This is a genomic window from Ureibacillus sp. 179-F W5.1 NHS (assembly GCF_045369345.1).
GTDB lineage: Bacteria > Bacillota > Bacilli > Bacillales_A > Planococcaceae > Ureibacillus > Ureibacillus halotolerans.
This window is the reverse complement of record NZ_JBIQFG010000007.1, coordinates 1-56,430: the sequence shown is the minus strand read 5'-3', so window position 1 is coordinate 56,430 and position 56,430 is coordinate 1. Positions and strand designations below refer to the sequence as shown.

General features: G+C 35.2%; 72 protein-coding genes and 1 riboswitch (1 of these 73 only partly in view). Of the genes, 21 read left to right on the top strand and 51 right to left on the bottom strand.

All coding sequences use genetic code 11. The annotated features are described in order from the left end of the window. Positions 1-50 carry the beginning of a cation:proton antiporter gene (locus tag ACH0B5_RS05540; RefSeq protein WP_122970788.1) on the bottom strand. 1,789 nt of this gene lie to the left of the window's left edge, so only the first 50 of its 1,839 coding nucleotides appear in the window; its start codon is at positions 48-50; its stop codon lies off the left edge, out of view. A gap of 88 nt (positions 51-138) precedes the next feature. Beyond that, complete coding sequence (locus tag ACH0B5_RS05535) at positions 139-957, bottom strand: NAD-dependent epimerase/dehydratase family protein (RefSeq protein WP_406927518.1); 819 nt, start codon at positions 955-957, stop codon at positions 139-141. Positions 958-1,097: 140 nt separating this feature from the next. Here ACH0B5_RS05535 and ACH0B5_RS05530 point away from each other — a divergent pair, with 140 nt between their 5' ends. From ACH0B5_RS05530 to ACH0B5_RS05510, 5 genes are all read left to right on the top strand, one after another. Beyond that, positions 1,098-2,147 (top strand): PseG/SpsG family protein, encoded by a 1,050-nt coding sequence (locus ACH0B5_RS05530; protein ID WP_341361744.1) that lies wholly within the window; start codon positions 1,098-1,100, stop codon positions 2,145-2,147. Between the two features lie 80 nt (positions 2,148-2,227). Beyond that, positions 2,228-2,473 carry an SE1832 family protein gene (locus ACH0B5_RS05525; RefSeq protein WP_122970676.1) on the top strand — a complete coding sequence of 82 codons (246 nt, stop codon included), beginning with the start codon at positions 2,228-2,230 and terminating at the stop codon, positions 2,471-2,473. 66 nt (positions 2,474-2,539) lie between these two features. Next, complete coding sequence (locus tag ACH0B5_RS05520; protein WP_341361743.1) at positions 2,540-4,102, top strand: ABC-F family ATP-binding cassette domain-containing protein; 1,563 nt, start codon at positions 2,540-2,542, stop codon at positions 4,100-4,102. Positions 4,103-4,441: 339 nt separating this feature from the next. Next, positions 4,442-4,846: a transcriptional regulator Spx gene (gene spx, locus ACH0B5_RS05515; RefSeq protein ID WP_122970678.1), complete on the top strand. Its 405-nt coding sequence runs from the start codon at positions 4,442-4,444 to the stop codon at positions 4,844-4,846. Between the two features lie 79 nt (positions 4,847-4,925). Further along, entirely contained in the window at positions 4,926-5,384 is a 459-nt protein-coding gene (locus tag ACH0B5_RS05510) for a MarR family winged helix-turn-helix transcriptional regulator (protein WP_122970679.1), read from the top strand. Between the two features lie 121 nt (positions 5,385-5,505). Here the strand turns inward: ACH0B5_RS05510 and ACH0B5_RS05505 are convergent, their stop codons facing one another. Continuing rightward, complete coding sequence (locus ACH0B5_RS05505; protein WP_122970680.1) at positions 5,506-6,051, bottom strand: RNA polymerase sigma factor; 546 nt, start codon at positions 6,049-6,051, stop codon at positions 5,506-5,508. A gap of 276 nt (positions 6,052-6,327) precedes the next feature. On the opposite strand from ACH0B5_RS05505, the gene ACH0B5_RS05500 reads away from it, so the two are divergent. After that, positions 6,328-7,710 carry a dipeptidase gene (locus tag ACH0B5_RS05500; RefSeq protein ID WP_122970681.1) on the top strand — a complete coding sequence of 461 codons (1,383 nt, stop codon included), beginning with the start codon at positions 6,328-6,330 and terminating at the stop codon, positions 7,708-7,710. Between the two features lie 214 nt (positions 7,711-7,924). Continuing rightward, positions 7,925-8,176 (top strand): DUF3953 domain-containing protein, encoded by a 252-nt coding sequence (locus ACH0B5_RS05495; protein WP_122970682.1) that lies wholly within the window; start codon positions 7,925-7,927, stop codon positions 8,174-8,176. Between the two features lie 662 nt (positions 8,177-8,838). Here the strand turns inward: ACH0B5_RS05495 and cyoE are convergent. Then, positions 8,839-9,723 carry a heme o synthase gene (gene cyoE / locus ACH0B5_RS05490; RefSeq protein WP_122970683.1) on the bottom strand — a complete coding sequence of 295 codons (885 nt, stop codon included), beginning with the start codon at positions 9,721-9,723 and terminating at the stop codon, positions 8,839-8,841. Positions 9,724-9,935: 212 nt separating this feature from the next. Here cyoE and ACH0B5_RS05485 point away from each other — a divergent pair, with 212 nt between their 5' ends. Then, a complete protein-coding gene (locus tag ACH0B5_RS05485; protein ID WP_122970684.1) occupies positions 9,936-10,322 on the top strand; it encodes a hypothetical protein in 387 nt (128 codons plus the stop codon). 16 nt (positions 10,323-10,338) lie between these two features. Here the strand turns inward: ACH0B5_RS05485 and ACH0B5_RS05480 are convergent, their stop codons facing one another. From ACH0B5_RS05480 to ACH0B5_RS05450, 7 genes are all read right to left on the bottom strand, one after another. After that, entirely contained in the window at positions 10,339-11,424 is a 1,086-nt protein-coding gene (locus ACH0B5_RS05480; RefSeq protein WP_241559258.1) for an AbrB family transcriptional regulator, read from the bottom strand. A gap of 146 nt (positions 11,425-11,570) precedes the next feature. Next, positions 11,571-11,951 carry a VOC family protein gene (locus ACH0B5_RS05475; protein WP_122970685.1) on the bottom strand — a complete coding sequence of 127 codons (381 nt, stop codon included), beginning with the start codon at positions 11,949-11,951 and terminating at the stop codon, positions 11,571-11,573. A gap of 114 nt (positions 11,952-12,065) precedes the next feature. Next, complete coding sequence (locus ACH0B5_RS05470; protein ID WP_122970686.1) at positions 12,066-12,917, bottom strand: aminoglycoside 6-adenylyltransferase; 852 nt, start codon at positions 12,915-12,917, stop codon at positions 12,066-12,068. Between the two features lie 13 nt (positions 12,918-12,930). Next, complete coding sequence (locus tag ACH0B5_RS05465) at positions 12,931-13,401, bottom strand: GNAT family N-acetyltransferase (RefSeq protein WP_406927517.1); 471 nt, start codon at positions 13,399-13,401, stop codon at positions 12,931-12,933. A 119-nt stretch (positions 13,402-13,520) separates the two neighbouring features. Beyond that, positions 13,521-13,979: a GNAT family N-acetyltransferase gene (locus ACH0B5_RS05460; RefSeq protein WP_406927516.1), complete on the bottom strand. Its 459-nt coding sequence runs from the start codon at positions 13,977-13,979 to the stop codon at positions 13,521-13,523. A 20-nt stretch (positions 13,980-13,999) separates the two neighbouring features. Then, positions 14,000-14,380, bottom strand: coding sequence for a VOC family protein (locus tag ACH0B5_RS05455; protein WP_191706162.1), 381 nt, complete (start codon positions 14,378-14,380; stop codon positions 14,000-14,002). Positions 14,381-14,407: 27 nt separating this feature from the next. Further along, entirely contained in the window at positions 14,408-14,752 is a 345-nt protein-coding gene (locus ACH0B5_RS05450; RefSeq protein ID WP_122970689.1) for a VOC family protein, read from the bottom strand. A 180-nt stretch (positions 14,753-14,932) separates the two neighbouring features. On the opposite strand from ACH0B5_RS05450, the gene ACH0B5_RS05445 reads away from it, so the two are divergent. Together ACH0B5_RS05445 and ACH0B5_RS05440 are read left to right on the top strand one after the other, a co-directional pair. Further along, complete coding sequence (locus tag ACH0B5_RS05445) at positions 14,933-15,148, top strand: hypothetical protein (protein WP_241559259.1); 216 nt, start codon at positions 14,933-14,935, stop codon at positions 15,146-15,148. Between the two features lie 19 nt (positions 15,149-15,167). Then, a complete protein-coding gene (locus tag ACH0B5_RS05440; RefSeq protein ID WP_158599658.1) occupies positions 15,168-15,305 on the top strand; it encodes a hypothetical protein in 138 nt (45 codons plus the stop codon). 99 nt (positions 15,306-15,404) lie between these two features. On the opposite strand, the gene ACH0B5_RS05435 is transcribed toward ACH0B5_RS05440, so the two are convergent. From ACH0B5_RS05435 to ACH0B5_RS05410, 6 genes are all read right to left on the bottom strand, one after another. Next, positions 15,405-16,133, bottom strand: a complete 729-nt coding sequence (locus ACH0B5_RS05435; protein WP_122970690.1) for an AAA family ATPase — start codon at positions 16,131-16,133, stop codon at positions 15,405-15,407. A gap of 13 nt (positions 16,134-16,146) precedes the next feature. Continuing rightward, positions 16,147-16,488 (bottom strand): DUF3147 family protein, encoded by a 342-nt coding sequence (locus ACH0B5_RS05430; protein WP_174232637.1) that lies wholly within the window; start codon positions 16,486-16,488, stop codon positions 16,147-16,149. Continuing rightward, positions 16,485-16,877: a MarR family winged helix-turn-helix transcriptional regulator gene (locus ACH0B5_RS05425; RefSeq protein ID WP_122970692.1), complete on the bottom strand. Its 393-nt coding sequence runs from the start codon at positions 16,875-16,877 to the stop codon at positions 16,485-16,487. Before ACH0B5_RS05425 ends, ACH0B5_RS05430 begins: the two co-directional genes overlap by 4 nt. 77 nt (positions 16,878-16,954) lie before the next feature. Then, on the bottom strand, positions 16,955-17,422 hold the full coding sequence (locus ACH0B5_RS05420) for a GNAT family N-acetyltransferase (protein ID WP_406927515.1): 468 nt from the start codon (positions 17,420-17,422) through the stop codon (positions 16,955-16,957). Between the two features lie 173 nt (positions 17,423-17,595). Beyond that, positions 17,596-18,369: a GNAT family N-acetyltransferase gene (locus tag ACH0B5_RS05415; protein ID WP_406927514.1), complete on the bottom strand. Its 774-nt coding sequence runs from the start codon at positions 18,367-18,369 to the stop codon at positions 17,596-17,598. Positions 18,370-18,483: 114 nt separating this feature from the next. After that, positions 18,484-19,356: a YitT family protein gene (locus ACH0B5_RS05410; protein WP_406927513.1), complete on the bottom strand. Its 873-nt coding sequence runs from the start codon at positions 19,354-19,356 to the stop codon at positions 18,484-18,486. Positions 19,357-19,638: 282 nt separating this feature from the next. On the opposite strand from ACH0B5_RS05410, the gene ACH0B5_RS05405 reads away from it, so the two are divergent. Further along, positions 19,639-20,652 (top strand): DUF2332 domain-containing protein, encoded by a 1,014-nt coding sequence (locus tag ACH0B5_RS05405; protein WP_406927512.1) that lies wholly within the window; start codon positions 19,639-19,641, stop codon positions 20,650-20,652. A 32-nt stretch (positions 20,653-20,684) separates the two neighbouring features. Here ACH0B5_RS05405 and ACH0B5_RS05400 read toward each other — a convergent pair whose 3' ends face one another. The 10 genes from ACH0B5_RS05400 to ACH0B5_RS05355 all read right to left on the bottom strand — a co-directional run bounded on the left by ACH0B5_RS05400 (position 20,685) and on the right by ACH0B5_RS05355 (position 27,864). After that, positions 20,685-21,017 (bottom strand): antibiotic biosynthesis monooxygenase family protein, encoded by a 333-nt coding sequence (locus tag ACH0B5_RS05400; protein ID WP_406927511.1) that lies wholly within the window; start codon positions 21,015-21,017, stop codon positions 20,685-20,687. 132 nt (positions 21,018-21,149) lie between these two features. Further along, positions 21,150-21,638 carry a DinB family protein gene (locus ACH0B5_RS05395; protein WP_406927510.1) on the bottom strand — a complete coding sequence of 163 codons (489 nt, stop codon included), beginning with the start codon at positions 21,636-21,638 and terminating at the stop codon, positions 21,150-21,152. A 75-nt stretch (positions 21,639-21,713) separates the two neighbouring features. After that, positions 21,714-22,394 carry an ABC-2 transporter permease gene (locus ACH0B5_RS05390; protein ID WP_406927509.1) on the bottom strand — a complete coding sequence of 227 codons (681 nt, stop codon included), beginning with the start codon at positions 22,392-22,394 and terminating at the stop codon, positions 21,714-21,716. Next, positions 22,387-23,310, bottom strand: coding sequence for an ABC transporter ATP-binding protein (locus tag ACH0B5_RS05385; RefSeq protein WP_406927508.1), 924 nt, complete (start codon positions 23,308-23,310; stop codon positions 22,387-22,389). The genes ACH0B5_RS05390 and ACH0B5_RS05385 overlap by 8 nt, the downstream gene beginning before the upstream one ends. A gap of 143 nt (positions 23,311-23,453) precedes the next feature. Further along, the gene (locus ACH0B5_RS05380) at positions 23,454-24,389 is read right to left on the bottom strand and encodes a sensor histidine kinase (RefSeq protein ID WP_406927507.1); all 936 of its coding nucleotides are present in this window, start codon (positions 24,387-24,389) and stop codon (positions 23,454-23,456) included. A 2-nt stretch (positions 24,390-24,391) separates the two neighbouring features. Then, positions 24,392-25,087 carry a response regulator transcription factor gene (locus tag ACH0B5_RS05375; RefSeq protein ID WP_406927506.1) on the bottom strand — a complete coding sequence of 232 codons (696 nt, stop codon included), beginning with the start codon at positions 25,085-25,087 and terminating at the stop codon, positions 24,392-24,394. A gap of 22 nt (positions 25,088-25,109) precedes the next feature. Next, positions 25,110-25,766 (bottom strand): HAD family hydrolase, encoded by a 657-nt coding sequence (locus ACH0B5_RS05370; RefSeq protein ID WP_406927505.1) that lies wholly within the window; start codon positions 25,764-25,766, stop codon positions 25,110-25,112. A 10-nt stretch (positions 25,767-25,776) separates the two neighbouring features. Continuing rightward, complete coding sequence (locus ACH0B5_RS05365; RefSeq protein WP_406927504.1) at positions 25,777-26,358, bottom strand: nucleotidyltransferase family protein; 582 nt, start codon at positions 26,356-26,358, stop codon at positions 25,777-25,779. Between the two features lie 93 nt (positions 26,359-26,451). After that, positions 26,452-27,009: a cysteine hydrolase family protein gene (locus tag ACH0B5_RS05360; protein ID WP_406927503.1), complete on the bottom strand. Its 558-nt coding sequence runs from the start codon at positions 27,007-27,009 to the stop codon at positions 26,452-26,454. Between the two features lie 108 nt (positions 27,010-27,117). Next, positions 27,118-27,864 carry a class I SAM-dependent methyltransferase gene (locus ACH0B5_RS05355; RefSeq protein WP_406927502.1) on the bottom strand — a complete coding sequence of 249 codons (747 nt, stop codon included), beginning with the start codon at positions 27,862-27,864 and terminating at the stop codon, positions 27,118-27,120. 185 nt (positions 27,865-28,049) lie between these two features. Here ACH0B5_RS05355 and ACH0B5_RS05350 point away from each other — a divergent pair, with 185 nt between their 5' ends. The 3 genes from ACH0B5_RS05350 to ACH0B5_RS05340 are packed head-to-tail and all read left to right on the top strand — an operon-like array spanning position 28,050 to position 29,796. After that, complete coding sequence (locus ACH0B5_RS05350) at positions 28,050-28,256, top strand: spore coat protein (RefSeq protein WP_122970706.1); 207 nt, start codon at positions 28,050-28,052, stop codon at positions 28,254-28,256. Positions 28,257-28,271: 15 nt separating this feature from the next. Next, positions 28,272-28,640: a spore coat protein gene (locus ACH0B5_RS05345; RefSeq protein ID WP_122970707.1), complete on the top strand. Its 369-nt coding sequence runs from the start codon at positions 28,272-28,274 to the stop codon at positions 28,638-28,640. 19 nt (positions 28,641-28,659) lie between these two features. Then, positions 28,660-29,796 carry a zinc-dependent alcohol dehydrogenase gene (locus ACH0B5_RS05340; protein WP_122970708.1) on the top strand — a complete coding sequence of 379 codons (1,137 nt, stop codon included), beginning with the start codon at positions 28,660-28,662 and terminating at the stop codon, positions 29,794-29,796. A gap of 98 nt (positions 29,797-29,894) precedes the next feature. Here the strand turns inward: ACH0B5_RS05340 and ACH0B5_RS05335 are convergent, their stop codons facing one another. Further along, a complete protein-coding gene (locus tag ACH0B5_RS05335; RefSeq protein WP_406927501.1) occupies positions 29,895-31,070 on the bottom strand; it encodes an endonuclease in 1,176 nt (391 codons plus the stop codon). 173 nt (positions 31,071-31,243) lie between these two features. After that, positions 31,244-32,074, bottom strand: coding sequence for a glycerophosphodiester phosphodiesterase (locus tag ACH0B5_RS05330; protein WP_122970710.1), 831 nt, complete (start codon positions 32,072-32,074; stop codon positions 31,244-31,246). 392 nt (positions 32,075-32,466) lie between these two features. Here ACH0B5_RS05330 and ACH0B5_RS05325 point away from each other — a divergent pair, with 392 nt between their 5' ends. The 4 genes from ACH0B5_RS05325 to ACH0B5_RS05310 all read left to right on the top strand — a co-directional run bounded on the left by ACH0B5_RS05325 (position 32,467) and on the right by ACH0B5_RS05310 (position 38,317). Continuing rightward, positions 32,467-33,645, top strand: coding sequence for a beta-ketoacyl synthase N-terminal-like domain-containing protein (locus ACH0B5_RS05325; RefSeq protein WP_406927500.1), 1,179 nt, complete (start codon positions 32,467-32,469; stop codon positions 33,643-33,645). A gap of 717 nt (positions 33,646-34,362) precedes the next feature. Continuing rightward, positions 34,363-36,051 (top strand): EAL domain-containing protein, encoded by a 1,689-nt coding sequence (locus tag ACH0B5_RS05320; RefSeq protein WP_406927499.1) that lies wholly within the window; start codon positions 34,363-34,365, stop codon positions 36,049-36,051. Between the two features lie 159 nt (positions 36,052-36,210). Continuing rightward, positions 36,211-38,001, top strand: coding sequence for a S9 family peptidase (locus tag ACH0B5_RS05315; RefSeq protein WP_191706181.1), 1,791 nt, complete (start codon positions 36,211-36,213; stop codon positions 37,999-38,001). Between the two features lie 136 nt (positions 38,002-38,137). Further along, positions 38,138-38,317 (top strand): small acid-soluble spore protein H, encoded by a 180-nt coding sequence (locus tag ACH0B5_RS05310; RefSeq protein ID WP_122970713.1) that lies wholly within the window; start codon positions 38,138-38,140, stop codon positions 38,315-38,317. Between the two features lie 53 nt (positions 38,318-38,370). Here ACH0B5_RS05310 and ACH0B5_RS05305 read toward each other — a convergent pair whose 3' ends face one another. From ACH0B5_RS05305 to ACH0B5_RS05280, 6 genes are read right to left on the bottom strand one after another with little or no spacing between them, the layout of a single operon-like run. Then, positions 38,371-39,363 (bottom strand): S66 family peptidase, encoded by a 993-nt coding sequence (locus tag ACH0B5_RS05305; RefSeq protein ID WP_122970714.1) that lies wholly within the window; start codon positions 39,361-39,363, stop codon positions 38,371-38,373. Positions 39,364-39,383: 20 nt separating this feature from the next. Beyond that, positions 39,384-39,950, bottom strand: coding sequence for a DNA-3-methyladenine glycosylase I (locus ACH0B5_RS05300; protein ID WP_122970715.1), 567 nt, complete (start codon positions 39,948-39,950; stop codon positions 39,384-39,386). Positions 39,951-39,963: 13 nt separating this feature from the next. Then, positions 39,964-40,179 carry a hypothetical protein gene (locus ACH0B5_RS05295; RefSeq protein WP_122970716.1) on the bottom strand — a complete coding sequence of 72 codons (216 nt, stop codon included), beginning with the start codon at positions 40,177-40,179 and terminating at the stop codon, positions 39,964-39,966. A 29-nt stretch (positions 40,180-40,208) separates the two neighbouring features. Then, positions 40,209-40,625, bottom strand: coding sequence for a GNAT family N-acetyltransferase (locus ACH0B5_RS05290; RefSeq protein WP_122970717.1), 417 nt, complete (start codon positions 40,623-40,625; stop codon positions 40,209-40,211). Between the two features lie 40 nt (positions 40,626-40,665). Then, positions 40,666-40,824, bottom strand: a complete 159-nt coding sequence (locus ACH0B5_RS05285) for a hypothetical protein (protein WP_174232634.1) — start codon at positions 40,822-40,824, stop codon at positions 40,666-40,668. 33 nt (positions 40,825-40,857) lie between these two features. Continuing rightward, positions 40,858-41,214 (bottom strand): cupin domain-containing protein, encoded by a 357-nt coding sequence (locus ACH0B5_RS05280; protein ID WP_122970718.1) that lies wholly within the window; start codon positions 41,212-41,214, stop codon positions 40,858-40,860. Positions 41,215-41,390: 176 nt separating this feature from the next. Between ACH0B5_RS05280 and ACH0B5_RS05275 the strand changes: the two genes are divergently transcribed. Beyond that, complete coding sequence (locus ACH0B5_RS05275; protein ID WP_406927498.1) at positions 41,391-41,576, top strand: VOC family protein; 186 nt, start codon at positions 41,391-41,393, stop codon at positions 41,574-41,576. Between the two features lie 121 nt (positions 41,577-41,697). After that, positions 41,698-42,051 carry a hypothetical protein gene (locus tag ACH0B5_RS05270; RefSeq protein ID WP_406927497.1) on the top strand — a complete coding sequence of 118 codons (354 nt, stop codon included), beginning with the start codon at positions 41,698-41,700 and terminating at the stop codon, positions 42,049-42,051. Positions 42,052-42,113: 62 nt separating this feature from the next. On the opposite strand, the gene ACH0B5_RS05265 is transcribed toward ACH0B5_RS05270, so the two are convergent. The 9 genes from ACH0B5_RS05265 to ACH0B5_RS05225 form a co-directional block, all read right to left on the bottom strand. Further along, positions 42,114-42,608 (bottom strand): CarD family transcriptional regulator, encoded by a 495-nt coding sequence (locus ACH0B5_RS05265; RefSeq protein WP_158599661.1) that lies wholly within the window; start codon positions 42,606-42,608, stop codon positions 42,114-42,116. 221 nt (positions 42,609-42,829) lie between these two features. Then, complete coding sequence (locus tag ACH0B5_RS05260) at positions 42,830-43,819, bottom strand: acyltransferase family protein (RefSeq protein ID WP_122970721.1); 990 nt, start codon at positions 43,817-43,819, stop codon at positions 42,830-42,832. 323 nt (positions 43,820-44,142) lie between these two features. Then, entirely contained in the window at positions 44,143-44,625 is a 483-nt protein-coding gene (locus tag ACH0B5_RS05255) for a tetratricopeptide repeat protein (RefSeq protein ID WP_122970722.1), read from the bottom strand. A gap of 42 nt (positions 44,626-44,667) precedes the next feature. Beyond that, a complete protein-coding gene (locus ACH0B5_RS05250) occupies positions 44,668-45,189 on the bottom strand; it encodes a GNAT family N-acetyltransferase (RefSeq protein WP_191707874.1) in 522 nt (173 codons plus the stop codon). A 122-nt stretch (positions 45,190-45,311) separates the two neighbouring features. Further along, a complete protein-coding gene (locus ACH0B5_RS05245; RefSeq protein ID WP_174232635.1) occupies positions 45,312-45,488 on the bottom strand; it encodes a hypothetical protein in 177 nt (58 codons plus the stop codon). A gap of 53 nt (positions 45,489-45,541) precedes the next feature. Further along, positions 45,542-46,135: a DUF5700 domain-containing putative Zn-dependent protease gene (locus ACH0B5_RS05240; RefSeq protein ID WP_122970724.1), complete on the bottom strand. Its 594-nt coding sequence runs from the start codon at positions 46,133-46,135 to the stop codon at positions 45,542-45,544. Positions 46,136-46,362: 227 nt separating this feature from the next. Then, a complete protein-coding gene (locus ACH0B5_RS05235; protein ID WP_122970725.1) occupies positions 46,363-47,787 on the bottom strand; it encodes an amidohydrolase in 1,425 nt (474 codons plus the stop codon). A gap of 77 nt (positions 47,788-47,864) precedes the next feature. After that, a complete protein-coding gene (locus tag ACH0B5_RS05230; RefSeq protein ID WP_122970726.1) occupies positions 47,865-48,587 on the bottom strand; it encodes a small-conductance mechanosensitive channel in 723 nt (240 codons plus the stop codon). Between the two features lie 15 nt (positions 48,588-48,602). Then, on the bottom strand, positions 48,603-49,316 hold the full coding sequence (locus ACH0B5_RS05225) for a DUF5058 family protein (protein ID WP_122970727.1): 714 nt from the start codon (positions 49,314-49,316) through the stop codon (positions 48,603-48,605). A gap of 196 nt (positions 49,317-49,512) precedes the next feature. Between ACH0B5_RS05225 and ACH0B5_RS05220 the strand changes: the two genes are divergently transcribed. Next, entirely contained in the window at positions 49,513-50,322 is an 810-nt protein-coding gene (locus tag ACH0B5_RS05220; RefSeq protein ID WP_122970728.1) for a helix-turn-helix transcriptional regulator, read from the top strand. A 104-nt stretch (positions 50,323-50,426) separates the two neighbouring features. On the opposite strand, the gene ACH0B5_RS05215 is transcribed toward ACH0B5_RS05220, so the two are convergent. From ACH0B5_RS05215 to ACH0B5_RS05185, 7 genes are all read right to left on the bottom strand, one after another. Then, a complete protein-coding gene (locus ACH0B5_RS05215; RefSeq protein ID WP_122970729.1) occupies positions 50,427-51,551 on the bottom strand; it encodes an NADH-dependent flavin oxidoreductase in 1,125 nt (374 codons plus the stop codon). 73 nt (positions 51,552-51,624) lie between these two features. Further along, on the bottom strand, positions 51,625-51,888 hold the full coding sequence (locus ACH0B5_RS05210; RefSeq protein WP_122970730.1) for a metal-sensitive transcriptional regulator: 264 nt from the start codon (positions 51,886-51,888) through the stop codon (positions 51,625-51,627). Between the two features lie 185 nt (positions 51,889-52,073). After that, positions 52,074-52,472 (bottom strand): hotdog fold thioesterase, encoded by a 399-nt coding sequence (locus ACH0B5_RS05205; RefSeq protein WP_122970793.1) that lies wholly within the window; start codon positions 52,470-52,472, stop codon positions 52,074-52,076. Between the two features lie 68 nt (positions 52,473-52,540). Next, entirely contained in the window at positions 52,541-53,533 is a 993-nt protein-coding gene (locus tag ACH0B5_RS05200) for an NADPH:quinone oxidoreductase family protein (protein ID WP_406927496.1), read from the bottom strand. A gap of 184 nt (positions 53,534-53,717) precedes the next feature. Then, positions 53,718-53,933, bottom strand: coding sequence for a hypothetical protein (locus ACH0B5_RS05195; protein ID WP_122970732.1), 216 nt, complete (start codon positions 53,931-53,933; stop codon positions 53,718-53,720). A 272-nt stretch (positions 53,934-54,205) separates the two neighbouring features. Further along, positions 54,206-55,360: an RHS repeat-associated core domain-containing protein gene (locus ACH0B5_RS05190; protein ID WP_191707877.1), complete on the bottom strand. Its 1,155-nt coding sequence runs from the start codon at positions 55,358-55,360 to the stop codon at positions 54,206-54,208. Continuing rightward, on the bottom strand, positions 55,257-55,958 hold the full coding sequence (locus ACH0B5_RS05185) for a DUF6531 domain-containing protein (protein WP_341361729.1): 702 nt from the start codon (positions 55,956-55,958) through the stop codon (positions 55,257-55,259). Before ACH0B5_RS05185 ends, ACH0B5_RS05190 begins: the two co-directional genes overlap by 104 nt. A gap of 146 nt (positions 55,959-56,104) precedes the next feature. Further along, positions 56,105-56,197: riboswitch (cyclic di-GMP riboswitch) on the bottom strand. Positions 56,198-56,430 lie beyond the last annotated feature (233 nt).

Sequence of the window (56,430 nt, the reverse complement as noted above, 5' to 3'; positions counted from 1 at the left end):
ATTCCTAGTCCTACAATTGCAACGATTTGAATTAGTAGATTGTCGAGCATTGTAACATCCCTTTCATCCAAATATAGAAATCAAAAAAGTCCTCCATTAGTATTTACGGAGGACGTTCTTTCATTCCATTTGAAAACGCTATTTATCAAGTTCATTTTTCGTTTTGATTTCCATTAATCTTTCTTGATTAAATACAACTTCTTCATCTATCGGTGTCGGTTCTGGCTCTTTAAATTTATCCCAATTAAATAACTGTTCCCTTGGAATAGCTTTTTCTACTTTAGCTTCAGGCATTTTCATTGTAGAAAGTTGCTGTGATTCATATATTGTTACCGGAGATTTTTTGCCAAAAAGAGCAATGACTTTCATTGCTAATGCAAGCTGAGTTGCTTCGATTGGACGATATTTTTTCAACGGTCCAATAAAAAACGGATTTAATCCTTTTAATAGCCATTCACCCGTTTTCTCACCTAAACGAAATTCCATTCTGTCTCCAACTAATAGAGAAGGTCGGACAATCGATAATTGGGGTAATTCTAAAGCCATTAATTCTCGCTCTAGCTTTCCCTTCACCTTATTATAATAAAAGGCAGATTTTTCACTGGCGCCGATAGCAGAAATGATAATAAAGTGCATAATGCCACATTTTTTTGCTAGAGATGCTATGTGTAATGGATACTCCACATCTATTTTTTCGAATTGCTCTTTAGTCTTCGCCTTTTTCATCGTTGTTCCTAAACAACAAAAAACTTCATGGGCAAAATCTATATCCTTTTCTTCTAATTGATCAAAGGAACGCACTTTAACGGTTAGTTTTGGATGCTCGAAATCCAGCTTTCTTCTAGATAGAACTGTCACCGATACATATTCTTCACTGTCACAAAGTAGTTTTACGAGGGCCGTTCCGACAAGCCCTGTCCCACCTACTACGATGGCTGAACGCATTTCCACTTTCACGCCACAACCTTTCATGTTTTTCGTCTAATCAGCATAAAATTGTTAATCTAAGTTTCTACTAATTTATAGTGTTAATTTTCACACATACTTTCTAATTTTTCACCATAATTTAATTAATAGTTGGGAAAGGATGGGATTTTATGAAAAATGAACTAAGTGTCACTTCGATAAAAAAGAAAATTGCTTTTGTAGTTGAGCATAGTTCAATCAAAGGGTATTATCCCCTTGAGCGTGCCGCTACGTTAGCAAAACTATTAAATGATGAAGAAAGCGTTTATGTATTTTTAAAACAAGATGGACATGAAGCAATTGAAATTTTTACAGATTTACAACTTTCTCCTATTTTATTCGACCATTACTCAGAATTAAAAACTCAGATTCGTAGTCTTGAACCTGATTTAATCGTTCAAGATGGCAAAGATACATTAGTTGAACAAATGGAACAGCTTAGACCTTTCTGCAAAACGATTGTTCATTTTGATGATTTTGGCGATGGTGCTGAATTAGCTGATTGCAATATTATTGCCCTTTTTGAGGAAGTAAGGGAAAATACAGCACAAAACATTTTATCGGGTAGCTTTGCTTTTGCTGTAAAAGATTCCCTTAAAGCAATTGCTAAGGAACGGGTTTCAAACGAATTATCAAATCCACCTCATATTGTCGTTGCTTATGAAGATGGTGATGAAAACAATTTAACCTATCGAACTTTACGCCATTTAACCCAGCTACAAATCCCACTAAAAATTACCGTTGCAATTGATCGAGAATATCGCCATTCTGTAGAAGATTTACAAATGATGGTGTTAAGTCGCCGTAACACGAAAATTTTTAAAGATGACCAAGCTTTAGAAAAACTCCTCCATGAAGCAGATATTGTGATTTGTAATGCGAATTATACTCCTTATAAAGTAGCAACAGTAGGTATTCCTTGCATTACAGCTGCTCAAAATGAACGGGAATTAAACAATGCCTTTCCAAGGGAACATAACGGATTTATTCATCTCGGTTTAGGACGTAAGATGAAACAATCTAACATCCAAAATGCCGTTATGGAATTATTATTGCATGAAGCACGACGAGAACGGGCAGTAAGAAAACAATTTGAATTGGAAATTTCGGATAACAATGAAGTCATTAAGTCCTTATTATTAGATTTTGCTTATGAACGTCATAATATGGTTTCTTTATAGACTAGCCATGACGTGATGGAATCTGCCGAATATTACGAGATACCCCTTCTTCGAATATTAATGAAAATAGCTCCCTTCTTATGGTACAATGTTTGTACGATTATTTTGTACGAAATTATTATGAAGGAGCTACTTTCATGTTAACTAAATCAGAACTTCAACAAAAAATTGCAGAATTAAAAATGGATTATATAAATCTTCAAGGTGATATCGAAAAGCTTGAAAGTACAGGCCATGAAGAGTCTGTTCGAAAAGCAGAAGAACGCCTTTCAAACATGGAAAAACAACTAGCAGAACTGAATAAACAGCTCGCGGCGTTGTCTTAACCCGCGAGTTTTTTTATATCCTAAAAACTTATAAAACGTTGAAATATATTATCGGAGGAACAGATTATGGCAATATTAACAGTGGAAAATTTAGGACATTCCTTTGGTGATCGCACCCTATTTAAAGATGTTTCATTCCGCCTTGTCGAAGGTGATCACATCGGATTAGTCGGAGCGAATGGTGTTGGAAAATCTACATTAATGGGGATTATTACAGGTCAAACGATTCATGACACAGGCCGCGTAGAATGGCTACCAGGTACACATTATGGCTATTTAGATCAGCATACGGTTTTAACAGCAGGCCGTACTATGCGGGATGTTTTACGAGATGCCTTCCTCCCTCTTTATAAAAAAGAAGAGGAATTAAATGAAATCGCCAATAAAATGGCAGATGCTACCCCTGAGGAATTGGAAGCATTATTAGAACAAATGGCTGAAGTACAAGATGCTCTTGATGCCGGAGATTTTTATACATTGGACATTAAAATCGAAGAAGTAGCGCGCGGTCTTGGTTTGGATGCAATTGGATTAGATCGAGACGTGGCAGCCCTTTCCGGTGGTCAACGTACGAAAGTATTACTTGCTAAACTATTACTTGAAAAACCGAAAGTATTGTTGCTAGATGAGCCGACGAACTATTTGGATGAAGAACATATTACATGGCTTTCAAATTATTTGAAAGAATATCCCCATGCGTTCCTATTAATCTCCCATGATACGGAGTTTATGAACGGTGTGGTAGACGTTATTTTCCATTTGGAATTTTCAAAGCTTACTCGTTATACAGCAACTTACGAGAAATTTTTAGAGTTAGCCGAAATCAATAAACGCCAACATATCGATGCCTACGAGAAACAGCAGGAATTTATTAAAAAACAAGAAGAGTTTATTGCGAAAAACAAGGCACGATACTCTACAACTGGCCGTGCTAAATCACGTGCTAAACAACTTGATCGGTTAGAACGAATTGATCGCCCGGAAACGGCTGTTAAACCTGAGTTTAGTTTTAAGGAATCACGGGCTTCTAGCCGGTTCATAGTAGAAGCAGAAGATTTATTAATCGGTTACGATAAACCGTTACTTCCTCCCCTTACGTTTACAATTGAAAGGGGCGAAAAGATTGCTTTAATCGGGATGAATGGTGTCGGGAAATCCACATTATTAAAAACAATGCTTGGTAAAATAAATGCTCTAGGTGGAAAAGTTACAAGGGGAGATTTCCTCTTCCCTTCTTATTTTGAACAAGAAGTAAAGCCAGATAAAATAACACCTATTGATGATGTATGGAATGCCTTCCCAAGTATGGATCAACACCAAATCCGTGCTGCCTTAGCTCGGGCCGGGTTGAAAAACGAACATATCTCCCGCCCATTAAATTCCTTATCAGGGGGCGAGCAAGCAAAGGTTCGTTTATGTAAACTAATGATGGAAGAATCGAACTGGTTAATTTTTGACGAACCGACAAACCACTTAGATGTAGATGCTAAAAATGAATTAAAACGTGCTATGAAGGAATATAAAGGAACAATCGTCTTAGTATCCCATGAACCTGAGTTTTATGAAGGGCTAGCAACAAAAGTTTGGAATGTCCAAGATTGGTTCACAACAGGTAAAACAAATTTATAAATGTCAAAAACGGTTTGGATTCCTTAGGAGTTCAAACCGTTTTTTCATAATCTACTATTAAACATTATTAAATTTCTCCCCCTCTCTATTATTCTTATCAGCATAGTTTTAAACATATTTTTTGATTATTTATCAAATCAACTTGTAAAAAATTGAAACTTTTCTTTTCCTAAGACGTATATATTTATAGGAAAACGGTTATATATTTATATGTAAGATGCCCACTTATAAAATATGGAAAAGCTATTGACTTATAATTATCTTACTGATAAGATATAAATATATTTAAAAATATCTTATTTGTAAGCTATTACAAACAAAAGAAGGCGAGGAGATTTTATGGCAGTTACAATTTACACACAATCTAGCTGTTCCTCTTCACGAAAAGCCATTAAATGGTTAAAAGAAAATAATATTTCTTATAATGAAAAACGTATTACTTCACAACCTTTAACATTAGCAGAATTTAAAAATATTTTAAGAATGACTGAAGACGGTACAGATGAAATTATTGCTACAAACTCCAATGATTTCAAAAATTTAAATATTGATATCGACCAATTATCAATTCAAGACCTATATAACTTAATTCAACAACACCCACGTATGTTACGTAGCCCGATCTTACTTGATGAAAAACGCATTCAAGTTGGCTATAATGAAATGGACATTCGTCGTTTCATCCCACGTAAAGTACGTGCTTATGAGTTAAGTGCCATGCAAAGATTGGCAACACAAGGTTAGTCAATAGTCTAGCGATATACATTTCGTATTGAATTAGTTTTGAAACATGCGAAACAAGACTTAAGTGGAGCTGAACATAATGGATAACCAGAGATATGAATCACTTTCCTCTCTTTTTGAAGTAGTGTCTTCATTGGAGCGAAAATGGGCAAATGAATGGAACCATCAAAATATATTAGGATTTTCAAAATCTCATATTTTACTGTTAGATTTATTAGCTAAAGAGGGACCCAAACGCCCCTCTGCTATTGCTGAGCGCTTAAAAGTGACAACTGGTGGCGTAACCGTTTTAACAACAAAGTTGATTAAAGCGGGACTTATTGAAAAGACCCAAAGTAGTGCAGATCGTCGCGCTTCTCAAATCGTCATTACACCAGAAGGTAAAAAAATATTAGAAGAGTCACAGGCTCAGGTGACAGCAATGGTGAATTCAATGTTCGGCATGCTTACAAATGACGAAATTCAAACGCTACATAACATCTTCGAAAAGTGTCTTGTAAATAGCAATGGGCTTAATAAATTAAAAGATGAAGAATAATTTAAAGTTACTTATAAAAAAACGCAAGGTGCATTCATTAATGTACCTTGCGTTTTATATTATTTCAAAATAAAAGAGACTCCCCCTTCTTAATTGTGAGAGAGTCTTTTTCAAATTACTATTAAGCCATAACCACATCTTGTAAAGATGCATCTGCTAGTAAAATTTCCTTTAATCTAGCCTTTGCTCGGAATAAACGTGATTTTACTGTACCGATGGATACTTTCATTAATGTTGAAATTTCAGCCAATGAATATTGATCAACATAGAAATACCATAAAGTTCTTTGATAAATTCCGTCCAATTGTTGCATTTTTTCTTGTACAATTTTTGTTACGACTTCTTTTTCCACTTGATCTTCCGTAGAAATTTCATTATTGGGAACCAAATCTAAAATCGGAACGTCTAATGTTTCAGGTTGACTCATCATATATTTACTTCTTCTTACATTTTTACGATAGCGGTCGCGAAATGTATTCATAGTAATAGTAGTAAGCCAAGCTTTTACGTGGTCAACCTTCTCTACTTGTTCTTCATTACGAACAACTTTGACCCAAACTTCTTGCATTAAATCTTCGGCTTCAGCTATATTGCGTGTTAATTTTAAACATAAATGATATATGTAACGATTATATTCTTCATAAATTCCTGTTAAACAGTTATTCATTTTTTCTTCCTCCAATTTCTAACTACCTTCTATATACATTTTCCCAAAAAATTGTATTACACTCTATCGGATTTGCTTTCAATTACATTACATTCGTGTAAGATTAAAAGTCTTTCCTTGTAACTTTCGTAAATTCAGTTTCTCTCATATGTACTAGAAAAAGTATTAGAACTCCAAGAAATTTTCCCCTTTTTCCAAAGCCAACCAACAATACCTTCCCCTTCTATGTGGTATACTAATTCTACTATCCGAAAAATTTGAAATGAGGGATTAATAATGAATCATTTGCAAACTTTAGATGCTTATTTCTCTAAAAACCGTGAAAAACATTTAGAAGAACTATTTGAATTTCTTCGTATTCCAAGTATCAGTTCTCTATCAGAACATAAACAAGACATGCAAACTGCTGCCCAATGGTTAGCTGACAAACTTCAACAACTAAACATCGAAAATGTATCCATTGATCAAACAGCGGGACATCCAGTTGTATACGGAGAATGGCTTCATGCAGAAGGAAAACCAACGATTTTATTCTACGGTCATTACGATGTACAACCTGTCGATCCTCTTCATCTTTGGGAATCAGAACCTTTCAATCCAGTAATCCGTGATAATAAATTATTTGCTCGTGGTGCATCAGATGATAAGGGCCAAGTATTTATGCACTTAAAAATGATTGAAGCGTTATTTGCAACAGAAGGAACCCTCCCTGTAAACGTGAAATTCATCTATGAAGGGGAAGAAGAAATCGGTAGCCCTAATCTACCAGCTTATGTAGAAGCGAATAAAGAGAAGCTTTCCTCAGACTTAATTTTAATTTCTGATACTGGGCTGTACGCTCCTGGGAAACCTGCCGTTTGCTATGGTTTACGCGGACTGACTGGAGTTCAAATCGATGTACGTGGAGCTAAAGGCGACTTACATTCTGGCCTTTATGGTGGTGGCGTGCAAAATGCTATTCATGCATTGGCTGAAATTTTAGCTTCCTTCCGTGATGAACATGGTACAATCCAAGTGGAAGGTTTCTATGATAAAGTACTTCCTTTAACTGAAGAAGAACGTCAAGCATATCGAGAGCTAAACTTCGATGAAGAGGCGTTAAAAGAGGAAATCGGTGTAAAAGAATTATTCGGTGAAGAAGGTTTCTCATATTTAGAGCAAACTTGGGCTCGACCAACTTTAGAAATTAACGGAGTATTTGGTGGCTTCTCTGGTGAAGGAATTAAAACGGTTCTTCCTGCAGAAGCTGGTGCGAAAATTACTTGTCGTTTAGTTCCGGACCAAGATCCAAATGAAATTGTTGCTCTTTTAAAAGCACATATTGAAAAACATAAGCCAAAAGGTGTGGAAGTAACAGTTTCTGAATTCGATAAAGGAGCTCCTTATTTAACACCGTTTGATCACCCATTAATTCAAGCAGCAGGTCGTTCTTATGAGCGAGTTTATAACGTCCCAACTGCCTTTACTCGTGGTGGTGGCTCGATTCCAATCGTTGCTGCCTTTGATGAAATCCTTGCATTACCAGTTGTATTAATGGGATTCGGTTTAAATAGTGAAAACTTCCATGCACCAAACGAACATTTCCATTTAGAAAACTTCGATAAAGGGCTTCGTGTATTAGGCGACTATTTATATGAAGTATCTAACTTACAATCCTAGTAAAAGAAAATTTCCTATATTGACCTAAAGGTTCTTTATGAACTTTTAGGTCTTTTTTATTCCTTACAAATCAACATTTCATATTAAAGTATCTAAATAAATATTTCTTTTATGTAACAAAAAGGAATTTTCTAAATATTTGTAGAAATGAATTTATATGATATATAAACTAAAAACTTTCCAACTGGTAACTTTTAAAATAGGAGTGATTTAAATGGAAAATAAATGGAGTTTTGTTTTATTAATGCAACCTGTTGCAGGACTACTTCTCATTTTGATTGCCATTTATACCTTTACGGTAGGAAGTCCTCACCTACTTCCATGGGCATTCGTGTTAATGGGTCCACTATTTTTAGCAATGGGTATATATGAAATGAAAAGACAAAGTAAAAATCCGAGTATTTTCTATTTCTGCTTAGCAGCTCTATCATTACTATTTGCATTATTTTCATTTACCGCATTTTAATAAACAATCGATAACGGCCGATGAAGAGATTTCATCGGTTTTTTTAACGTCCTAATGAAAGGGCTCCGCCTATTTGTCTTTTTTTCATTTAAAAAGAAAAAAAGCATCGCGCTACTGGAAGCGCGATGCTTTTGGCTGACCTTTTAAAAAGCGTTATATATATAAACATAGGGGAGGTTATATATCTTGTCGAACAAGCTTTTACAAGGTTCAAATGAGCTTAACTTACCACTTTTACTAAAGAGCGATTTTTCATAAGAAGCAATTTACGTTTCTCTTCTTATGATGTTTTTATCATATCATCTATCAACTATGTGGTGGTATACCTCTTATCCACATGTCACATTTTTATCACAAACTTGTTCACAATTCCGAAATATTTTGTTATATAACAAATTTATTTTTAATGTCTTTCTGTTGAAATTATACTCAAAATTAAAATTTAAACCTTTATATAAAGCGCTTTCATAAAATTTAGTCTGTTTTTTATTATACAAGCTTGATATGTAACAGATTCTAATTTTGTAGTTTTAATGCTATTTTTATTAGCTTTACCCCTACAGCAAGCTTCAACTTAATTACTTTCCCTCTCTTTTCACTATCCACATATCCACGATTAGATAACAAAAAAAGGCGCCCCACTCTGGGACACCTTTAAGTCGTTATTGAAAAATCATGCCTACACTAGAATAAATAATGACCGTTAAAAATAGTAACATCATATAAATTAATGAGTAAGCGAACATTTTATTTGCCCACTTTTTCTCATCCATTTGACGATAGCCAACGATACTTATCCACAGCCATATTCCCCCTAAAATAAGAGAACATAATGTTAAGCCCCAACTTAGTGGAACAAATAAAAAACTCGTAAACATTAAAATGACTAAATAAATATTTGTTTGAAGATAAGTTCTTCTCATACTTGTCTTCACTGGTAACATCGGAATATTGGCAGCCGCATAATCATCCTTTTTTCGAATCGCAATGGCGTAAAAGTGTGGCATTTGCCAAATGACCATAATAATGAATAAAGCCCAAGCTGCCGGATACCAAATATCAGGTGCAACCGCTGCCCAACCGATTAACGGCGGCATCGCTCCTGAAATACTCCCAACTTCTGTATTCCAGATCGTTTTTCTTTTTGTCCACATCGTATACGGAACAACATAGAAAAACACACCTAGGAAGCCAAGAAATGCTGCTAGTGGTGTTGTTAAAGAAAGTATTGCTAATCCTACGATAAGTAAAACGATGCCAACGATTAATACTGTACGAGCACTTAGTTCACCTGTTACTGTAGGTCTTGACTTTGTTCTTTGCATTTTCGCATCAATATCGCGATCGTACAAATTATTAAATATACCTGATGCTCCGATTATGAAAGCAGAACCTACAAAGGCAAATAGTATATGTGGAATATGTTCAATAAAACTTAATTCGTACGTATATAAAGCGAGCATAAGGGCAGCAATCATGGGAATTAAATTTGATTTAATAATCCCTGTCTTGACTGTCTTAGCCCAGAGATCAATAGTATTTTTCATAGTCTTTCTTTCCCCTCATTGTTCGGCAACCTTCCGGAAGCACTATATACTATCATACCACTAATAATCTTCTTCCAACAATGAGCTTAGCTCTTTTTTATGAAAATTCATTGACGATTATTTTAAACTAGTAACTTCTTTCTGTATATTATTGTTCTTCATAGACTAAGGGAAACCCATTGGGAATAGTATGAAACGGGAGGTGAAATGGAATGAAACATTACACAATGCATACGTTTCGAATTTTACTTGGTGTGATTTTCTTAAGCGCTGGTGTGAATGGGTTTATTGTGTTTTTAGGATTTGAATCCCTTTTTCCAACGAGCAAAGAAGCAATGATTCTCTTTCAATTTGATTATTTATTAATTGGGGAAAAAGCGCTAGAAATCCTTTGTGGCACCCTTTTATTACTAAATCGATTTGTGCCATTAGCGGTCGCTGCTTTATTACCAATTATCGTGAATATCTTTTTATTACACGTTTTTGTTGAACCTTCGTTGCTTATTTTGGCTATTATTCTTATTATTTTTGAGCTTTATTTATTAATTTACTATAAAGGAAATTTCATTCTATTATTTGAGAAAAAACCTTCATCATAAACAAAGGTGTTCCAAATTATTTTGGAACACCTTTCTCATTGAGCTTCAATTTCATCCCATCATTTAATTGCCTTTTATCAATCATGGAACATGCTATTTTCAATAAAGGTAAAACTAATAAAAAGACAAATAACAAACGGAACATTTGGAACACCGTTACAGTTATAACATCCGCCCCAATTGCTGTCGCAAGAAGACTCATTTGATCCAGCCCCCCTGCTGCTGTACTGAGGAAGCTAGTCGGTAACGAATAATCAAGGAAATAAATTAATAAAAGTCCTTGTGCGAAAGTGGCTACCATTAATAATATGGCACTCCCCACCCCTAATAAGAGAACTTTTTTTCCTAGTTTAATCATATTAGGTTTTAGAAGTAATCCGATATATGCTCCCATTAACAGTTGGGCAATATGTAATAAGTATCCTGGTAACTCTGGGGTTTCCACGGAAAAAAATGATAAAACAATAATAAATAGAATCGGTGTTAAAAAAAACGGCACTGGAATTTTTAGTTTTTTGCCAAACCAAACGGTAGCTCCTGAAGCTAATAATAATAACAGAATAGGGATAATTTCATTAACGGAAAAACCCGCTCCCCCTTCTGCTTGGACAACATGACCAGAAAGAACGAAAGGAATCAACATGACAATACTAATAACACGAACAACATGAAAGTAAGTAACAACAGCTAAATCGATATCCTTTTCCTCTTCTGCAAACAAAACAATTTGTCCTAATCCACCAGGAACCGTACATGTTAAAGCGGTTTTTAACGGTACATTTCCTATTTTCTGTACACCAAAGGCCATCAAAACACTAATAATGACTAACACCACATTGAGAATCAACATAAAAAAAATTAACCATCCCATGCCAGCAAATACAGAAAACTGAAAGGTTTGACCGATAGAGACACCTACTATAATTAACCCAACATTCCTTAATTGAACTGGCCAATAAAGTTCATATTTAATAAAAAATTGACTAATTAGTACTGCAAATAAAGGACCAAGCATCCAAGGGACAGGGAAGTTTAGAAAATCAAATACAAATGCCCCTATAAGGCTTATGATTGTAACTAAACCAATGGATTTTAAATGCAAAGGGAAACCTTCTTTCAAAAGAATAGTAATATATGTATTAGAGTACCATAAATTAAAAGATGTGAAAGTCACTTTTCAAGATAACCGATATCGAGATTAAAGAAAAAAGCCGCATTCCAATCATTGCGGCTAGATTTTATACAATATTATTTTTTCTCCATAACAGCAAAATAATTATCCTCATGATCAGCAAAATTAAATACTTTCCCGGAAGGTAAATTGACCATTTCCCCTAAAGTCACTTCTTTATTTGCTAATTCACCATATAATTGCTCTACATCATTGGAATAAAACATTAGCGAAGGTGTTCCGAGATTTAATTCTGGCTCCATGTTCGCGATGAATTGTTTATCATGTAAAACGATACTCGTTTGAGCATCACTTTTTGGAGCTACCTCTATCCATCTCATTTCTTGTTCACTATCTTCTTCTACTATTACTGTAAACCCTAACTTCTCCGTCCAAAATTTCACCGCTTCATCTTGATTATTCACATATAGCATGACTTGACCTAATACATTAATCAAATGTTCCACCCACTTTTCTAAAATTTATAAACCCCTACCCCATATTAAAACCACTCAAAGAATGTAGATTAAAATTCTTTAGTATTACTTTCTAAATACAGATGAAAAACTCCTTCATCCAAAGGTAATTGTCTGAACATGTTTTAAATAGGCCTGGACCTTTTTGACTTCAGTAAACGAATAATTAAATTGAAGCTGATTTGCTACTTCCAATGTTAGCTCTTCAAACAAATTCGTCATCGTCAATAATGCATCCCAAATGTTATCGATATTTCCTTTCGGATACGTGTTAAGGAGTGTATTCCAAATATCTTTTTCCAAATACCTCTCCAAGTACTTACCGTTTTTGCCGATACTTACAGTAAAGTTCGTTTCAATTCCTACTTTCCATTCAAGCATTTTCAATAACATACTTCTTATAATTTGTAGATGATCCATTGCATAAAGAATTTCATTTCGCCATAACCCTTTTGCAACATATGTAGAAACCCACCAAAACTCATTCGTACAATCATTAAATACCTGTTGGGAAGGTTTCTTTACCCAATAGTCTTCATCAGTTGGTGAAGGTAACTTCGGAAAAATGTGATCTTTATCTAACAACACTTTGGCTAATTTGTCGTCTTGTATCCATTCGTTACTTTTTTCAACTGGCCAAAGGGTCAAGTCAATGCGGTTTCCGTCTGTAAAAAGCATTAAATAAGCATATTGATCGCGATTAGATGGATACAAAACAGAATGATCTGGCCTTTGCATAATAATAAGTTCACCGAACACTTTTATCCAATCTACACGATTTATAAATGAATCCATATCCGTGACAAAATAAACAATGTCATAATCTTGAAAGGGATCTTTAGGTACCTTTAAGTTTGTTCTAGACCCATTCATACCAACTGCCCTAATCCGCTCATCCTGCTCAGCAAACTTTTTTATTAAATCGATCATTACCTTTTCCGAGCGCATTTTTGTCCCCCTATCAAGTCCTAACCATCGTCGTAAACTGTGCTTTATCTGAACAAAACTCAGCTTTTTTCTTAAAACCCAACTTTTCGTATAAATGTACTGCTCTTTTATTAAAAGTAGCGACGGTTAAACGGATTGGAACCCCTTTATATTTCCTTTCAATCGATTGGAGAATAAAAGAACAAAAGAAAAATCCATTCCCTTGTCCTACAAATTTCGGATTCATTCCTAGTCCCATATCAATAAAATTCTCACGATAAGCATTTACTTGATGACCAATAGGAACTTGTGCCGATTCTCCAATACAAAAATAACCAAATAACTCCCCGTTTTCTTTTACAACGGCATAATAAAATCCATCCAAAAGTTCTTTCCTGCTATCTTCTGTATCGATACTATTGTAAAAATCATAAGGTTTGTCATATTTCCAACTTAATATTTCTTTCGTATAGGGTTCATTCATCGTATTTATTTGTAACTGCATGTTCAAACACCTCGAGTCTGTTGCCCAAAACAAAAACTACCCATTAAAATGAGATGAGTAGTTTCTTCTAAACTAGTTTAGAAGGTTATTTTAAGTAATGGGAATGAATTGAAAGCTAACTATCTTAATTTCTTAGTCATAAAAACACTATTTGGATCTTCGATATAGTCTCCAAAGGGCTCACAATATGTAAAACCAAAATTCGTATATAATCTTCGTGCTGGTTCAAAGGCATCCATTGAACCAGTTTCTAAGCTAAGACGTTGATACCCCCTCTTTATTGCTTCCTCCAAAATATGTTGTAGAATTTGTTTAGCTACCCCTTTTCTTAAATGGTCAGGGGAAGTTTTCATCGATTTAATCTCACCGTGGTCTTTAGAAAGCTCTTTTAAAGCCCCACATCCTAGTAATTCTTCCCCTTCCCATGCACTCCAAAAAGTAATATCCGGACTTTTTAATTGCTCCAAATTTAATGCATGAATGCTTTCCGGCGGAGATTTTTCCCCCATATTTTGAAGATGGTCACCTATTAATCGGGTAATTTTTGTTCCTGTTAAATCGTCTAATTTAATTTCCATAGATTACTCTCCTATCAATTTTAGCAATTACAAATCATGACTACATTGCCATCTAGGTCTTGAATGTTAAACCAAGCCATTTCTCCTACTCTTTCTATTTCTCTTACAACTTCATATCCTATTTCTTTAATATACTGGTAGGCTTCATCAATATTTGGTGTATAAAAATTGAAAATGGGACTTGGACTAACATAATGTTTAAAATGGGGATCAAAGGAGTGGTCATCTAATGTTAGAGATGTTGTACCGACAACCGGAACATTAAAAACAGGTGATATAACCTTTTCTACATCTAGTTCTATTCCTAAAAGGTCACAATACCATTTTGCCGACTGCTTTAAATTTGTAACGTGAACAAAAATTCCATTCATTTGGTTTTTAATCGGAATTGTTTTTTTCATTAGTAGACCACCCCCTTTGCATCATGTTTACTTCTTTTCATATAATCCAATGCCAATACCAACTGGATCAACTAAATAGGAAAGATAGAAATCGTCAAACTCCATCTTCTCCCGTACAACCTTCGCACCATTTTCTATTGCTTTCTTCACAGCTTCATCAATGGAATCGACTTCAATTTGGATCCGTGTACCATGCGGATAGTCACTAGGACCTTTGCTAATACCACCTATGATCCCCTCTCTTTGACAAGTTGAAATAGACCAGTATTCCCAATCCTGTTCTACAGTTTCCCAACCGAAAACACGACTATAAAATGTTGCAGCCTTTTCAGGTTCCTGACTACTCATTTCAAAACCGATAACTCGAGACATTTTAAATCACCTCCACAAAAGGGCTCCCCTATACTTTCTACAAAAAAGAAATGATTCCTTTATATTCTTTATTCTTTTATTGATTCATTTAAAATTAGAAATCCTTGTTTGAATATGTAAATTGTACGAGTACACCGATAGAATAAAACCTTTTTTACTGAGCAAATTAGACTCTAGGAGGTGAAATCTTTGGGGAACAAAAACAGTAAAGAAACGATGAATGTGAGAACTCATAATCCTTTTGAAACTTATAAACACCTGCATACAAATAAAACAAGCCATAATCATAATCCTGAAGATAACGTAGCAGAAATTGCTGAAGAATTTGATTCAAAAGTTAAAAATAAAAATAATGCAACGAACCATGATAAAAATCAACAATCCAATAAAAGATAAATATTTGGAGGAAAACATCGTGGCAAAGAAAAGAAAACCAAATTTTAAAGAAAAAGAAGATAAGAAAAACAATAATCAAAAAAGCAATCAAGAAATTGCTCAAGAGTTAGATGTCAATGAAGTAAAAAAGAAAGCGAATAAACAAAAAAACAAATAAAAAAATTAAATGCACCATAAGTAGTTTTACTCTTTGGTGCATTTCTATTTACATCAAATTATTTGCAGAAGCTAACGTTTTATACTTCTCGATCATCTTTTAATCCTCAAAAATATCCCTTAAAAAACGTTCGCGATTTTCTAAAAAATACTTTGTAATTTGGTAATGACTCGTTTCTTCATAATTTACTTCTTCAATAGTTCCGTCATCAAAACTATATATCGTTGCATTAGGGTATCCTAATAAAATCGGTGAATGGGTCGCAATAATAAACTGGCTTTCTCCAGATACTACTAAATCATGGATTATTCTTAAAAAAGCAAGTTGTCGTTGAGGGGATAGCGCTGCTTCCGGCTCGTCCAACAAATAAATCCCTTTTCCACTAAATCTGTTGGCGAATAAAGAAATAAAGGATTCCCCATGGGATTGCTCATGTAAAGAAGTACCACCATAGGAATCATAAATACTTTTATGACTTTCTCCAATTTCATCTATATGGGAAGCAAAATGGTAAAAAGATTCTGCTCGAAGAAAGAATCCATTTGATACTTTTGGCAACCAAGAAAGTCTTATGTATTCCCCTAATGCTGATTCCGAACGGTCAACTTTATATGTATTATTCCGACTACCTCCCGCTGTATTAAATCCACATTTATCGGCAATGGCTTCTAAAAGCGTGGATTTACCTGATCCATTTTCACCTACTAAAAACGTAACATTATTTTTTATATCTAAACTTTTTAATGATTGGATAGAAGGTATTGAAAACGGATATTGTTGATAAGAATCAATCCGATCATGTAGTAATTCAATTCTTTTAAGGAACATGGAAACACCTCTTTTAAATATTGAATTGTGCCATGAGAATTTTCTGAATGAAAAGAAATACACCCCAAGAAACAATCCCTACAATAACGGCTAGAATGAAAGAAAAGGAATTTTTTAGCATGAAATAAATGGCTAAAAGCATCACAATAGTAGCTGGCAAACCTAAAATGACACCTAATGTAAAGGATTGGATTTGTTTACTTGTTTCTCCTTGAACGGTTAACCAGAAAATACTGAGTAAACTAATGAGCGGGAGAGCCGCAATTATTCCTCCGTAAAGGGGAAATTTCCTAGCCAACTCTGTTACAGCAGCAATAATAAAAGCCGACGTGAAAAGTTTTATCCAAACCATTATTTCGCCGCCTCACTTAACAAACGAAAGGCTCTCATGACGTTATCTTGCTCTTCTTCGGATAACTTTCCTAAAGCTGCTTTCAGTAAATTTTCATCTAACTCAGTATGTTGCTTTACAACTTGTAATCCAAGTTCTGTAAGTTTTAAATAAACTTTACGTTGATCTTTATCAGAACGCTCCTTCTTAATCCATCCATTGTTCTCCAACTTTTTCACATGCTCTGAAGCTGTATTATGAGAAATAGTCAAAGCTTCTGCCAAAGATCTAACTGTTACACTTTGTTCTTTCTGTAAAATTTGCAAAATACGTACACTTTGGTGAGAAATCGCATGTTCCAATTTTGGATGTAGATAATAATAAATATCCGTAAAATAATTATTTAATTCCATAAAGCACCTCGCATTTATATCGTTTATACAGATTATATCGTATAACACGATATAAACAAAGGTCCATCATCATTTCCCTATAAATAATAACTCATAATAATGAGTTCACCTTTTGGCCCCATTGTTCTTGCACCTTCGTCAACGTATCCACACTTTTTATATAAGTTTTGAGCAACTTCATTCTGAACGTTTACTGCCAACACGATTTCATTTATGCCAGTAAAATGTTCCCTTACAAAGTTGGGCAATATTTTTAATGCCCTTTTTGCATACCCTTTTCCTAAGTGTCGAGTATCCGTAGAAAAGGCTCTTAATAAAATGGCATTTGGGTTATTAGAATAAGGATTAACACCTTCATTTTTATGTAAATTAAAATAGGTAACAAGGTTTCCATTTTCCACCGCTAAAATGGCAAAACGGTCTGGATTGTTTAATGAAAGCTCCGTACATTCCTTAGGTGAACCTGTAAAACGAAGTTGGTCCTCTGTAATTTGATATTCATCAACCGCCTGTTGATATGTGTCATTATAAAAGTACAATTGCATCTTTTTTCTCCTCCAGAAAGAACATTTGTTCCCGTTTTACCGAATCTGTTATAACAATTCAATAGTTTTTTCAGAAATCTTCGTCAACTCTTCGATGAAATTGATAGCTGTACAAAATATGTTTTTGTTCAAATCCTGCCTTAAAGTAGACATGATTTGCTCGGTTATTTTGATTATTTACACTTAAACGAATTTCTGTAATATGGGAGTGGGAAAACATCTCCGTCAAAACTTCTTTGTAATAACAAAGTGCCTAATCCTTGATTTTGAGCTTTTGGAGAAATGGCTAAATATTCTAAGGAGGCCTCCCCTATTTCAGAGTCGATTTCATAGTAGGCGTAACCAACAACGTCATTCATTTCAGATTTCAATACTTTTAAAATACAGTGCTCACTTAATCGATTAATAATTGTTTTCGCATCGTAATAGGTATTGGGAAACATTTCAAAATGTAGCTTTTCAAATGTTGGATAATCCCTTTCTTCGTAAGGTTTACTCCGTATTTCTCCCATCTCATGAAAGTTTTCTTTTTTTATTTCTAAAATTAGATGTTCTCCTGTTTTTGCAGCACCTATTTCATTTAAAAATTGTTGTTGAGTTATGTTTTCTTTATTAACAAAAAAATAAAACTCGCTTATTGAAGAATTTCCCTTTACAACTTGCTCCCATAATTGATGCTGTAGAGGTAGAGAAACTATTTGCAGAAAAGGTCCCCACACTTCTGCACTAGTTCCATCGATGTCTAACCCAATTGCCGTAATTATTACTCCATCTTGATTTTTAGCTATCCAAAAGGAAATTCCATCCTTTTCATGGACAAAATCTTCCTTTAACGTTTTATAAATTTCCTCTTCAACTTCTCCACAATATCCAATATGAAATTGCTTTTGGTTATTTAATTTCGCCAAAAACCGGGATAACTCAATTAAATTTTGTGCCTTCTCCATTGTCTATCCCCCCTTTTATCTATAAAACATTTCGCTATCCCTTTTTATAAAACCTTTCAAACCAATGAAAAAAGCGCCTCCTGGGGTTAAGGAAGCGCTTCTAGCATGATAAACTTAGTGAATATCTCTTTTTCTAAAATTACCGCCTTTTACTTCAGCAACGTCATAAACTGTTACAAAGGCATGGGGGTCAATTTCCTGAATGATTTCTTTTATTTTACTTTCTTCTAAACGGTTAATTACACAAGTTATTTCTTTAAATAATTCATTTGAATAACCACCGTATGCATCTTTATATGTGGCACTTCGACCTAATCGATCCCGTATTGTTTCCACCATCACTTCTGGATGGGAAGTAATAATTTTAAAGGTTTTCGAACCGCTTAACCCTTCCTCTACGATATGAATAACTTTAGATGCAATAAAATAAGCAATACCTGAAAGAATAGCCCCTTGTAATCCAAATACTGTAGAAACAACGATGAAAACAAATAAGTTTAAAAATAAGATTAAATCACTTGTACCAAAAGGTAACTTTTTAGAAAGTAATACTGCTAACATATCAATACCATCTAGGGCACCACCGTTACGCAAGGCAAGACCCATACCAAAGCCGAGAATGACACCGCCGACAACGGTAACGAGCAATGTATCTCCTTCAATAATAGCTGGTACATGGTGCATAAGAGCGGTACCAATTGCTAGTGATGCAATACCGATTACTGAATATATAGCAAAACTTTTCCCTATTTGCTTATAACCTAACCAAACAAATGGAATGTTGATGATTGCAATTAAAACGCCTAATGGTATACCGAATAACTGTGAGCCAACAATACTCAGACCCGTTACCCCACCATCAGATACATTATTCGGAATGAGGACCGCTTCTAATCCGTAAGCTGCGATTAGTCCACCAAGGATAATTAAAATCGATTTTGATAAAAACTTTACTATATTAGGTTTTCGCTTTTTCTCTTTACTCATTTCTTTTCCCCTATCTAAAATTAAAATTCTATACTTATGTATACATAACTGTTACATCTACGTAATAAGATTTCGATACTGTCTATTTAATTATAGTAGTACAGAAACAATTATGAAAATCAAAAGCCTTCTTATTTAATTATAGTATCATTACGAATAGTATTTGTAATATTTTTACAATATAATGAAACTAACAAGAAACGGTTAACCTCATGAGATTTTTCCTAGATACGAAAATATCGTTTTGAGTTATGAAAATCAAATAAAGGAGGAAAATGGAGGATGAAACTGAGTGAACAATTTCAACGTTTTGCAAAATATGAATGTGAAAACTCTAGTAAATTATACGAATCGCTTTCCTATCAAATAGCTGAGGATGACGAATTACTCAAAGTTGCTGCCAACATTCCAACAGGTCAGCCTAAACCGAATTTACTTTTCGCCAGCGTCCACTATTTATTATTTGAAAAGGATGAATCATTAAAAAATTACTATCCTACCTTTTCAGATCATCTACTTCCTGCTGAAGAAGCTTTTTTACCCTTTAAACAATTTGTATTAAAACATGAACAATCTCTAAATGAACTTTTTCAAACGAAGCTTGTACAGACGAATGAAGTTCGGAGATGTGCTTATTTATATCCAATGTTTGCCGAAATTTACGAAGAACATAAGCAACCATTAGCTTTAATTGAAATTGGTACAAGTGCTGGTCTTCAACTAGGGGTAGATCAATACAATTATTTATATAACGGAGAAATTTCCGTAACGAACACGACAGCACCTATTATAATCTCATCAACAAATACCGGTTCCCCATTACCTAAGACTATTTATACAACCCCGGAAGTGAAAACACGCATAGGAGTGGACTTGAATCCGATTGATGTAAAAGATGAAAACGAATTGAGATGGTTACAAGCCCTTATTTGGCCAGAACATCATGAACGGAGAGAATTATTAAAAGCGGCTGCTAATGTCGTAACTCAGCTTGATCTCCATTTGGTTCAAGGCGATGGAATTGCAAAATTGGAGGAACTTTGTGAGCTTATTCCTGAAGATGAAATGATTGTCGTTTTCCATACTCACGTGGCCAATCAAATCCCAAAAGAAAAACGGCAACAGCTAGTTGAAAAGTTGAGAAATATAAGCAGCATACGTCCGTTATATCATTGCTATAACAACATGTTCGATCCGAATTTACATCAAGATTTTATAAAAAAAGGAGAAATACATGAAAAAAGAGTCATGGAAAAAACGGACGGGCACGCAAGATGGTTTAAATGGGTACAGTAAATGAAACATCCCCCGTTATTCGGGGGATGTTGTTATTCCTTTTCAAAGGAATAGTTTTTTTCCACCTTACAAATTTTTAAAGAATACCCTTTATACCATTCATTTTTTCCTTTTTGTTTTGCTACTTTATGGGCTGTATGTTCTCTCCACTGTTGGATTGCTTCAATTGAATCCCAATAGGAAACCATAATGCCCAACTTTCCATCTTGAACATTATCGATTCCTAAAAATCCTTTCTGGTTTGATGCTAAAGCAACCATCTGCTCTGCCATCGTTCCATATCCTTCATCTTCTCCCGTCCCCATCTTTGACGTGAAAATAACTGCGTAATAAGGTGGTTCATGGACTGTAGTAGCATTGCTCATTTTAGGCACCCTCCTTTAACAACTTTCTATAGGATAGTCCTTCTTTTTCTTTAGTTATACCTATATAACAAATAAAAAAATGCGCCTCCAAATATGAAAACGCACAATCAATAAAGCTATTTCATTATTCCCTTACCGATTGAATTCTTTTGCGGCTAAGCCACGTCCAATCACATTTGCGGATATTGGTTTTCTCCCCAATTCCCTTGACCAAATGGATAATTGGCCAATGTGGTGAATTTCATGGGCAATGATATGGCGTACAATTTCACCCCAAGTGTCTGTTACTACTCTTCCATCTGGTAAAGTTTCGGTAAATAAACGACTTTCCATACTCGCATCCCAGTTATTCACAAAGCCCTCTACTTCTTCTTTAAACCGAGCATCTAGTTGTCGCACCTTTTCTAAACTACTAAACTTTTCAAAATCCTCTTGAAAATCAGGTTTACCTTGTATTTGGCGGATCCAACTCCACTCTACGTCTACGATATGGAAAAGAGTTTTTAATATACTCTCCATCCCTCCCGTACGTTGCCGTACTAACTCCTCTTCTGGCAACTCCTCACACCATTTATACCATTCTTCCCTTACCATCCAATTATATTGAAAGAACATGTTCATCTTATCCCTCTCCTTTATGGTAAACTCGAAATCAAACAACCTATTATATATATTCTTTAAAAGGACTAATGATGTTTATTTAATTTCCCCTAATTTTTCTGCTGATACGATGGATAAGAGAATACTTAGACCCCCTAATATACAAAATACAACGATTAATGTATCTTGTTGTACATTAATAAAGGATGAAAAATTAGGCAACTGCATCACAACAATTGCACAAATGATTGTTGGAAAAACAGCTCTTTTCCATATACCAAACAAAAATAACGGGATAAATGTAATTATTGTTGCCTTGAAAGCTGTACTTATCATAGCAGTTATAAATGTTATCATGTCATTAAATGTTGGCTGTCCATTAATAATCGGAATAAATTGATCAACAGTAACAATCACGATACTAGATAGTAAAGAGGAAAATAGCGTTATGATAAAAACGACAAAAGCTATGAACAAAATCTTTGCTATAAACAATTTTCTTCTAGTAATCGGATATCCGAAAGATAAGGCCATCGTTTTTGATTTATACTCTTCAATAAATACATGATTAATTAAAGATGCCCCAAATAATATGACCCCCAATTGAATAAAGGAATTCAGTTCAATGGCCAGGGCGTAACTTTCGCTGAAATAAGGGATGATGGAGTGAATAAAAAATGGAGGAAGAATCATAAGAATTCCTAAGTAAATCGCCATTTCCCCTATTACTAAGGATCGGTTTAATTTTTTCCATTCAAGCATCATTAATTTAGTCAACTCTACCACCTCCACTAATTTGCGCATAATAATAGTCTTCTAAGGAACTTGTATGCTTTTGAATTTCTTCAATGTCCACCCCATGAATAATTAACGTTTTCGTAATGTCCGATTGGGAATGGGTTAAGTCGTAAATTCGAATTCGATTATTTTGGACGATTTTCATATTTGATATTTGAAGCTCACTTTCTAGCACATAAACGGCTTTCTCCACATTTGTCGTTTGAAGCTCAATATAATCCGTTCGTTGTTTTCGAATTTCCTCGATGGAAATTTCATTGATTAACTTCCCTTTATTAATTACCCCAATACGATTAACAACTTGCTCCATCTCTCCTAAAATATGACTCGATAATAAAAACGTAATGCCATATTCCTGATTGAGCATTAATATTAAATCCCGAATATCTTTAATACCGATTGGATCTAAACCATTCGTTGGTTCATCTAATATAATTAATTCGGGTTTTGTAATGATTGCTCGCGCAATTCCTAATCGTTGTTTCATACCAAGGGAAAAATCCTTTATGCGCTCATTTTCAATTCCCTTTAAATGGACCATATTTAAAGCTTGTTTAATAGCGACTTCGTCATAATATCCTAAATAGTCACAATGGATTTTCAAGTTTTCCATCGCTGTTAAATGTTCGAAAAAGATAGGATATTCAATAATGCTTCCGACCCTTTTTAGAGAAGCCTTTGAGCGATTAGTAAGCTTATGTCCAAAAAGTTCAATTTCACCCCTTGTTGAAGAAGTGATGCCAGTGAGCATTTTCATAATCGTCGTTTTCCCCGCACCATTTTGACCAAGGAAACCGTATATTTCTCCCTTTTTAATGTGTAAATTTATATTCGATACAAGCTCTTTCCCTTTTACTTTTTTCGTTAAATCTGTTGTTTTCACGACATAATCCAAAGCGTCTCTCCCCTTTCTGTTACCTTTATGATAAGCAACAGACTTTTCTTTTTTCTTTCTCAAACCTTACAAATTTCTTAAGTTTTCTATGTATAAAAAAGAAAAGACAAAAAGTTGATTTGACGACTTTTGACATCCCATAACTAGTATGTTATCCGGTTAAAAACACACGTAAATACCGTTTTTTCGTAAGGTTTACTTTTTAAGAAAATAGAGCCTTTCATCCCTTCCACTAACCGCTTTGTAATACTTAAACCGAGTCCACTTCCTTGAAATTCGGGATTCCGCGCATCATCCAACGTATACAGCCGTTCAAATACAAGCTCTTGCTCCTTTTCTGCAATACCCTTTCCTTTATCCCAAACGTCTATAGCAATATTATCCCCTTCCTCTCGTACCGTTAAGCCGATGACACCTCCATCACTACCATAACGAAGGGAGTTAGAAATTAAATTACTCAATACCCGATTTAACGCTTCCTCATTTCCTAGAATAAAATAATCTTGTTCGGGAATGTTCAGTTCCACTTGCAATTGTTTTGACTGAAGTAAATGGTAAAATTCCAATACATTTTTTCTGCAAATTTCACTTATAGATACTTTCGTTAACGGAATTGAATAATCCCCAGATTCCAATTTCACTAAATCAAAAAATCGATGAATTAATTCGATCACTTGCTCTGTCTTTTTATAAAGTTGTTGCGTAACTATCGTACGCTCTTCTTTTAACATCGTTTTATCCATAGTCAATTTCTCAACATATCCTAAAATGACCGTCAATGGTGTTTTCAAATCATGGGACATGTTCGAGATCATTTTTCTTAAACTTTCTTTTGTTTTCGAATAATCTGCAATTACTTTTTGATTGAAATCAAGCAGTCGATTAATTTGAATGAGGGCATTTTGAACCGTTTTCTCATTTGTTATTAACAATACCTTTTCAGCAGACTGGATATGGAGGATGGCATCTAGTTGTTGACTTATTTCCCTTAAGTTTCGCTTAATTTTGAACTTGGAATAGGATTGCCAACCAATTAAGAGTAATAATAGGATGATGATTACAATCAATAGTAAAATCATGTTCACTCCCCTAATTTGTAACCGATTCCCCAAACCGTTTGAATATATTGGGGGTTGGACGGATCTTCTTCGATTTTTTCTCTTAGTCTTCGAATATGTACGTTAATCACATTTTCATTTCCAAAATAATCATCTTCCCAAATCAGTTGGTAAATTTGTTCCTTCGTAAATACACGGCTTTTATTTGTCATCATAAGCTTTAACATATGAAATTCCTTCGAAGTTAGTTTCACTACCCTATCTTTTACTTGGGCTGTAAATGAATTTAAATCCAATGTCAATTCTTTGTAATGTAATGTATTCGCTATTGATTGTTTCTCTATTGTAGAATATTGAGTTGCCCTTCGAATCGCCGCATTCACTCGGGCTGTTAGTTCAATCATAGAAAACGGCTTGCTAATATAGTCGTCTGCTCCGAATCCTAAACCTAACGCCTTATCAATATCACTGCCCTTTGCTGAGATAATTAATACAGGAACTAAGCTAGTTTCCCTTACTATTTTCAATAACTCCATGCCACTTAATTTCGGAATCATTAAGTCTAGTAAAATCAAATCAACCTTATGTTGTTGAAAATGACTAAGAGCTTCTTCACCATCAAAAGCGGTAATGATCGTAAAATTTTCCATTTCTAAGTGACTTTTAATGAGATGGCTAATTTCTTTATCATCTTCAACAAGTAAGATGACCTTTTGCATTTTTCTCACATCCAATTAGTTTTTATTTCTTTAATAAGACCTCTTGTAGTTGTTCAACGGAATCAACGATTTTAGTCGGTTCACACGCTTTTAATTCTTGCAGTGAGCCATATCCATAAGTAACGGCAATGAAATCAATCCCCACTTCTCTCGCTCCAATACCATCATATTTCCGATCTCCAATCATCACAAAGTCACTTAATGAATGTCCATGATACTGATTCAATATATATTGAATCATTTCAGCTTTCGAAGAACGGGTTCCATCAAAATGACTACCAACGACAAGTTCAAAAAATGGATCCAATTGAAAGTATTGTAAAATTTGATTAGCAAACTCTGTAACCTTAGCGGTAGCCACTACTAACTTATATTCCTGTTTGTTCAGTTTCATTAAGAGTGTAGGAATACCGGAGTATAATTCATTTTCAAACATCCCTTTTTCTTTAAATCGCTCTCGGTAAAATTCAACAGCTCTCTTCGTTTGATTTTCATCAAAGTTATAAAACTCCGCAAAGGAATAATGTAACGGCGGGCCAATAAATCGTTCTAGATAATCTAAATTAACCTCATCGATGTTCATTTTCTTTAATGCATATTGAACTGATTTTGTAATCCCTTCTTTAGGGTCTGTCAATGTTCCATCTAGGTCAAATAAAATAATTTTATATTTGTTCATAATCGTCTCCTTACTCCTCATCATTCAACTCATCAATGGAATAAACTTTTAATTGTGGCCAAATGACGTTCCAATTTTTATTGATCCTTCGCACTTCATATAACCTTTTCCCTTCCTTTGTTTCGACTATAAAAGGCGTTGGCTTTACTATTAAATTCACAACATCATGAAAGCCATAGGGTGCCGTTAATTGAAGTTGGTCATTATCATCTATTTTGACACCGATAGCTGTAGCAGTTTCTGGAAATTTAGAAATGGCATCGGTTGAGGATAGATAAGGTTTTACTCCGTTTCTAATATGCATCCGCGCTTCGTTTTTTACTGACCAAGGGATGTTAGGAAAAAGTATTCTTAACTGCTCCTCCAAATCCTTTTCTACTGATTCTCTTAAATTAGTTGGGTCAAAATAAATCACATCAATATCAGGAAGAGGAGTTCTATTTTTATATAAATGGAGCGAATCCCAAATTTTCGAACGAATAAAACCCGCACAAATCCACCAATCTGGTAAATTTAACGTATTTACTACATGTAATATATCCATCATCCATTGATCACTTCGTATTAGTGAAAGTATAGTTTGTTCATTCATTCGTTTAATTTTACTCCTTATAGGTTGTTATTTCCGTTTCTATCAAAATAGTTTTAAAGCGCCTCCATCTCGGAAACGCTTCAAACTTAAAGATTATCGATAGTTGTTGTGGGTCGGGGTAAATAAATCTTCTTCTGCATTACGAACCATTGAAAAATGATCCACATTATAATGACCATGAAGAATTCGATTATGATGAAGAATAATTTGTTCTGCCGTTAACATCTTTGAATCATAAGTAGAGTGACCATCTCCAACTAGCGTTACATCAAAACCGCTGACAGTTGCCGTTCTTACTGCGGTATCGATACACGCTTCCGTTTGACAGCCCATGATGACAAGATGTTTAATTTGTTGTTCCTCCAAATAAGCCTTTAAACCAGTCCCATAAAAGGCGTTCGTTGCTGCCTTGTTAAAAATAACTGGGTCATTCGGAACATGAATATCACCATGTACTTCAAAACCCGGGCCTTCCCCGTTGGACACGTCTATGTCTCTTACAAAAATAATCGGAATATTTTCGTCTAACGCCTTTTGAATAACATGATTAATATTAGCTATTAATCGCTCTTTCTTATATACACCTGTCTTTACTTGTTCTCCATCAATTAACGCTTGCTGGGCGTCAATTATTAATAGGGCTTGTTTCAATCTATGACCTCCTCGAGTCATTTTCATAAATAACACTTACTATATGAGTGTCTATTTTTTACTATTCCATTTTAACGAGCCCAAATCCTTGTTCTACTTGTTAAAATTTTACTTTCTATTTCTTTTTTTCGCTTTAATAACAAGAAAGGAAGGTTTCCGTTGTTCATTGATTAATTTCGGCATTTTCTCCAAACCAATTGGAATCGACGTTGGTTCTACTATTTCCTCTAAAACTAGCCCTTTTTTTATTATTGTATTGAGCAAAGTCGAAATCGTGCGATGGTATTTAATAACCCCATCTATATACCAATACTCTTTTCGCATCCCTTCCTCTTGATAATGATCCACAGCCCAATGCAGTTTATTTCCTTCCTCATCCCTTACCCAATTGTTCATGTTTTTTCTTGCCGTTACCATCGGATGTTCAGTAGAGAAAATGAATTCTCCACCATCCGTTAATAAATGGGTAACCTTTGAAATCAATCCTTCGTAATCTTCTATATAGTGAATAGCCAATGAGCTAATAATCAGGTCAAAGGTTTGATTATGTAATTCGAAATCTTCAAAAGGACTACAAAGATATTCTATTTTTTCATGATAATTTTCTTTCATTGCTCTATCGATCATATTTTTTGAAATATCTATTGCCAAAACTTTTGCTGCCCCATTCTCAATACAATAGCTGGCGAAATCGCCTGTTCCACAACCTAAATCTAAAACGGTTTTGTCCTTTAATGTTGGAATAAGCGACTTAATTGCTGGTTGTTCAACAAAATCATTGTACGTGATTCCACTCTCCCTTAAAGAAATATATTGATTAAAAAACTTCGGGTGGTCATAAATATTTTGTTTCAAAGATTCCCCTCCCATATATTTCATTCAATTGTAAGCACCTACGAATTAAGTTCGCTAAAGACTACACAAGTTCCTTTCAACCTTCAGAGTTAATCAAATTTCTACTTACTGGCCGAATATTTTATTTGAATAAATCTTTACATTAAGGGATAGCCTTTTGAAAGAAAAATAAGGAGGTGCTCTTTATGTTTGAAAAAAAATTAGCACTTCACGAAACGTTAGAATTTCATGAAGTGATTAACTTTATGACGACAAGTTTATTGAAATCAAAACTAAGTCAAGGGATTGTCTTTGACCAAGATTTACGCGAATTATTGGATAAAAACGTTAAATTATCGACACCTGCTTTAGCTGCTATGTTAAAACTCTACTCAAATTCTGAGCTAGAATAATCGGAGGTAAATAACATGAAAGACTATTTAGATCCCATTAACTCTGTCGGCATGCCAGAACTAACGGATTCTGGTATTGCATTGGAGTTTTTATTATCTGTTAAAACGGGTGTACGAACCCTCTCCATCGCTTTAACTGAAACGGCTTCCCCAACGCTTCAAAAAATTTTCAAAACCCAACTGGAAGTAATGATTGAATTATATTTCGAGATTTCCGAATTGATGATGAAAAAAGATTGGCTAAAGCCATATGACTTAGATAAGCAAAAGGAACTCGATATTCGGTCGGCTGAAAATGCCATTAGTATTGCGAAACTTGATTTGTTCCCAGAAAATATGAACCGTAAAGGGCTGTTCCCAACTCCACCAAAGAAGGAAAAATGAATAAAAGGGAGTTTTTAAAATGAAAGCTGTAACCTACCAAGGCATTAAAAATGTTGAAGTAAAAGATGTAAAGGAACCAAAAATTAAAAAAGATGATGATATTATCGTGCGATTAACGACTACTGCTATCTGTGGTTCAGACTTACATTTACTTCACGGCATGATTCCTAACCTAGGAGAAGATTACGTGATTGGTCATGAACCGATGGGTATTGTTGAAGAAATCGGAAAAAATGTGACGAAAGTAAAAAAAGGCGATCGGGTCATCATCCCCTTTAATGTCGCTTGTGGACAATGTTGGTATTGCCATCACGATTTAGAGAGTCAATGTGACAATGCGAACCAAAATGGTGAAATGGGTGCCTATTTTGGTTACTCCGACACTGCCGGAGGATTTCCAGGTGGTCAAGCCGAATTCATGCGTGTCCCTTATGCAAACTTTACACCTTTTAAAATACCTGAAAACAGTGAAGTACCCGATGAAAGTTTAGTTTTGCTAGCAGATGCTGCTACTACCGCCTTTTGGAGTGTCGATAATGCCGGTGTAAAACAAGGCGATACAGTCGTGATTCTTGGATGCGGTCCAATCGGATTATTAGCACAAAAATTTGCCTGGCTAAAAGGTGCCGAACGCATTATTGCAGTCGATTATGTCGGCTATCGATTAAAACATGCAAAGCGGACAAATAAAGTGGAAATTGTTAATTTTGAAGATCATGAAAACTGTGGTGAATATTTAAAGGAAATAACAAAGGGCGGTGCTGACGTAGTCATCGATTGTGTCGGTATGAGTGGTAAAATGACTCCCCTCGAATTTCTTGCCAGCGGTTTAAAACTGCAAAGTGGTGCGTTGGGAGCATTGGTCACTGCCAGTCAAGCTGTACGAAAAGGTGGAACAATTCAAATTACCGGCGTTTATGGTGGTCGTTATAACGCCTTTCCTTTAGGTGACATTTTCCAACGGAACGTAAACATTCGTACAGGACAAGCACCCGTCATCCATTATATGCCCCATATATATAATCTCATTGCGGAAGGAAAAGTCGATCCAAAGGATATCATTACCCATGTCCTCCCCCTTGAAAAGGCAAAACATGGCTATGAAATTTTCGATACAAAACAAGACGATTGTATTAAAGTCGTATTAAAACCATAATCCTATTCAACAAAAAATCATCTTACCTTTAATCTAAGATAAAGATAAGATGATTTTTCATTTTAAAAGGGGGTTTTCTCATGTACCCTTTTCTTCTTTTATTGCCAAATAGCCTCTACCCACTCTGGATGATCAATAAATGGGTTACGGTTATGTTGATAGTCGTTAAAAATGATTTCGTTTCGTTCTCGTTCAAATTGATCGACTGGATCTTGTTGATGCCATTGAAGCAAGACGGATAATTTTCCGTGGTATGGAGCGGAACCGTTATTAACTAAATTATTTAATTCTAAATCTGGTTCTCCACTATCACCTTCATATCGTACTGCCATATAAAAGAGCATTCGCGCTACGTCTCCCTTTACGCTATCCCGCGGTTCCCAAGAATCAGAATCATAATAATTACCAAGAGCTTCAGAGTGCTCTCTCCCCCCGTTATCAAAGTCTAAATTGTTTCTTGTACTGTTCACTGACGCATCGGTTGGGCGAAGATGATGTAAATCTGTACCGGGCCCCATTGTTGTTCCAAAGTCTCCATGGGATTTCGCCCAAACATGCTCCCGATTCCAATCATTCACCCCTGATCCATTCGTATATTTCCCTTGGGAACGTCCTGTATATAATAAGATTACATTATTCGGATTGTTCGGATCTTCATCCGTTTCTCGAAGGGCATCCCAAACTTCGGAATAGGATAGTTCCGTGTGATCATCAATAATATTATGCAATGCAGTTTTTAATGCTTCTCCCGTTTTTCCAATAGCTGCATCATAGTAACCGTTTGGTATTGGTATTGGATCTGGCTCGGGTTCTGGTTCAGAAGGAGGTATCCCCTCTCCCATTCTTTCGAAAGCTGTTCCATCTTTTAATCCAGCATGGGAAAAATAAGCTGTAAGTGTACCCGTTACTTTAATGCTTTCTCCCATTAAAAAAGGATTCGTTTTTAATCCATAGGAAGAGCGGAACGATGAAGGAACTTGAACATAAAGCATTTTAGAAATATTTGTTTCCGAAGGATTATCGGCTAAAGCAAGGGCATAATCATTCGGAAAACCACTTGTAATAACTGTACTTGTCGATATCGGTTGCCCAACGACGTACCCTTGGACTGTTTTGACTGTGCTAGTTTGACTGTTTACAGCTTGCGAAACAGAAAAAGGTGATGACCATGAACCATCCCCTGCTGCTGCAGTCAATGAAGATGGAATCGTCTGAAGGAAAATGAAAGCAATCAGAAAGATTGTTACTAAACTTTTAATGAAGCTTTTCCCCATGTTACTCCTCCTAAAATAGTTATTTGTTTAATTCCCCTAACGTACTCAATAGTATTATATCATATTTTTAAATTTTCAGACTTTTTATAAACTTATAGAAAACCAACTATAAAGGATACGAGAAAAAGGAGTAGCAATTAGAACTACCCCTCTTTCAAACTTTTTATAGTGTTTTATTTTCTTGGATCTACGTAATCTGGATAATCTGTAATGATTGCGTCAACTCCCATTTCAAATAGGAAGTCTGCTGCTTCTTGACTACGAACTGTCCATGATCCAATTTGCATACCAAGAGAGTGAACTTGGTTAACTAGTTCCTTTGTGACAATTCCATAACTTGGGTTAAACCAATCTGCATAAGTTGAAAATTCCTGTAAAGCTTCCGGAGTTGTATGGGCACGGTTAGAAGTTAATACACCAATCGGAACTTTCGGAAGAAGTTTATCCATTTTCTTCATTGAATCAAAATTAAAAGATTGGATAATAATTTTTTCGTTTTGAGGTTTATCAAGATTGCGTTCCTTTAATTCCTCCGCCACTTGTTCTTCAATACCTGGATACAGTTCTGGAGATTTCATTTCGACTAAAATTCCAACCTTTCCATGATAACGATCAAGAATTTCATCAAATGTTGGGATTTTCTCTCCTTCAAACTGCTCCCCAAACCAACTACCTGCATCAAGACTTCTAAGTTGTTCAAAAGTTAAATCTCCAACTTTTCCTGTTCCATCCGTTGTACGATCCACTGTTGTATCATGGATTAATACTAATTCGCCATCTTTACTTCTTTGAACATCGATTTCAATATAATCTGCCTTCATCTCAACAGCTAAATCAAAAGCAGCAATCGTATTTTCTGGTGCATAACCTGTTGCACCACGGTGGGCGACATTATCCACTTGTTTTCTTTCTCCTACTGTTGGTTGTTCTGCAAACACCTGACTGAATGGACTAACTAACAATGAAAAAGCTAACCCTGCACCTACTAAAAACTTTTTGTTCACTCTCTCCATCTCCTATCTATCCTGATTTCAATTCCAGTTTAGTAAAGGGATATTGAGGAAGTTTATGGAAATAATTAAAGTAGATGAAGAATGTGTTAATAAAATTCTATCTTTATACTTATATATTTTTACAAATCTATTACTCTAATTTACCTAAAACGCCTTATTCTAGCCCTTTTATGTAACCTTTTTTTAATAGATTAGTTCTTCTTAAAATTGAAATGAAGAAGTTACTTTCGCAATTATTAATAGAAAATGTAAAACTTCATCTAACTTTCAATTATTTAAAATTGAATTTCAAATTTTTTCCGTTGATAGAGTATAAAATCTATCGACCATATCTATTTTTGTTGTTTATAATACAATAAAGTCAAACATTGTAGGTGAAGATATTGGACGATATCGTAATTACAGGTTATGGGATTAAAGGGCCTGGTATTTCAGACAAAAATAGTTTTTTACATGTATTAGAAAATGGGATTTGTACCCAAAGCATTTACAACATTGATAATCAGCCCGATTCTAGCATTGTTGCTGGTTTGATAGATGATCACTTTCAAGAAATAAACGGAGAAGATTACAAACGATACCCTCGTTCTGTAAGGATGGCTATTGCGGCTGCAGTAGATGCTTCTGCAATGGCAAAGTTAAATTATTTTCAGCCCCAACGAATTGCCGTCATTATGGGGACATCCGCTGGAGCAATATTGGAAATTGAACAATATTCTATGAATTTTTTCGATTTAAGAAAAACTCCGATTCAAGGTGTTTCGTATGCAGATACGCACACGCTTTCCGGTTCTGTTGCCGAGGCAATTGGTTCTTGTGGGCCTGCCTACACATTAACGACTGGCTGTACCGCAAGTTTAGATGCAGTATCAATTGGGAAACTATTACTAGAGAACGGCAGTGTGGATGCATGTATTGTTGGAGGAACAGACGCTCCCTTAGGTCAATGGACAATTAACGGCTTTAAAAAATTAAGAATCCTCTCTAAAGAAACCTCTATCGAACAAGCTGGAGTTCCATTTTCAACGGAACATCGAGGCTTTGTTTTATCAGAAGGTGCAGGTGTAATCGTTTTAGAGAGAAAACAAACAGCAATCGACCGAAACCAACAAATATATGGAAAAATTGAACGCGTTGTTTCAAGGAACGAAGCACAAAAATTATTAAGATCTGATGTAACGGGTAAACATATGCTTAGCGTTTTCCAAGAAACCCTTGGAAATACAGTACCAACCTACATAAATAGTCAGGCGCTTGGTATCGAAACAAACGATCAAATTGAACGATTCATCCATAACGAAACATTCGGTTTAGAGGTACCGATTACTTCCATTAAGGGAATGATTGGACATTCCTTTGGTGCCATGGGCGCAATGCAAATTATTTCGTCCTTACTGTCAATGGAATACGGATTTATCCCTCCTACAATTAAAACGAAAGGGATTGGTTTCGAAGAACTTCCAATCGTTTACGAAACTAGATATCAAACTGTTGAGTCCGTCTGCATAACTAATCATGGTAGTAGTGGGAATAACGCTTGCCTATTGATGACACATATATAGGAGGATTGTTTCATGTTTTTTATATTTCTAATATTATTATCTTTTATCCCTATATGTGTTGGTATTACACTATTAGTTTTATTTAAAAAAAATAACTTATCAAAAATTATATTTTTATTTCTATTAATGATTTCCATTTGGCAATTAGATGTAGCTTTTTTGTATTCTTATAATCTATTTAGCTACGAAACGATTAAGTTTTTTTTCAATTTATTCCGGTTTGGATCTATCATGATAACCCCATTGATTTTCCATATAGGATATACAATTGTGAATGAGGAATTGTCCTATGATAAAAAAATAAAATGGCAATTCCTCGTAAATCGTACATCAGTCTTATTATTTTATGGAGTAGCTTTTTTTGTCTATATAATAGGATGGAGTGATAAGGGAGTACAAAACATTGAACTTAAACAGATAGATTCAAGTATATTCTACTACCCTGTTTATGGAGAGCTATCGTGGATTTTTTATTCCAACGTTTTCCTTTTCATAGCTAGCATGACTTTCTGTTCTCTGATTAGTTTAAATGTACAAAATAAGAGCATTCGCTCATTTTTAGTTTATTTTAATATCTTTTCGTCTATCGGTTATGCAATTGGCACCTTAAATATGCTCCCATCAGCAAGATTATATCCGAGTTCTATTGCATTACTAGTTTATGCCCTTTCAATTTTAATTCTTTCAAGCCGAATGCATCTTAATATAGTAAACAATATGAATAAAAAGCTATATGATCAATGGAAGTTTTTATATCAAGTCATTGATTTGAACCCGAATTATATTTATGCTCAAGATGAAAATGGACGTTACCTTCTTATGAATCAATCGTATGCCCAATTAATGGGCAAGGATATTCGCGATATGATTGGAAAAACCGATGATGATATAAATAAAGATTCAATAAAAGAGACACCATTTGCCCATCAAGAAATTGATAGTCATAAGTTGGGGAAGTTTTCCATAATTGAAGAATCCATTACGGCTGCAACTGGCGAAGAGAGATGGGTACAAACGGTAAAAGTACCGATTCATATAAATGAAAGTTCCGCATTACTTGCAGTATCAACAGATATTACGGAACGAAAGCAATATGAAGATGAAATTAAATTTCAAGCGAATCATGATGCACTAACAGGTTTGCCGAATCGTAGAATGTTTAATGAAGATTTAACGAACCTTTTGAAAAAAGCAAAAATAAATGGAAGTGAAATTGCCATCGTGTTTCTTGATTTGGATCGTTTCAAATATATTAACGATACACTTGGCCATAATTTCGGAGATTGCTTATTAATAGAAGTATCAAGACGTATCGAAAGGTTATTAAAGCAAAGTTATCAATCCGCACAAGTTTATCGACTAGGTGGAGATGAATTCACTATTTTGCTCCCCCGCTCCACATCAAAAGATTGTGAAGGATTAGCGAAAAGATTATTGAAGCTATTTGTTGAAGGGTTTTTAATAGACAATAATGAGTATTTTATTACTCCAAGTATTGGCATAAGTATTTATCCAAAGGATGGCGATGATGCGAATACATTAATCAAAAATGCAGATACCGCTATGTACTATGTAAAAGAAAGAGAAAAAAATAACTACCAATTATTCACATCTGAAATGCAGCATCACTTCTATCGGAAAATGATGATTGAAAAACATTTAAGAACTGCTTTAGAAAATGATGAGTTTGAACTTTACTATCAGCCAATCCTAGATTTGAAAACAAATAAACTAATAGGGATGGAATCTCTAATTAGATGGAATAACCACATATTAGGACAAGTTAGACCTGATGAGTTTATTTCAATAGCCGAAGAAACGGGAATGATTATCCCAATAGGCCAATGGATATTGAAAACCGCTGTTAAACAAAGCGTTAGTTGGCAAAAGGAAGGAACGGAACCTTTCCGAATAAGCATTAATGTATCTGTGAAACAATTACTTGATCCAATGTTTGTAGAACATGTGAAAACAATAATCGAAAACGCTAACATTGATCCTTCTAATATTATTTTAGAAATAACCGAAAGTATTGCAATGTATGCTGAATCGATGATTGAAAAGTTAAATCGATTAAAGGCGCTCGGTATAAGCCTTTCAATGGATGACTTTGGAACAGGTTATTCATCCCTTAGTTATTTGAATAAATATCCACTAGATTCATTAAAAATCGATAAATCCTTTGTAATGGGCATGCACCGGGACGACGAAAACAAAGCCATTGTCAAAACAATTATAGCTATTGCTAAACAGCTTGATTTGAAAGTGATAGCAGAAGGTGTTGAAGGATTTGAAGAATGGCACTTTTTAAAGGAAATTGATTGTGATTATGCCCAAGGCTATTACTTCAGTCGCCCACTCCCTGCCGATGATTTCAAGGAAAACTGGCTTAAAGAATTAAACTAATCCAACAGTCTAATTATATTTAATCTACACCTCTGTACAGTCTCGTACAGAGGTTTTTCATGAAGCGCCATCCCTCTTTCTAAACAACTAAAATTAATTTTCTGAAAAATCCATATATTGTGTTAATATAAAACTATCTTAATAGATTGGAGAGTTGTTATGGTGAAGTTTGATAAACCGGATGTGGAACAATTTTTTCAAACATTAACAGTTGCGGATTTTACCGTGAGTCCCGACGAAAAACAGCTAGTCATCAGTACGAACTTAAACGGTCATTTTAATCTTTGGGGAATGGATTTACCTAATCAGTTTCCTTACCCACTTACATTTAATAACCAAAGTGTCGATGGCCTTACTTATGCTAAAACAGGTGAATTTATCGTCGTAGGTTTTGACCATGATGGAGATGAAAATACACAAATTTATGCCCTTCCTCCCCAAGGAGGTAAACTTGTACCATTACGTATTCATAAAGGGGAACGCCACTTAGTCTCCCGTATATCGGATGATGGTAAACGGCTATATTACGCAACTACTTATGGAAATTCTACTTATCTTAATAACTATGTCTATGATTTGGAAAGTGGTGAGGAGAAACTATTAGTCGAAGGACAAGAAGCTCCTACCTATTTAATAGCTGTTAGTCCAGAAGAAAAATCCTTTGTTTCCTTTAAACAGTTTGGGAATACTCACTCTTTAGCCTACGTTCATCTAAATAATGAAAAATTTTTAATGACGCCTGAGACTAAAGATCAACATACAGTGAATGAAGTAGTTTACACTTCGGAATCGGATATTTATTTTTTAACAAACTATGATTCCGACTTAACTTACCTTGCGAAATTTGATTTAGAAGCGAAAACATTTGAGAAAATATTACAATTAGAAAAAGAAGATTTTACTAACTTAGTATTTTCTAAGAAAGATCAAATACTTTATATAATTGGCTCTTATGGTGTAGAAGATCGATTATATGCATATGATTTAAAAAGTAAAAAGCTAGAGACTATTAACTCTCCAACAAGTATTATTGAAAAATTAATTGTTATGCCAAGTGGTAATCTATATATCAAAGGTAGAACTTCTACAAGACCAAACAATATTTTTGTTTCTAAGGATCGAAGCACCACTTGGGAAGAGTTAACTCGTTACCGTATACCTGGTGTTCGTGATGAAGAATTAGTTGAACCTGCAGTTTTAACTTATCCTTCCTTCGATGGATTGGAAATTGAAGCATTATTCTTTAAAGCGAAAGAGGAAAACTCGAATGGGTACGTCATTTTATGGCCCCATGGTGGTCCCCAATCGTTAGAAAGAAAATGGTTCCGTGCAATGTTCCAAGTTTTGTTAAACCGAGGCTATTCCATCTTCGCACCAAACTTCCGTGGTTCTTCGAATTACGGCTTAAAGTTCGAAAAAATGGTAGAAGGCGACTGGGGCCATGGACCACGCCTTGATAATTTAGAAGGGATAGAATGGATGATTCAAAACGGCTATGCCGATAGAGAGAAAATTCTTTTATTAGGTGGTAGTTATGGCGGCTACATGGCACTTTTACTTCATGGACGTCATGCAGATTACTTCAAAGCGGTTGTTGATCTTTTCGGCCCAAGTAATCTTTTCTCCTTTATCGAATCTGTACCTGATTTTTGGAAACCATTTATGGATCAATGGGTAGGACATCCAGAAAAAGATAAAGAAAGACTGACGAAGGATTCCCCTATCTCCTATTTAGATGGCATGACAAAACCGATGTTAGTTATCCAAGGAGCAAATGATCCTCGTGTAGTACAAAAGGAATCTGACCAAATTGTAGCTGCATTAAAGGAAAAGGGACGTGAAGTGGAATACATCGTTTTAGAAGATGAAGGACACGGCTTTTCCAAAAAACAAAATGAAATAATGGTTTATCGCAAAATGCTCGAATTCTTTGAACGTTATGCGGATTAATCGCAAGAAGCGCCTCATTTTTATAATAATGAGGCGTTTCTTTAATTTAGCCTTAACATCGAATGATTTTTTGACAGGTTGTGAATAATAGTGAGGAGATTTTTATTACAAAATTCCAACTAGGAGGTTATTACTTATGAACGCTCAAAGGGCACAAGAAATTTCAGAATCACCAGTTATTGCAAATGTATTATATAACGGTATGAAAGTGTATATACAACACGTTAATGAAGATAACGAAACTGCTCGAATTTATCCGTTAGACGATCCTCAAAAGGAACAGGAAGTGCCTTTAAACCAATTAATCGAACAATAATATAAAAAGAGAGAATCAGTAAAATTAAGGATTCTCTCTTTTTACATAGCTTTTTATTCTAAAGTCCATTTTTCAATACAATATACTTTCTTTTCCGTTGCATTTAGTCTCACCTTTTTACCAATGGCGATTGGGTGCATCGGGTGGGTATGACAAATATCAAAGTCTGCTAACACTGGAATTTGATGACCATCCAATTGTTCTAATAAAAGATCATAAGGTTTCTTCCCTGTCCCTAAATCTTCATATTGTTCATGTTTGCCTAGAATAATGCCCCCTACTCGATCAAAAACTCCATGAAGTTTTAACATGGCAAAGTTTTTCTCCACAATGGATGCATTTTTCATACAATCTTCAATAAGCAAAATATCCCCATGTTTTATTTCCGGAAAATACGGCGTGCCAATAAATCCATACATTGCATTAACATTTCCACCAATTAATCTTCCTTCAACGTTGCCTGGAATAACGGTTTTCCATTCATTTGGATACAATGTTTTTTCCGTCGTTTTTTCTAACCAGTTGACCGGTTCATCGGACCAAAATGTTGGTAGTGGAATTTCATAAGGAGGATTATTTTCAGCCATAAAATATTGTTCAAAATAATGATATGTATCATTTACTAACGGTTCAAATTCCCCAAAGGATGGAATTAATGCCGGTCCATAATAAGTTGGGATACCTGTTTTTGAATATAAAGCTAATAATATAGCCGTTGCATCGGAATACCCTAGGATATATTTAGGGTGGCTCCTGAATGCTTCGTAATCGATATACGGAAGCATACTATTAGAATTGGTCCCCCCTATCGTCGACATGACCATTTTTATTTCTGGATTACGTAACAATTCATTTAACTCGTCTGCCCGTTCCTTAGGCGTTCCTGAACGGTAATAGTCGATTTGGCCCGTTAACTTCCCTTCCACTAGTTCAAAACCCTTTGATTGTAAAAAGGCTTTTGCCCGTTCAAATCGTTCCCGAGCTGTTACCGTTGCTGGAGATGAAGGGGTAAAAATGCCGATCTTGTCACCTTTTTTTAAAACCATTTATACCGACCCCTTATTTCTTATGAATTATTTGATAGATGACAGAAACATTGTAACGTGTGGTCATTTACCATCCCTACCGCTTGCATATAGGAATAACAAATTGTACTGCCAACAAATTTAAAGCCGTCCTTTTTCAATTTTTTACTCATGGCATCACTAATTTCCGTTGTAACAGGGACTTCCTTTACGGAGGCCCAATGATTAATGATTGGTTGGTGATTGACAAAGCTCCATATGTATTTTGCAAAGGATCCGTATTGTTCTTGAATTTTTAAGAAGGCTTTTGCATTCGTTACAACACTTTGTATTTTCAATTTGTTTCGTACAATACCGGGATTTTCTTTTAACTCCTGCAATTTTTCTTCTGTATAGCGGACAATTTTTTCTGCATCGAAATTGTCAAAGGCTACTCGGTAGTTTTCCCGTTTTTGTAAAATAGTCCACCAACTAAGACCGGCTTGAGCTCCTTCTAGACATAGCATTTCAAACAGTTTTTGATCATCATAAACAGGGACTCCCCATTCGTTATCGTGGTATTGTATATATAAAGGTTCTTTTGTAACCCAATGGCATCGATTTGTCATAATAACTCCTTCTTTATTTAACTTTTGGTTTAGGTACTCTTACTAATAAAATTATTGCGATTATTGTCATCACAATAACAAATATACCATTCCCAACATTTGCTTCTCCAAAAATCATGTATAACAACCGGTCAAATGTTGGTATCCCTAACCATTGGAAAATAATTGGTATAATAATTATTCCGACTAAAATCCCCGAAACAAAGTACCAAATATGCTTTTTCTCCACTAATATCTCCCCATTCCACAATGTGTTAATTATTCTAAATAATCTTCAATTAAATTGGAATTTAAATATCTTGCCATGCCTGTTTCCATTTTCTTAAAGCCTAGTTTCCTATAAAAACCTTCGTTCCTTTTTGTAGAAATAAGGTGAACACATGAAACCTGTTTTAATTGATTTAGTAAACTTTCTATTATGCGCTTCGCAATCCCATTTCTTTGAAATTTAGGATGTACGACCACATCATAAATAGCAGCGTTGAAGACATGGTCTGTTATAGCTCGGCTAAAACCTACTACTTCCCCCTTCACAGTAGCAAAAACATAAACATTACTTGCTTCAAATACTTGTTCAATAATTGCTTCTGTATGTTTCTCCCACCCAACAGCCTTATAAATTACCTCCAATTGATTAAGGGAAACTTTACTAAAATCATGATGAATCTCGATCAAATTCAATTTCACCTCACAAATTTAAAGAGAAGAGAACCACTTACTCGTTGTTAATCATTCGTTCTAGTAATGAAATAATTTGTTTGTTTTGTTCGACTTGAATATCGCTGTTTACTTTTATGATACGAATCCATCGAATAAGAAACGCAACAATAATAATAGGTAATACTGTAATGACCGCAGCAATAAATTCTCCCATTCCCATCACCTCTAACCTTTCTTATAAATTCGTTTATCGTTGTAAGGGCATAAAGGCAGAAGGATTTAATTCAACACTTTCAATGACTATGGCCGTTAACCCATGCACTGTTTTTGTTTCATGCCATTCATCCTGTTCCCAAAACACGGCATCACCAGCTTGAACTTTTATATATCCTTCTTTGTCATTGCGTACATATCCTTCACCATTTACGACTAATAGAAGTTGAGGAACGATAGCTTGATGGTAACCAATTACCCCATTTCCCTCTAAGTACATACAACCGATGTGGGTTTCCATATCCGTCTGAAGTACACGGGACATAATAAATTGGGATTGAAATTGGGTAATGCTTTTCCCGCAATGTTTACTAAAATCATAAAACTGCAAACGATTACCTCCCAAAAACTAGACTATACATCACATATTCCAAATCTTTACCCGATAATCCTCTTTATTGAAAAAAATTTATTGAACGAATTACCGAAATTTCAGTCTTTTGTCTAACGTAAACTTTTTTAATTTGTATTAGTATTCATAACAAATACCGCTTAGGAGACTATTTTATGAAAATAAATAAAACGATATTATACATTCATAACCTTGAACAAATGATAAATTTCTATGGGGAAAAGTTAGGTTTTCCTATATTAGAAAAATCACCAAAAGGGTTTCAAATAGCTGTAGGTAACAGTATTCTTGCCTTTGAATTGATTTCACCAACGATATACAAACAAAAGCAATCTTTTTGACCTTGCGAAGGGTTGGATTCAAAAATACACACCGTTATTAACCAATCAAGGGGAGGATGAAGTTTTCTTTCAAAACATTAATGCTCACTCCCTTTACTTTTATGATCCTGAAGAAAATGTGGTGGAATTCATTGCCCGTCACGATATCAATCCTAAAGTGGAAGTTGACACATTTTCTGTACACACAATCATTGATATTGGCGAAATGAACCTAACAACTGATGATTTAATGTATGTCGGTAAACAGTTAATAACAATCGGCATTCCCGTTCGAAACAATGAAAAACTCGATGAAACATCCCTTAATTTTATGGGAGAAGCAGATGATGGTGTCCATCTTTTACTAGGACCTAGTAAGAGGAACTGGTTTTTCTCCACCAAAGATGCAATTGTTAGCCCAATCGTTATAGAGATAAATGACAACATTAAATTAGGCATTGATATTAACGGTCATTTTAAATGGGAGAAAATATAGTAAATAAAGAAAGAAAGAGCATTTCCCCTTTGGCGAAATGCTCTTCTTACATATATGAACTATTAATTTTGTATCGTTTCTTCAACTCTCTTCATGACTTCTTCGACGGATAATTCTAGACTAATTGCTAATTCTTCGTAAAAAATCGGTGAAACTTGTTTCAAAATTTGCGTATCGTGATTTGTTAGTTTTTTATTATCTTGTTCTAACTCGTTTTTCTTTCTCAAAATGGTATTCATCATTTGGGCAATCTGTACATGATCCTTTGACTCTAGTATATTTTGATAATGTTGAGACCGATCGACCATACGCTCTTGCCAAACATCAGGAGGATTTTTAAATATTTCTAAAATACCCTCTGCTTCCTTTTTAGAAGTAATGGGTGCTAATTTTGAATCTTCCGTTTCAACTGGATGATATAATTTTATGGATGCATCATGATAAGAATGTAAGACGTAGTAATGCTTTTGTTGCCCAGAAAAGGATAATTCCTGAATATCTTGAATCACACAAACACCATGAGCACCATAAAAGACTTTATCACCGATTGTAAACATTACATTACCTCCCATTAAATACCTTTTGAATTAAAATAAACATCCTACTAGCAAAGGATCCTCGTATCATTTAGTTGATACATATCAATATATGCTTTCACTAAGCTGTACTTGCCTTTTTTACAAATAAAGAACAAAAATTCACCATTACAAAACCGCGCATAACCTACACTGTTGGGCTATTCGTGAAATAAAAAAGGAACTAGAGAATCATTTCTTCTCTAGTTCTGCGTAGTTCGTTCATTTTTCTTTTTCACCGTTATTAATGGGGCGATTACTTTCCAAATCCATTTATTAGATAAGACACAAACGATTATAAACGCTATACCAAATAATAGGATATAGTTCCCCGTTTCCTTAATCCATTCATAAGCCACTGTTGATTCAAAGGCTCTTATAATAAATAAATGTAATAAATATACACATAGTGTTTTTGCACCTACATTTGTGTACCAACGCTTATTTTCAGGTACTAAAGATAAGAAAATATAAGTCGCCACAAACATGAATACATATACGAGTAAGCGGCTTAACGCACCTATTTCTAGAATTGAAAATTCGATTTCCTCATAAGGAATTCGTCCAAATAGCCATTCTTGCCAACGAACATCTCCGTAAAGATGGATGACGATAACAAGCACTAGCCCTAAAATACTCGCAATGGATACATTCCATTTATTTTTCATCTTCACGAAATTTTCACGACTCATGTAATACCCCATTAAAAAGAACGGGAAGAAGAAAAATATTCTTGCCAATGACAGCCATTCATTTACTTCACTAATATAGCCGACAGATAATGATAAAACTACTGACATTACTACCATAATCCAATGACGGCCAAATATCGTTAACATCAATTTCCACATGACCATACTCAATAAAAACCATAAAGCATAACGCGGTTCAAAAAAATCATAGGTAACATCGTCACCAAAGATGTTTTTATAATAAAATGTATAGGCTATTTGAAAAATGATGTAGGGTAGCACTAACGTTTTCCCTATTTTTTTCAAATCATTTTTACTTTTGATCGTTCGAGAAAAGTGCCCTGATATTAATATAAATGCCGGCATATGGAATAAGTAAATGACCAAATATAAAGTATCGAGATACTCGTTCTCTTGTAGATAACCAGACATTAAATGTCCTAATACCACTAAATAAATAAGTAAGGCTTTTGCGTTATCAAAATATGCACTTCTGTTCATTTTTATCCCTTCTTTTCCTTTCAGATTACTATTCTAACATAGAATCATAGTCTTCCAGATTTCCAATTTCTTCACCGGGATGAAAAATAGCCCGTTTAAAAATTAATTGATTTCTTATATAAACGTTTAATTATTCTATATGAATGCGCTTTATTCATAAAAAATGAAATTTACCCCATTTTCAAAATTTCTGAAGGGTGTCTTTTATCTTACCGAGTGCTATTTTTTTACAATAATTCATTTCATTTTAATCCCACTTCCAAAATTCCCCTCCGCAAAAAAGGGGCAATTATCAAATAGGATAATTGCCCCTTCATTCGTTACTACCACGTTTCATTTAGTTTATTGGCATAAAACCGAATTGCTTTTTCATAGTTTAATAGATCTTCATCCGTCGTTGTGTTAACTAAACAAAGAAGCAATACTTCCATAGCTTGCTGATATTCTTCTAGATTATATAAAGTCATTGAGTAGAAGACTTTTATTGCGTGATTGTTTGGGAATAATTTTAATCCTTTTTGAAAGGTTTCTTTTGATTTTTCATATTCTCCAATTGTTCGATATGTACTGCCTAACCCTATAAGGGCACCTTCCAATTCTTTTTTTGGTAAGCCTAATTTAATTGCTTTTTCATAATAGGGAACGGCTCTTGTTTCCTCTCCTAATACATCGAAACTCCACGCACATTGATAGTTAAGAGAAGCATGGTTAGGAAAGTTTTGTACAAGATCAATCAATATGTTATTCGATTCTTTAAGCTTTCCTTTTCCCCTTAAATCTAATGCTTTTTCTAATATTTGTTCCATTTTTCATCACCACCTTTTTCTCCACATTTCCCCAGTATTGTTTCATTCATTTAACAGAATTGCATCTAAACTTTCCCATCGATAAATTAACAATTCAAGTTCTTTCCCACCAATTTTGATCGTTTCTGATTTGAAAAGTTCAGCACCAAACGCTTCGTAAAAGTAGCGGGTTTTATTGTCTTCTAAAACTTCCACAAACACTGTGTCATAACCTAACTCTTGAAATTGCAAGAACAGTTGCTTCATTAACTTCTTCCCAATCCCTTGACCTTGGTATTCTTCTAAAAGATAGATAGACGTTAAATCCCCTGAATTTGGAATTAGGTTTTCTTTTCTTTTACTACAATCAGCAAACCCTACAATTTCTCCCGTTGGACTTTCAGCAACGAACACGTAATTTCCCGTTTGCGCAATATTTCGTTTCCACAATTCCGTTCTTTGCTCGTATGACAGTTTTGCTAAGAAACTATCCGGTATAATATTTTTATAAGTCGTTCTCCAAGAATCGACGTGTACTCTTGCAATTCCTTCTGCATCAGATATTGTTGCCCTTCGAATGTTCATTCTATCCTCCCCTTCATCTTCCTATATTTGTTAATGAATAGTATTCAATAAAAAAAGCATTTATCCTTCAACGGACGAACGCTTCATTTATTTCCTTATAAAGTTTTAATAATAGTGAATGTTTAATCATCTAAATCATTACTGAAAAAGGATTTTTGTTCTTCTTTCATTCCATGCTTTTTTTCTAAATACCGGCCAATAACGGAACTATCAATTCCTTTTCGAACAGCCGTTTCAATGATGATATAAAATATAATTAAACTAACGATGTATAAAATAATCGAGATAAAAATATTCACAAAGTTTCTTCCTTCCACAGACGTTTTAATTTCATTTTATATCGTTCAAGATTTTAATTTATAAAGTTTATTAAAACTTTCTCTATTTCATGAGAAAATTCTTCTTTTTTCCATAGCATAACCGCCTTATGCTCTCCAAACTTTTCGATTAAAAATTGAAGAATAGAGTAACCAATAAAATAAGCTAGACGAGTATAGCCGAAACGACTACCACCATTTATGGAAAACCATTCCATATATACCTCTTTTGATGATAAATGTTTTACATCCAATTGAAAAGCTTTAATAATTTCCTTTTTGTTGTTATTCGCAAATTGTAGCCACCCTTCCCTATCCTCTTCATATAGAAAATAAATTTCTTCATTTACATCTACAATTTGCTTAGAAAAGTAAGTTGCACAACCTTCTTGTAATAGCCATGTATAAGGATGTTCCCATTGCATATTAGCCCAATTTACCCCTGCTTGTTCTGAAAGAATATTGTGTAGAACGTGACCAAATTCGTGGGCAATGATTACCTTTAAATGGTGCTCTTTCGATGACAATTTTTCTAAACAGAAAGTGATGTCGGGGATGATTTGACGATGGGTAAAGGCATTCGATCCATGCAACCCTATAATTATATGGATATTTATATTAAATTCCACATCGTATTTCCTTTTGTATAAAGTGACAATTTGAGAGATTATTTGTTCAACTACCTCGTTGGACTTTCGAATATCATCCATCTTAGCAGGATACTTTAGAAGCGACAGCTCGATTCTTTTTTCAAAGTTATTTTTAATATGAGATTGAAAGTATTCGGTAAAATGGAAAGAACAATCTCTTAAAAAACAAGAGATTGTTCTTGAAAGCGATCCGAAGAATTTATTCTTTACACTAATGTCGATTCGGCTACTTTTGATGCAAATGGCGGTTTCACTTCCTCTGGGATTCCTGGAACGTATTTTTTCCCTCCCGTTTCCACAAAGAATTCTTGTCTCGCTTGGTCAATCAGTTCTTGATTTGTAAGCAAATCATATAGCGAAAGGGCCATTGTTTTAGCTGCTAAATGCATTCCTTTATAACCTATAGAAGAACCGTAGACAGCAGTTGCCTGCCAAGAATGGGCTTGTACGCCAACCGGTGCACAGGTCGTCATAACCTGTCCAACTGGCGTAATCCAGCTAACATCCCCAACATCGGTTGAACCTCCGATTGAAACACCCTTTAAATTTTTATAGTAGTCAAAGCTAGTTGGTAAAATGTCTTCAATATAAGTACCAAATTGTTTCTTTGACGTTTCAACGATTTTTTCATCCACTGTATTGACCAACTCTTTAGCAAATTCCAATTCACTTTCAGTAAAGAGAGGAGCTCCCACTAGTTTCATATTTTGAAGCATTAATTCATTTAACACATCATTCGGAAGCGTTTCGTAAGCAAAGGCTAGTATTTCAGAACGGACTTCCGTTTCGGTCATCATAGCCGCCCCTTTAGCAATCTTCTCTATTCGTTCAAGCATTTCATCTACTTGTTCCTTTGTTGCTGCCCGCAAATAGTACCATACACTCGCTTGATCTGGAACAACATTTGGAGCCATCCCTCCATTTGTAATGACATAATGAATTCGTGAACCATCAAGCATATGCTCTCGCATATAGTTCGCTCCAACGTTCATTAATTCCACTGCATCTAACGCACTTCTACCAGCATGGGGTGCTCCGGCTGCATGGGCAGTAATGCCTTTAAAATGAAATTTCACTGAAACCATCGCCGTCATACTCATATTTACTACAAAGTTAGATGTGCCCGGATGCCATGTTAATGCGCAATCTAAATCATCAAACACCCCTTCTCGTGCCATAAACGTTTTCCCTGATAGCACTTCTTCTGCTGGACATCCATAATAACGAATCGTCCCCACTAATCCTTTGGCTTCCATAACTTCTTTCACTGCCATTACGGCCTCTACTCCCGCTGTTCCTAGTAAATTATGTCCACAGCCATGTCCGGGTCCATTTGCTACCACTTCCGTATGAACAGTACTTACCGTTTGTGATAACCCTGGTAATGCATCATATTCTCCTAAAATACCAATGATAGGATTACCAGAGCCATATTCTGCTACAAAAGCAGTGGAGGCACCGCCAATTTCCCTTGTAATCTTAAAACCTGCCTGTTCTAAAGTTAGCATTTGCAACTCACTTGCGTATTTTTCTTCATAGGCAATTTGGGGATTGTCCCAAATGTTTTGAGCCATTTCTGTAAAAACACTTTGATTATTTTTAATCCATTCTAAAATATTTTCTTTTGTCATTTTCAACAGCTCCTCTTTCTTTTTTATTTAATGAATATTGGAAATACGAAAACTATTAAAACAAACATAGAGATAAATTAAGCGACAGATTTTTTACGAGCTTTTACTTTTTCTAAATAAAGACAAATAGTAATGGTAATTGCAATACAGATAATTCCTCTGAAGAAAGGTATAATCGGGGTTAAATTTATAACGATGCCTGTTATGACAGCGATTAATCCATATAACGGGTTTTTAATAGCGAATTGAGCTAAAATACCTCCAAATATGGCCGGTACGACAAATTGAAAGGTAGCTTGTACAGATGAGGGTATAATCGAAATCAGGTAAGAGCCACTAGCAATAATTATGGCTATCACAACAATATTTACTAACGAAGCGGCTGCAATGGCTAATGCGGCTGTAATCTCTCCTTTTTTCGTTCCCGGCTCAGCTCCAATCGTATTTTGAGCGGCTGCAGCAGCGGGAAGACACATATTTGAAATATTGCCAGTTAAAAAGGCTAAGTAGGTACCTGAAACACCTAATGTTGGATAATAAGAAATTGGTTCAATTACCCATGCATATCCAACCATGGCTGCATAGGCTATAAATGCTGCAACAATCGGGCCCCATCCAGGGTGATAGCCGACAACAAATGAAAGGTAGAGCGGCAACAGAACACTTAAAATAATAACTGCCCACATTGTTAAGCGGCCCCAAAAATGAGATTTTTGATGGAATTGTTCCATCTCTAGACTTTCGACCTTTGGATTTGCGGCAATTTCCTCTGCTACTAAAGCTTTATTACTCATTTCCATCCACTTTCCCCCTACTTATATAATGAAGAATCCGACTGACAATGCTGCCAAAATTGAAAATCCTAATGACCATTCTTTTAACCAATTCAACTTAAACTTATTCGCAATAATCAGTAAAATGAACATGAACAAAGCTGCGGTAATAATAACAACAGCATTGGTAACTCCCTTCAATAACTCAGCACTTCCAAAGTTTCCAAAGACCCCCAGCATAGCAGCACTTGAAATAATTGCCATTAAGCTTCCTCGTTTACTTCCTTGTTGACTGGAGATTTTCTCCTGCATTTTACCTAAGGATTTCGTAAAGAAAACTGTTACTAATAACCATCCTAATCCACCTAAACACAATGTCCAAACGATTGTAGTATAGGCTTGTTCATTAAAACCATCAGAGCCAAGTTCTGTACCAAAGGCAGTAGCAGCTAAATTAGCACCCGCTGATTCAGTAGCTGAAGATCCAATGACAACAGACCTCATGAAAGTCACTGGGTTTCCGAGAAATGTCATTAAAGAAATGGCAATAATTAAGCTGGCCATCGCTGGACCGATTGCATTAATCGCCCCTACTTTAAGTGCGCTCTGGACTTCCTGCTTAGTCATTCCAACATTTTGACTTGTCCTAGTAGCAAGTCTTATAAATACAATCGCTTGAAAAATAACAATCCCTATAACAATTGCGGCAAATATCCAGACCGGATAGCTATTCGCTAATTGTAAAGCCTTTTCCACGTGACCCCTCCTTCATACTTAAACTTTTATAACCTTCTTCCTTTTGACCACATGTAATATCTCCTTTCATTATTTTGTATTTTAAGTTAACAGAATATTTTAAACATTGTAAAAATCGGAAATCCATGTTATATTTTCTAACAATACTAAAAGGTAATATAAAAATAATAGTAAAATTTTTATTTGGGGTGATTCTATGAAGTTAGTAAACAAGTTTAACCCTCTTCAACCTGAATGGAAAAAAAACATACAATCTTTGCAAATGTCGAAAACTTCTCCTCCATTTCAAAATTCCATAGCCTTTGTTTATCAGTTCAAAACGAAAGGAAATATTAACGAGAACATTCTTTTCCCGAGCATACCAAATGGTTGTATCGATCTCCTTTTTCATCTAGACGGCATACAGTCGCAATGTTTACTCGTTCCAAGTCCTAAAAAACGGACATTCCTTCCTTTCAGTGCATACTCTACATACTTTGGAATCCGTCTATTTCCTCTACAAAAATTATTTCCTTTCCAACTATCTTTAAAAGAGATTAATAGTGAAAAGGCTTTCTCGTTATTTGAAGTTGCCCCCTATCTACGCCCTCTTTATGAGTTACTTCTACAAAAGCATACTTTTATCGAACAAATGCAACTTCTTGAGTGTTACTTAAAACATCCTCGTAATTCACAACTTTATTCCACCATCGTTGCAAGTTGTATAAACAAAATCATCTTTCACCATGGTCATTTGCATGTGAAAGATTTAGAACAATTTACTGGCTACTCCGAACGATATTTACGTCTGTTGTTTCAAAAAGAGCTAGGCATTCCACCAAAAACATTCCTTCAACTTGTGAATTTTCAATATATAATCAACGACATTGTAAAAGGTGATTTTCATATAGAAAAACACCTAAATGAAAATCTCTATTATGATTCATCCCATTTCTATAAAACTTTTAAAAAGTTCACGAATATGACGCCAGGGGAGTATCGGAAAATATTAGTTGATGAGGTTTAAACTAAATGTGGAAATGTTAGTTGTTTACCTAAAAGTGAAAATCAAAAAAGCTCCAAAAAAAAATCAGACCTCTACTTATTGTAGAGATCTGATTGATCGTTCGTTTATGCAATTGGGAACCAACCTGGAACATTTAAAATTCGATGCCATAATGGATCTGGTACGACAAGTTGTTCTTGATTGTTTTTATCAATTTTCGTTACAATTTCATCTTCTCTTCCTTCGGCAACTTTTTGCACCCAATCTGGGTCAATAATCAGTTCTCTGCCTATAGCGATAAGAGGAACGCCTGTTTCAAAGGCTTTTCGTGCATCTTCTGCAGTATGAATCGAACCTACACCAATTAAAGGAACTCGATTATCGATTTTTTCAAGTAAATAATCGATACGCGTTTTCGTTAAATCTTCTACCCCTCTTCTTGGCGTTGAGAAGAATTCCGATAAAGAAACATGTAAATAATCAAGACCTTTATTAGCTAAAGCATCTACCAACGCTAATGTATCGGCCATTGTAATGCCTGGTGTTTCCGGTTCTTCTGGTGAAAAACGATAACCAACGATAAACGGTGACGTTGCATGTTTTTCCACTACACTTTTCACCTTATCCACAATCGCTAATGGAAATGTCATACGTTTTTCTAAACTGCCTCCAAAGCGGTCTTCTCGACGATTACTATGGGGTGAGAAGAATTGTTGAATTAAATAGCCGTTTGCTCCGTGAATTTCTACACCATCAAATCCAGCTTCAATCGCTCGACGTGTTGTTTCACCAAAGGCTTCAATAATTTCTTCGATTTCCGTTTCTGTTAAAGCTCTTGGTGAAATGGCTCCTGGCTGTTCAGCTGGCACATCGCTAGCACTAACAATCTCTCCATTCGGTACTAATTCTGGAGGGCATAATCGACCACCATGGAAAATTTGTAATACCGCCTTTGCTCCTTCTGCTTTAATCGCTGAAGCAAGTTGTTTGAAACTCGGAATCATTTCATCTCGATCGCCAGCAAATTCACCGTCAAATCCTTTTCCATTCGGTGTGACATATGTACAAGCAGTAATAACCATACCAACACCATTTGAACGACGAACATAGTAGTTAACCTCTGCTTCGGATACAGTTCCATCCGGATTTGCTGAGTAATTCGTCATTGGTGCCATGACGATACGATTTTTTAATTCCACACCATTAGGTAAAGTATAAGACGTAAATAAATCTTGGTACTTACTATTCATAGTAATGTTCCTCCCATAAACTATATTTTATAAAAGCTATCTAAGCTTCATAAGCATGATAAAAAATTATATATTATCGACTTTTAACAAACAAATTAACTGCCTCTTGAACGGAGTCTTGCAATTTTTCTTCGTCACCATTAGCTTGCTGGATACAATCCATTAAGTTATAGCTTACGATTAAACCAATTGTGCGATCCACCCCAGAACGTACTGCTGAAAGTTGTGTAATGATTTCCTTACAATCTTTCCCCTCTTCCATCATTTTCAAAACGCCCCGAAGTTGCCCTTCAATCCGCTTTACCCGATTTTTCAATTTATCTTCGTAGGAATTCAACTGTATCCCTCCCTCTAATGATAACTTTTAGCCACATGGTATACCCCGATAGGTACTTTGTCAAATAAATCCACTTATTCATATATGAATACTTCTATTCCTTTTTTGTCCCAACGAAATCTATTCTTAACACGAATAAAAAGCGTTAATCCTTTTTTCAAAGATTAACGCTTAAGTCATCATGATTATTTTTTGCTAACAACCGCCATCGTACAACGAGACACACAAATTAGTTTCTCATCTTCATCGACAATTTTAATGTCCCAAACCATCGTTGTCCGTCCTTTATGTAAAGGAGTTGCAATCGCCTTGACAACGCCGTCTTTTTTACTGCGGATATGGTTGGCATTGATCTCCATTCCAACAGGATTGTACTTTGTTAAATCAACATTTATAGCCGTAGCAATACTTGCAGCCGTTTCTGCTAAAGCAACGGATGCGCCTCCATGCAAAATCCCTGCAGGTTGTCTCGTTTTTGGCCCGACTGGCATTGTCATAACGACCCGATCTAATGATAATTCTTCATATTGAATATCAAGAGCTTCGATAAGCGTATTCAATGCTTGAGATTGAATTCGCTCCATATACGCATGTTCATCTTTCACACCATACAAATCCAACACTTCTTGAGAAACAATCATGTTCCAACCTCCTAAATTAATTTTACAAGGATTCTTCCTCTTGCTTGAGCTTTTAACAATGTTGGCAAGACTTCTGGAAGTTGGGCAAGAGATACTTCTTGTTGAATAAATTCTTCTAAACTCTCAGATTGGTAAACATTCGCTAAACGCTCCCACACTTTTAGACGTGTTTCCATATCACAATATACGGAATCAATCCCTAATAAATTCACACCTCGAAGAATGAATGGATAAACCGTAGTTGGAACATTTCCTCCTGCCGTTAAGCCACTAACTGCGACTGACCCACCGTATTGAATTTGGCTAAGTAACGCAGCTAATGGTTCTCCACCAACAGGGTCAACTGCGGCAGCCCATTTTTGTTTACCTAGCGCTCGAATTTTACCGTCAAATACTTCTTCCCGTGGAACAATAGAAGTAGCGCCGAGACTAGTTAAATAGTCTTGTTCAGATGCTTTCCCTGTACTTGCTTCTACTTCAAAGCCAAGTTTAGAAAGAATCGAAATGGCAAAACTACCAACACCACCAGTTGCTCCCGTCACTAACACTTTTCCTTTTTCAGGAGAAACACCGTTATCTTGTAGTCGCTGTACGGACAAGGCTGCCGTAAATCCTGCTGTACCGATAATCATTGCTTTTTTTAAAGTTAACCCATCTGGAAGAGGCACAACCCATTTAGCTGGAATACGGGCATATTCGCTATAACCTCCAAAATGGGATACCCCGATTTCATAGCTTGTCGCTATAACCTCGTCCCCTTCTTTAAAACGGGGATCTTCTGAAGAAACGACAACTCCTGCTAAATCAATTCCTGGTACAAACGGATAGTTTTTAACAATGTTCCCATTTGGGATTGAGGCTAGACTATCTTTATAGTTCACTCCAGAATAGTTAACTTGAATAAGCACTTCCCCTTCTGGTAAATCGTTTATTGTTAGTTTTTGAACATCTACAGTAAATTGTTCTTCTTGTTTATTTACGACAAGCGCATCAAATGTTTGCATATGTAAATACCCCTTTCAATACAACTTTTTTAGGCAAAGACTAAAAAATCATTTCATCTTAACAAATTCCACATTCAGTGGCAAGACTCCTTCTTAACGAACAGTTAAGCTAAGTTATGCTTCTATGGGAGATGAAATATCAAGCCTATTATTATATTATACTTTAAATTAACAAGGACTACCGTTAATCATGTTCTATTACTTTTATAGCCAGTTCAATTGGAAGTAGCACCTTTCTCAGAATAGGTATATTGATTTGGACTCTTTCTGCCGTTTTAAATTGCTCCATTATGTGCCTTTTTACGGCTGATACATATCGCTCAGGTAAAATCGGCTTGCCTGGAAGTATACTTGCATTTGGTGGTGCTCCGTATTTGGCAATTTCTTGTTGGGTTTGCATAGCAATCTCTGCAGCACTTATTTGTTTTGTCCAAGAGAGGGTATCTGTTACCTGGAACGTTTGATCTTCTTGTGATGTTACTCTCTCAATATCATTTGTAATTAGGTAATGCTTATATTCATATACCCATGTCGTTGTTCGATCTTGATAATACGTTTGCAGATAGTATCGTTCAAATTGCGTAGTATCTGCAAGTGTTGTTTCACCATAACTTACAGTTGGTGCTTCATATTTTGGAAACCATCCATCATATGTGTTGTCGCTTACTTGTACTACATTCGATTCATAATTCCGTACCCATTCCGGAATAAGCCTTCTGGATATAAGTTTTCCGCCACATGTCCTGTTGGATCCCAGTAGTTTACCGGATTGTTCATGACATAAGAATAACGGTTCAATGATTGGGTTTGCATCATATTACCAGGATACGTATCTTCCGACATGAAGCGACCTATGGATGGGTCGTACCAACGGGCATTCATGTTCACTAATCCGGTTTTCCCATCGTAAGACATTCCCGTAAAGCTATTGAAGTTATACGGTGTTGTCGTACCTGTATAAATTCCACCAAAGGCATCATATCGATACTCTTCAATCATATCTCCGTAACGATCTGTTACAGCGGAAACGTTACGTATACCATCATACTGATAGTATAACAAACCACCCGTTGTTTTTAGGTCCGGATTATGGGATGGATTAGATAACCCGTGCATCCCAAACATTTTTCGGGAAACCGTTTGATTGTCTGGTCCTTGATAGTACTCAGCATAAGGAGAACCACTTTCACTGTATTCTTTATGAAGAACGTTTGATAATCCTTCATATAAATAGGTCGTTTCCTTATGATAAATGTGGTCCATACTGTTTTGACCATTTTCTTCTAACCATTTTTTATATAACCCAAGTTTTTTTCCTTGCCCCGGGTTATTAAATGGACCATTTCCATTACCTGGATTACCTAGATTGCAATTGTTACTATTTTTATTGTTGTTTTTGTTCGCATTTTCGTTTCGTTTTTCTTCGCCTTTTCCGTTATTACCTTTGTTGTTATTGCTAGCTACTTTGTTCCCATCATAATCTTTCCATGACATTTCCTCACGGTATATTTGACGACCTAGTCCATCATAGGAATAGCTAGTATAACTTTCATCTTCAAATTCGGCTAAAGTTAGTTGATTTGCACCATTGTACGTATATTGAACAGTTTTTCCTTCCGATGTTTTGGATATTACATTGCCGTTATCATCATATTGATAATCGGTATTACCATCAGAAAGAAGTTGATTCATCACGTTGTACGTATAATAGATCGTTCCTTGGTCATTTTTCATACTTAATCGATTGCCTGCTGCATCGTACGTATATTGAACGTTGTTTTGAGCAGGTATTACTTGTAAGGGTATCTCCGTTTTCAGTTGTTTCATAATGCCCTTTATCAAGCTCGTAGTTTGTCATTTTATCGTTATCATATTCTGTGATATAAGCTTCTGGGTCATCTTTAATAAATTCATAGCTTTGCGTACTTCCATCTAAACGTGACTCTCCGATCGAAAACTCCGTGTACATTTGTAATCGAGAGTCTAATTGGATGTTCCAACCTTTTCCAAAATAGCCTAATTCACTATCGTTGCTTGAATAGTTCCTTGTAAGATTTAAGGAAAGGGTTACTTGAGGGACATTTATATCTACTTCTTCCAGTTCTAGATACCCATTTTCAACATTTACTGGTGGTTCTTCCTTTGTTTCCGCAGAAATAGGTTCTTCGGATATAGCTCTTGGTTGTGACGGGTTGAGATTTGAATTTTCAGTTAAATTTCCCGACACTAAGTTTGGAAGCCCTTGCGTAACACTATTCGCTTCACTATTATTTCCTATTGTTTGATTGGACGTGGCGCTTGTCAATGTATTGGCCATAGTATCATTAGTCGTATTTTGTTCAGAGACTAAATCTAGCAAACTATTCGGATTTGTGAATAACTCATTGCTATTACGGCTATCATTTTTTTCCTTTGTCGGGAACACAAAATATGCTCCAACACTACTGAATGCGAGTAAAAAAGATAGTAAAACTAAAAAAGCCTTTTTTTCAAAAAAAATAAACCCCTTCCATTACTAAGCGAAAAAAGACAGTACAAAACAAGCTACCAGTAAGAGGAGTTTATCGATATTACGGTAACTCAGCCACCTTGATAGGATTTTTTACCCACTTTAGAACTGTAGCTTTGCGTCCCCACCTTTCGATAGGTTTGCCCCTTGCGCCTTAAAATTAAGTATTTTTTACTACAATGCTAAATTGACCAAAAGTAATAAACCTTTTTTCACAAAATTAGTAATATTTACTCATGTCTAATATAACTGATTTTAAACATTTTTTTACATATTTTGCGATGTAAAATTTTGAATTAGGAGTTTAATAGCAATAAATATCCGCCTGTAAAACAGGCGGTTTTAGTAACGCCCTATAAGGGCTCCTTACTAACTGCCCCTAAAGGGG

Excerpts from the sequence above, each read along its gene's own strand:
- ACH0B5_RS05530 (WP_341361744.1), top strand. The coding sequence starts at position 1,098 with ATGAAAAATGAACTAAGTGTCACTTCGATAAAAAAGAAAATTGCTTTT.
- ACH0B5_RS05525 (WP_122970676.1), top strand. The coding sequence starts at position 2,228 with ATGGTACAATGTTTGTACGATTATTTTGTACGAAATTATTATGAAGGA.
- ACH0B5_RS05520 (WP_341361743.1), top strand. The coding sequence starts at position 2,540 with ATGGCAATATTAACAGTGGAAAATTTAGGACATTCCTTTGGTGATCGC.
- spx (WP_122970678.1), top strand. The coding sequence starts at position 4,442 with ATGGCAGTTACAATTTACACACAATCTAGCTGTTCCTCTTCACGAAAA.
- ACH0B5_RS05510 (WP_122970679.1), top strand. The coding sequence starts at position 4,926 with ATGGATAACCAGAGATATGAATCACTTTCCTCTCTTTTTGAAGTAGTG.
- ACH0B5_RS05505 (WP_122970680.1), bottom strand. The coding sequence starts at position 6,051 with ATGAATAACTGTTTAACAGGAATTTATGAAGAATATAATCGTTACATA.
- ACH0B5_RS05500 (WP_122970681.1), top strand. The coding sequence starts at position 6,328 with ATGAATCATTTGCAAACTTTAGATGCTTATTTCTCTAAAAACCGTGAA.
- ACH0B5_RS05495 (WP_122970682.1), top strand. The coding sequence starts at position 7,925 with ATGGAAAATAAATGGAGTTTTGTTTTATTAATGCAACCTGTTGCAGGA.
- cyoE (WP_122970683.1), bottom strand. The coding sequence starts at position 9,723 with ATGAAAAATACTATTGATCTCTGGGCTAAGACAGTCAAGACAGGGATT.
- ACH0B5_RS05485 (WP_122970684.1), top strand. The coding sequence starts at position 9,936 with ATGAAACATTACACAATGCATACGTTTCGAATTTTACTTGGTGTGATT.
- ACH0B5_RS05470 (WP_122970686.1), bottom strand. The coding sequence starts at position 12,917 with ATGCGCTCGGAAAAGGTAATGATCGATTTAATAAAAAAGTTTGCTGAG.
- ACH0B5_RS05465 (WP_406927517.1), bottom strand. The coding sequence starts at position 13,401 with ATGCAGTTACAAATAAATACGATGAATGAACCCTATACGAAAGAAATA.
- ACH0B5_RS05460 (WP_406927516.1), bottom strand. The coding sequence starts at position 13,979 with ATGGAAATTAAATTAGACGATTTAACAGGAACAAAAATTACCCGATTA.
- ACH0B5_RS05455 (WP_191706162.1), bottom strand. The coding sequence starts at position 14,380 with ATGAAAAAAACAATTCCGATTAAAAACCAAATGAATGGAATTTTTGTT.
- ACH0B5_RS05450 (WP_122970689.1), bottom strand. The coding sequence starts at position 14,752 with ATGTCTCGAGTTATCGGTTTTGAAATGAGTAGTCAGGAACCTGAAAAG.
- ACH0B5_RS05435 (WP_122970690.1), bottom strand. The coding sequence starts at position 16,133 with ATGTTCCTTAAAAGAATTGAATTACTACATGATCGGATTGATTCTTAT.
- ACH0B5_RS05425 (WP_122970692.1), bottom strand. The coding sequence starts at position 16,877 with ATGGAATTAAATAATTATTTTACGGATATTTATTATTATCTACATCCA.
- ACH0B5_RS05420 (WP_406927515.1), bottom strand. The coding sequence starts at position 17,422 with ATGCAATTGTACTTTTATAATGACACATATCAACAGGCGGTTGATGAA.
- ACH0B5_RS05415 (WP_406927514.1), bottom strand. The coding sequence starts at position 18,369 with ATGGAGAAGGCACAAAATTTAATTGAGTTATCCCGGTTTTTGGCGAAA.
- ACH0B5_RS05410 (WP_406927513.1), bottom strand. The coding sequence starts at position 19,356 with ATGAGTAAAGAGAAAAAGCGAAAACCTAATATAGTAAAGTTTTTATCA.
- ACH0B5_RS05405 (WP_406927512.1), top strand. The coding sequence starts at position 19,639 with ATGAAACTGAGTGAACAATTTCAACGTTTTGCAAAATATGAATGTGAA.
- ACH0B5_RS05400 (WP_406927511.1), bottom strand. The coding sequence starts at position 21,017 with ATGAGCAATGCTACTACAGTCCATGAACCACCTTATTACGCAGTTATT.
- ACH0B5_RS05395 (WP_406927510.1), bottom strand. The coding sequence starts at position 21,638 with ATGAACATGTTCTTTCAATATAATTGGATGGTAAGGGAAGAATGGTAT.
- ACH0B5_RS05380 (WP_406927507.1), bottom strand. The coding sequence starts at position 24,389 with ATGATTTTACTATTGATTGTAATCATCATCCTATTATTACTCTTAATT.
- ACH0B5_RS05375 (WP_406927506.1), bottom strand. The coding sequence starts at position 25,087 with ATGCAAAAGGTCATCTTACTTGTTGAAGATGATAAAGAAATTAGCCAT.
- ACH0B5_RS05370 (WP_406927505.1), bottom strand. The coding sequence starts at position 25,766 with ATGAACAAATATAAAATTATTTTATTTGACCTAGATGGAACATTGACA.
- ACH0B5_RS05365 (WP_406927504.1), bottom strand. The coding sequence starts at position 26,358 with ATGAATGAACAAACTATACTTTCACTAATACGAAGTGATCAATGGATG.
- ACH0B5_RS05350 (WP_122970706.1), top strand. The coding sequence starts at position 28,050 with ATGTTTGAAAAAAAATTAGCACTTCACGAAACGTTAGAATTTCATGAA.
- ACH0B5_RS05345 (WP_122970707.1), top strand. The coding sequence starts at position 28,272 with ATGAAAGACTATTTAGATCCCATTAACTCTGTCGGCATGCCAGAACTA.
- ACH0B5_RS05340 (WP_122970708.1), top strand. The coding sequence starts at position 28,660 with ATGAAAGCTGTAACCTACCAAGGCATTAAAAATGTTGAAGTAAAAGAT.
- ACH0B5_RS05335 (WP_406927501.1), bottom strand. The coding sequence starts at position 31,070 with ATGGGGAAAAGCTTCATTAAAAGTTTAGTAACAATCTTTCTGATTGCT.
- ACH0B5_RS05320 (WP_406927499.1), top strand. The coding sequence starts at position 34,363 with ATGAATAAAAAGCTATATGATCAATGGAAGTTTTTATATCAAGTCATT.
- ACH0B5_RS05315 (WP_191706181.1), top strand. The coding sequence starts at position 36,211 with ATGGTGAAGTTTGATAAACCGGATGTGGAACAATTTTTTCAAACATTA.
- ACH0B5_RS05310 (WP_122970713.1), top strand. The coding sequence starts at position 38,138 with ATGAACGCTCAAAGGGCACAAGAAATTTCAGAATCACCAGTTATTGCA.
- ACH0B5_RS05305 (WP_122970714.1), bottom strand. The coding sequence starts at position 39,363 with ATGGTTTTAAAAAAAGGTGACAAGATCGGCATTTTTACCCCTTCATCT.
- ACH0B5_RS05300 (WP_122970715.1), bottom strand. The coding sequence starts at position 39,950 with ATGACAAATCGATGCCATTGGGTTACAAAAGAACCTTTATATATACAA.
- ACH0B5_RS05285 (WP_174232634.1), bottom strand. The coding sequence starts at position 40,824 with ATGGGAGAATTTATTGCTGCGGTCATTACAGTATTACCTATTATTATT.
- ACH0B5_RS05275 (WP_406927498.1), top strand. The coding sequence starts at position 41,391 with ATGAAAATAAATAAAACGATATTATACATTCATAACCTTGAACAAATG.
- ACH0B5_RS05265 (WP_158599661.1), bottom strand. The coding sequence starts at position 42,608 with ATGTTTACAATCGGTGATAAAGTCTTTTATGGTGCTCATGGTGTTTGT.
- ACH0B5_RS05260 (WP_122970721.1), bottom strand. The coding sequence starts at position 43,819 with ATGAACAGAAGTGCATATTTTGATAACGCAAAAGCCTTACTTATTTAT.
- ACH0B5_RS05255 (WP_122970722.1), bottom strand. The coding sequence starts at position 44,625 with ATGGAACAAATATTAGAAAAAGCATTAGATTTAAGGGGAAAAGGAAAG.
- ACH0B5_RS05250 (WP_191707874.1), bottom strand. The coding sequence starts at position 45,189 with ATGAACATTCGAAGGGCAACAATATCTGATGCAGAAGGAATTGCAAGA.
- ACH0B5_RS05235 (WP_122970725.1), bottom strand. The coding sequence starts at position 47,787 with ATGACAAAAGAAAATATTTTAGAATGGATTAAAAATAATCAAAGTGTT.
- ACH0B5_RS05230 (WP_122970726.1), bottom strand. The coding sequence starts at position 48,587 with ATGGAAATGAGTAATAAAGCTTTAGTAGCAGAGGAAATTGCCGCAAAT.
- ACH0B5_RS05220 (WP_122970728.1), top strand. The coding sequence starts at position 49,513 with ATGAAGTTAGTAAACAAGTTTAACCCTCTTCAACCTGAATGGAAAAAA.
- ACH0B5_RS05215 (WP_122970729.1), bottom strand. The coding sequence starts at position 51,551 with ATGAATAGTAAGTACCAAGATTTATTTACGTCTTATACTTTACCTAAT.
- ACH0B5_RS05205 (WP_122970793.1), bottom strand. The coding sequence starts at position 52,472 with ATGGAGCGAATTCAATCTCAAGCATTGAATACGCTTATCGAAGCTCTT.
- ACH0B5_RS05200 (WP_406927496.1), bottom strand. The coding sequence starts at position 53,533 with ATGCAAACATTTGATGCGCTTGTCGTAAATAAACAAGAAGAACAATTT.
- ACH0B5_RS05195 (WP_122970732.1), bottom strand. The coding sequence starts at position 53,933 with ATGCAAACCCAACAAGAAATTGCCAAATACGGAGCACCACCAAATGCA.
- ACH0B5_RS05190 (WP_191707877.1), bottom strand. The coding sequence starts at position 55,360 with ATGAAACAACTGAAAACGGAGATACCCTTACAAGTAATACCTGCTCAA.